55 protein-coding genes, 1 pseudogene and 1 riboswitch (1 of these 57 cut by a window edge) are annotated in these 57,671 nt (G+C 47.4%); of the genes and pseudogenes, 47 read left to right on the top strand and 9 right to left on the bottom strand.

Features of this window, described 5'->3' with window-relative positions; all coding sequences use genetic code 11:
- Positions 1-41 precede the first annotated feature (41 nt).
- From VV089_RS24540 to VV089_RS24555, 4 genes are all read left to right on the top strand, one after another.
- Positions 42-1,064: a substrate-binding domain-containing protein gene (locus VV089_RS24540; protein WP_334337766.1), complete on the top strand. Its 1,023-nt coding sequence runs from the start codon at positions 42-44 to the stop codon at positions 1,062-1,064.
- A gap of 128 nt (positions 1,065-1,192) precedes the next feature.
- Positions 1,193-2,314, top strand: a complete 1,122-nt coding sequence (locus VV089_RS24545; RefSeq protein ID WP_172543022.1) for a galactose ABC transporter substrate-binding protein — start codon at positions 1,193-1,195, stop codon at positions 2,312-2,314.
- 186 nt (positions 2,315-2,500) lie between these two features.
- On the top strand, positions 2,501-4,009 hold the full coding sequence (locus VV089_RS24550) for a sugar ABC transporter ATP-binding protein (RefSeq protein ID WP_334337767.1): 1,509 nt from the start codon (positions 2,501-2,503) through the stop codon (positions 4,007-4,009).
- 21 nt (positions 4,010-4,030) lie between these two features.
- The gene (locus tag VV089_RS24555; RefSeq protein ID WP_172543020.1) at positions 4,031-5,020 is read left to right on the top strand and encodes a galactose/methyl galactoside ABC transporter permease MglC; all 990 of its coding nucleotides are present in this window, start codon (positions 4,031-4,033) and stop codon (positions 5,018-5,020) included.
- A gap of 61 nt (positions 5,021-5,081) precedes the next feature.
- On the opposite strand, the gene VV089_RS24560 is transcribed toward VV089_RS24555, so the two are convergent.
- Complete coding sequence (locus VV089_RS24560; RefSeq protein ID WP_172543019.1) at positions 5,082-5,255, bottom strand: DUF4250 domain-containing protein; 174 nt, start codon at positions 5,253-5,255, stop codon at positions 5,082-5,084.
- 281 nt (positions 5,256-5,536) lie between these two features.
- Here VV089_RS24560 and VV089_RS24565 point away from each other — a divergent pair, with 281 nt between their 5' ends.
- From VV089_RS24565 to VV089_RS24575, 3 genes are all read left to right on the top strand, one after another.
- Positions 5,537-5,986, top strand: a complete 450-nt coding sequence (locus tag VV089_RS24565; protein ID WP_334337768.1) for a hypothetical protein — start codon at positions 5,537-5,539, stop codon at positions 5,984-5,986.
- 246 nt (positions 5,987-6,232) lie between these two features.
- A complete protein-coding gene (locus tag VV089_RS24570; protein WP_442891622.1) occupies positions 6,233-6,859 on the top strand; it encodes a polysaccharide deacetylase family protein in 627 nt (208 codons plus the stop codon).
- Positions 6,860-6,902: 43 nt separating this feature from the next.
- Entirely contained in the window at positions 6,903-8,261 is a 1,359-nt protein-coding gene (locus VV089_RS24575; protein WP_334337834.1) for a replication-associated recombination protein A, read from the top strand.
- Between the two features lie 11 nt (positions 8,262-8,272).
- Here VV089_RS24575 and VV089_RS24580 read toward each other — a convergent pair whose 3' ends face one another.
- Complete coding sequence (locus VV089_RS24580) at positions 8,273-8,794, bottom strand: peptidylprolyl isomerase (protein WP_334337769.1); 522 nt, start codon at positions 8,792-8,794, stop codon at positions 8,273-8,275.
- Between the two features lie 99 nt (positions 8,795-8,893).
- On the opposite strand from VV089_RS24580, the gene VV089_RS24585 reads away from it, so the two are divergent.
- From VV089_RS24585 to VV089_RS24600, 4 genes are all read left to right on the top strand, one after another.
- Positions 8,894-9,745, top strand: a complete 852-nt coding sequence (locus VV089_RS24585) for a GNAT family N-acetyltransferase (protein WP_172543016.1) — start codon at positions 8,894-8,896, stop codon at positions 9,743-9,745.
- A gap of 17 nt (positions 9,746-9,762) precedes the next feature.
- On the top strand, positions 9,763-11,250 hold the full coding sequence (locus tag VV089_RS24590; protein ID WP_334337770.1) for a TRM11 family SAM-dependent methyltransferase: 1,488 nt from the start codon (positions 9,763-9,765) through the stop codon (positions 11,248-11,250).
- Between the two features lie 117 nt (positions 11,251-11,367).
- Entirely contained in the window at positions 11,368-12,405 is a 1,038-nt protein-coding gene (locus VV089_RS24595) for an STAS-like domain-containing protein (RefSeq protein ID WP_334337771.1), read from the top strand.
- Between the two features lie 34 nt (positions 12,406-12,439).
- Positions 12,440-13,033 (top strand): hypothetical protein, encoded by a 594-nt coding sequence (locus tag VV089_RS24600; RefSeq protein ID WP_334337772.1) that lies wholly within the window; start codon positions 12,440-12,442, stop codon positions 13,031-13,033.
- A 69-nt stretch (positions 13,034-13,102) separates the two neighbouring features.
- Here VV089_RS24600 and VV089_RS24605 read toward each other — a convergent pair whose 3' ends face one another.
- Genes VV089_RS24605 through VV089_RS24615 form a run of 3 tightly spaced genes read right to left on the bottom strand, consistent with a single transcriptional unit; the run spans position 13,103 to position 15,029 of the window.
- Positions 13,103-13,969, bottom strand: coding sequence for a hypothetical protein (locus VV089_RS24605; RefSeq protein ID WP_334337773.1), 867 nt, complete (start codon positions 13,967-13,969; stop codon positions 13,103-13,105).
- A complete protein-coding gene (locus VV089_RS24610; RefSeq protein ID WP_172543028.1) occupies positions 13,963-14,661 on the bottom strand; it encodes an ABC transporter ATP-binding protein in 699 nt (232 codons plus the stop codon). The genes VV089_RS24605 and VV089_RS24610 overlap by 7 nt, the downstream gene beginning before the upstream one ends.
- Positions 14,661-15,029 carry a GntR family transcriptional regulator gene (locus tag VV089_RS24615; RefSeq protein WP_160565215.1) on the bottom strand — a complete coding sequence of 123 codons (369 nt, stop codon included), beginning with the start codon at positions 15,027-15,029 and terminating at the stop codon, positions 14,661-14,663. Before VV089_RS24615 ends, VV089_RS24610 begins: the two co-directional genes overlap by 1 nt.
- Positions 15,030-15,744: 715 nt before the next feature.
- Here VV089_RS24615 and VV089_RS24620 point away from each other — a divergent pair.
- Both VV089_RS24620 and VV089_RS24625 read left to right on the top strand, forming a co-directional pair.
- A complete protein-coding gene (locus tag VV089_RS24620; protein ID WP_334337774.1) occupies positions 15,745-17,055 on the top strand; it encodes an ATP-binding protein in 1,311 nt (436 codons plus the stop codon).
- A gap of 37 nt (positions 17,056-17,092) precedes the next feature.
- Positions 17,093-17,293, top strand: a complete 201-nt coding sequence (locus tag VV089_RS24625; protein ID WP_172543010.1) for a hypothetical protein — start codon at positions 17,093-17,095, stop codon at positions 17,291-17,293.
- Between the two features lie 126 nt (positions 17,294-17,419).
- Here the strand turns inward: VV089_RS24625 and VV089_RS24630 are convergent, their stop codons facing one another.
- Together VV089_RS24630 and VV089_RS24635 are read right to left on the bottom strand one after the other, a co-directional pair.
- Complete coding sequence (locus VV089_RS24630) at positions 17,420-18,808, bottom strand: DUF6709 family protein (RefSeq protein ID WP_334337775.1); 1,389 nt, start codon at positions 18,806-18,808, stop codon at positions 17,420-17,422.
- Positions 18,809-18,848: 40 nt separating this feature from the next.
- Positions 18,849-19,601, bottom strand: a complete 753-nt coding sequence (locus VV089_RS24635) for an exodeoxyribonuclease III (protein ID WP_334337776.1) — start codon at positions 19,599-19,601, stop codon at positions 18,849-18,851.
- Between the two features lie 369 nt (positions 19,602-19,970).
- Between VV089_RS24635 and VV089_RS24640 the strand changes: the two genes are divergently transcribed.
- Together VV089_RS24640 and argS are read left to right on the top strand one after the other, a co-directional pair.
- Positions 19,971-20,933: a carbohydrate kinase family protein gene (locus tag VV089_RS24640; protein ID WP_334337777.1), complete on the top strand. Its 963-nt coding sequence runs from the start codon at positions 19,971-19,973 to the stop codon at positions 20,931-20,933.
- A gap of 90 nt (positions 20,934-21,023) precedes the next feature.
- Positions 21,024-22,796, top strand: a complete 1,773-nt coding sequence (argS, locus tag VV089_RS24645; protein WP_334337778.1) for an arginine--tRNA ligase — start codon at positions 21,024-21,026, stop codon at positions 22,794-22,796.
- Positions 22,797-23,054: 258 nt separating this feature from the next.
- Here argS and thiT read toward each other — a convergent pair whose 3' ends face one another.
- Positions 23,055-23,723, bottom strand: coding sequence for an energy-coupled thiamine transporter ThiT (thiT, locus tag VV089_RS24650; protein WP_334337779.1), 669 nt, complete (start codon positions 23,721-23,723; stop codon positions 23,055-23,057).
- A 38-nt stretch (positions 23,724-23,761) separates the two neighbouring features.
- A riboswitch (TPP riboswitch) is annotated at positions 23,762-23,870 on the bottom strand.
- A 139-nt stretch (positions 23,871-24,009) separates the two neighbouring features.
- Between thiT and VV089_RS24655 the strand changes: the two genes are divergently transcribed.
- From VV089_RS24655 to VV089_RS24665, 3 genes and pseudogenes are all read left to right on the top strand, one after another.
- The gene (locus tag VV089_RS24655) at positions 24,010-24,840 is read left to right on the top strand and encodes an AraC family transcriptional regulator (protein WP_334337780.1); all 831 of its coding nucleotides are present in this window, start codon (positions 24,010-24,012) and stop codon (positions 24,838-24,840) included.
- Entirely contained in the window at positions 24,833-25,735 is a 903-nt protein-coding gene (locus VV089_RS24660; protein ID WP_334337781.1) for a DMT family transporter, read from the top strand. Before VV089_RS24655 ends, VV089_RS24660 begins: the two co-directional genes overlap by 8 nt.
- Before the next feature lie 85 nt (positions 25,736-25,820).
- A pseudogene (locus tag VV089_RS24665) lies at positions 25,821-25,931 on the top strand (AraC family transcriptional regulator); the annotation flags it as partial.
- Here VV089_RS24665 and VV089_RS24670 read toward each other — a convergent pair.
- A complete protein-coding gene (locus VV089_RS24670; RefSeq protein ID WP_172540382.1) occupies positions 25,926-26,816 on the bottom strand; it encodes a radical SAM mobile pair protein B in 891 nt (296 codons plus the stop codon). The pseudogene VV089_RS24665 and the gene VV089_RS24670 sit on opposite strands and share 6 nt — an antisense overlap.
- A 422-nt stretch (positions 26,817-27,238) precedes the next feature.
- On the opposite strand from VV089_RS24670, the gene VV089_RS24675 reads away from it, so the two are divergent.
- The 29 genes from VV089_RS24675 to VV089_RS24815 form a co-directional block, all read left to right on the top strand.
- A complete protein-coding gene (locus tag VV089_RS24675) occupies positions 27,239-29,335 on the top strand; it encodes an McrB family protein (protein WP_334337782.1) in 2,097 nt (698 codons plus the stop codon).
- A complete protein-coding gene (locus VV089_RS24680) occupies positions 29,310-30,632 on the top strand; it encodes a 5-methylcytosine restriction system specificity protein McrC (RefSeq protein ID WP_334337783.1) in 1,323 nt (440 codons plus the stop codon). Before VV089_RS24675 ends, VV089_RS24680 begins: the two co-directional genes overlap by 26 nt.
- Positions 30,633-30,792: 160 nt before the next feature.
- Positions 30,793-31,347 (top strand): biotin transporter BioY, encoded by a 555-nt coding sequence (locus VV089_RS24685; protein ID WP_172540385.1) that lies wholly within the window; start codon positions 30,793-30,795, stop codon positions 31,345-31,347.
- A gap of 54 nt (positions 31,348-31,401) precedes the next feature.
- Entirely contained in the window at positions 31,402-32,370 is a 969-nt protein-coding gene (gene bioB, locus VV089_RS24690) for a biotin synthase BioB (protein ID WP_334337784.1), read from the top strand.
- On the top strand, positions 32,363-33,058 hold the full coding sequence (bioD, locus tag VV089_RS24695) for a dethiobiotin synthase (RefSeq protein WP_442891623.1): 696 nt from the start codon (positions 32,363-32,365) through the stop codon (positions 33,056-33,058). The genes bioB and bioD overlap by 8 nt, the downstream gene beginning before the upstream one ends.
- Before the next feature lie 246 nt (positions 33,059-33,304).
- The gene (gene bioA / locus VV089_RS24700; RefSeq protein ID WP_334337786.1) at positions 33,305-34,504 is read left to right on the top strand and encodes an adenosylmethionine--8-amino-7-oxononanoate transaminase; all 1,200 of its coding nucleotides are present in this window, start codon (positions 33,305-33,307) and stop codon (positions 34,502-34,504) included.
- Positions 34,505-34,595: 91 nt separating this feature from the next.
- Positions 34,596-34,856 carry a type II toxin-antitoxin system HicA family toxin gene (locus VV089_RS24705; protein ID WP_172542986.1) on the top strand — a complete coding sequence of 87 codons (261 nt, stop codon included), beginning with the start codon at positions 34,596-34,598 and terminating at the stop codon, positions 34,854-34,856.
- Between the two features lie 19 nt (positions 34,857-34,875).
- Entirely contained in the window at positions 34,876-35,358 is a 483-nt protein-coding gene (locus VV089_RS24710) for a type II toxin-antitoxin system HicB family antitoxin (protein WP_172542987.1), read from the top strand.
- Complete coding sequence (locus VV089_RS24715) at positions 35,345-35,710, top strand: hypothetical protein (protein WP_172542988.1); 366 nt, start codon at positions 35,345-35,347, stop codon at positions 35,708-35,710. The genes VV089_RS24710 and VV089_RS24715 overlap by 14 nt, the downstream gene beginning before the upstream one ends.
- A 74-nt stretch (positions 35,711-35,784) precedes the next feature.
- On the top strand, positions 35,785-36,996 hold the full coding sequence (locus VV089_RS24720) for a DUF1848 family protein (RefSeq protein ID WP_334337787.1): 1,212 nt from the start codon (positions 35,785-35,787) through the stop codon (positions 36,994-36,996).
- Positions 36,997-37,324: 328 nt separating this feature from the next.
- A complete protein-coding gene (locus tag VV089_RS24725; protein WP_172542990.1) occupies positions 37,325-38,344 on the top strand; it encodes a substrate-binding domain-containing protein in 1,020 nt (339 codons plus the stop codon).
- A 99-nt stretch (positions 38,345-38,443) separates the two neighbouring features.
- Positions 38,444-39,940 carry a sugar ABC transporter ATP-binding protein gene (locus VV089_RS24730; protein ID WP_334337788.1) on the top strand — a complete coding sequence of 499 codons (1,497 nt, stop codon included), beginning with the start codon at positions 38,444-38,446 and terminating at the stop codon, positions 39,938-39,940.
- Positions 39,940-40,944 (top strand): ABC transporter permease, encoded by a 1,005-nt coding sequence (locus VV089_RS24735; protein ID WP_334337789.1) that lies wholly within the window; start codon positions 39,940-39,942, stop codon positions 40,942-40,944. Before VV089_RS24730 ends, VV089_RS24735 begins: the two co-directional genes overlap by 1 nt.
- Before the next feature lie 17 nt (positions 40,945-40,961).
- Positions 40,962-41,777 (top strand): transketolase, encoded by an 816-nt coding sequence (locus VV089_RS24740; protein ID WP_334337790.1) that lies wholly within the window; start codon positions 40,962-40,964, stop codon positions 41,775-41,777.
- Between the two features lie 30 nt (positions 41,778-41,807).
- Positions 41,808-42,782 (top strand): transketolase family protein, encoded by a 975-nt coding sequence (locus VV089_RS24745; protein WP_172542992.1) that lies wholly within the window; start codon positions 41,808-41,810, stop codon positions 42,780-42,782.
- A 2-nt stretch (positions 42,783-42,784) separates the two neighbouring features.
- Entirely contained in the window at positions 42,785-43,723 is a 939-nt protein-coding gene (locus tag VV089_RS24750; protein WP_334337791.1) for a carbohydrate kinase family protein, read from the top strand.
- Between the two features lie 16 nt (positions 43,724-43,739).
- Positions 43,740-45,266: an FGGY-family carbohydrate kinase gene (locus VV089_RS24755; protein ID WP_334337792.1), complete on the top strand. Its 1,527-nt coding sequence runs from the start codon at positions 43,740-43,742 to the stop codon at positions 45,264-45,266.
- 9 nt (positions 45,267-45,275) lie between these two features.
- The gene (locus VV089_RS24760) at positions 45,276-46,133 is read left to right on the top strand and encodes a MurR/RpiR family transcriptional regulator (RefSeq protein WP_334337793.1); all 858 of its coding nucleotides are present in this window, start codon (positions 45,276-45,278) and stop codon (positions 46,131-46,133) included.
- A 25-nt stretch (positions 46,134-46,158) separates the two neighbouring features.
- Entirely contained in the window at positions 46,159-46,608 is a 450-nt protein-coding gene (locus tag VV089_RS24765) for an RpiB/LacA/LacB family sugar-phosphate isomerase (RefSeq protein ID WP_172542996.1), read from the top strand.
- A gap of 69 nt (positions 46,609-46,677) precedes the next feature.
- On the top strand, positions 46,678-47,058 hold the full coding sequence (locus VV089_RS24770; protein WP_334337794.1) for a DUF5655 domain-containing protein: 381 nt from the start codon (positions 46,678-46,680) through the stop codon (positions 47,056-47,058).
- A 26-nt stretch (positions 47,059-47,084) separates the two neighbouring features.
- The gene (locus VV089_RS24775; protein WP_172542998.1) at positions 47,085-47,918 is read left to right on the top strand and encodes an AraC family transcriptional regulator; all 834 of its coding nucleotides are present in this window, start codon (positions 47,085-47,087) and stop codon (positions 47,916-47,918) included.
- Positions 47,919-48,154: 236 nt separating this feature from the next.
- Positions 48,155-49,486, top strand: coding sequence for an MATE family efflux transporter (locus tag VV089_RS24780; protein WP_334337795.1), 1,332 nt, complete (start codon positions 48,155-48,157; stop codon positions 49,484-49,486).
- 294 nt (positions 49,487-49,780) lie between these two features.
- Entirely contained in the window at positions 49,781-50,227 is a 447-nt protein-coding gene (locus tag VV089_RS24785; RefSeq protein WP_334337796.1) for a hypothetical protein, read from the top strand.
- A complete protein-coding gene (locus VV089_RS24790; protein ID WP_334337797.1) occupies positions 50,224-52,851 on the top strand; it encodes a KGGVGR-motif variant AAA ATPase in 2,628 nt (875 codons plus the stop codon). Before VV089_RS24785 ends, VV089_RS24790 begins: the two co-directional genes overlap by 4 nt.
- Positions 52,852-53,118: 267 nt before the next feature.
- Positions 53,119-53,355, top strand: coding sequence for a helix-turn-helix domain-containing protein (locus VV089_RS24795; protein WP_334337798.1), 237 nt, complete (start codon positions 53,119-53,121; stop codon positions 53,353-53,355).
- Positions 53,356-53,510: 155 nt separating this feature from the next.
- The gene (locus VV089_RS24800) at positions 53,511-54,215 is read left to right on the top strand and encodes a LytR/AlgR family response regulator transcription factor (RefSeq protein WP_172543000.1); all 705 of its coding nucleotides are present in this window, start codon (positions 53,511-53,513) and stop codon (positions 54,213-54,215) included.
- A complete protein-coding gene (locus VV089_RS24805; protein ID WP_334337799.1) occupies positions 54,208-55,671 on the top strand; it encodes a sensor histidine kinase in 1,464 nt (487 codons plus the stop codon). The genes VV089_RS24800 and VV089_RS24805 overlap by 8 nt, the downstream gene beginning before the upstream one ends.
- Positions 55,672-55,710: 39 nt before the next feature.
- A complete protein-coding gene (locus VV089_RS24810) occupies positions 55,711-56,646 on the top strand; it encodes a hypothetical protein (protein ID WP_334337800.1) in 936 nt (311 codons plus the stop codon).
- 230 nt (positions 56,647-56,876) lie between these two features.
- Positions 56,877-57,671, top strand: partial view of a DUF3879 family protein gene (locus VV089_RS24815; RefSeq protein WP_334337801.1) — the 5' portion only. 12 nt of this gene lie beyond the right edge of the window; only the first 795 of its 807 coding nucleotides appear in the window; the start codon lies at positions 56,877-56,879; the stop codon falls past the right edge of the window.

A 57,671-nucleotide genomic window follows, 5' to 3' on the forward strand; every position in this document is an offset into this window, starting at 1 on the left:
TAGCGCCGTCGCACAGCGACTTTAATAGGAGGTGAGGGATAATGAAGGAAAACAGAGTAATGGGCAGAGTTTCAGGCCGATGGCTGATTCTTTTGGGGGCGCTGCTCCTGGCAGGAAGCTATATCGTCGGAATCCGCTATATCATCGGCAATCTCAATGCATTTGAAAACGAGAGGGGAGAGGCCAACCGCCATTATGTGGCAGTCATTGCCAAGTCTACCACCTCCGCCTTCTGGAAATCCGTATTTGCCGGCGCCAATGCTGCCAGTACAGAATACAACTTAACTTTAACGGTGGAAGGCCCGGAAAATGAGGAGGACTACCAGACCCAGAACGAGATGATCCGGCGGGCCGCTGCAGACGGGGCGGAGGTGATTGTATTTTCCGCAGTAGATTATCAGGCCAATGCTGAGGCCATCAACGAGGCAGCCGGATCCGGGGTGAAAATCGTGATCATTGACAGTGACGTGGACAGCAGCCTGGTGAGCTGCCGTATCAGCACAGACAATTTCCAGGCAGGCAGAATGGCTGGAAAAGCCATTCTCTCGGAAGAAAAGGAAGAGCTGAATGTGGGAATTGTGAATTTTGATAAGAACTCTGCCAACGGCCAGCAGAGGGAGCAGGGCCTCAGGGAAGAGCTTTCAGGAGACAGCCGGGTGCGGATTGTAGACGCCGTCAATGTACTCTCCACAACCGAGGATTCCAAGGCGGGCACCATAGAAATGCTGAAAAACCATCCGGAGATCAATGTAATCGCCACCTTTAACGAGTGGACAAGCTTAGGCGTCAGCTATGCCATCCGGGAGCTGGGGCTGGCAGAGGAAACCTCCGTGGCGGCCTTTGACAGCAACGTGGTCTGTGTGGGAATGCTGGAAACAGGAGAGGTGGACGCGCTGATTGTGCAGAACCCCTACGCCATGGGGTATCTGGGCGTGGAATGCGCCTACAATCTCATCAACAATCTGCCTCTGGAGAGCATCCAGGTAGATACGTCCACAACCGTAATTACCAGGGAAAATATGTTCGAAGAGGAATGCCAAAAGGTATTATTTTCTTTTGACTGACAGGAAATAAGTAAGAATTTGTACAAAAAGAATAAAATTTTTAATGGAAATCCTCCTTAATTGTGGTATACTTATAAACGCAGGCACATGAAGAGCTTGTAAAAAATATATAGGGAGGATTTTTCATTATGAAAAAGAAAGTTTTAGCTGCATTGTTAAGCGTAGCAATGGTAGCAACCTTACTGGCAGGCTGCGGCAAGAAGGAAGCGCCCGCAGAAGCACCTGCTGAGACCGAAGCGCCGGCAGAGACCGAGGCACCTGCAGACACAGACGCAGAGGAGCCTGCAGAGACCGAGGCACCTGCAGAGGCAGCCGGAGATTTCGCTGACAAGAAGGTAGGCGTATGTATCTATCAGTTCTCCGATAACTTCATGACTCTGTTCCGTACAGAGCTTGAGAATTATCTCATCAGCTTAGGCTTTGCAAAAGAGAACATCACCATCCAGGATGGTCAGAATGACCAGGGAACACAGAGCAACCAGATTGATGCTTTCATCAATGACAAGGTTGACGTTCTGATTATCAACCCCGTTAACTCCTCTTCCGCAGAGACCATTACCGACAAGGTAGTAGGCGCTGGAATCCCGCTGGTATACATCAACCGCGAGCCGGACGAGTCCGAGGAGCAGAGATGGGCAGACAACAACTGGGATGTAACCTACGTTGGATGTGACGCACGTCAGTCCGGAACCATGCAGGGCGAGATGATCGTAGACCTGGGTCTGGAGAAGGTTGACATGAACGGCGACGGCAAGGTTCAGTACATTATGATCGAGGGCGACCCCGAGAACGTTGATGCAAAGTATCGTACCGAGTTCTCCGTTAAGGCTCTGACAGACGCAGGCTGGGAAGTAGAAGAGCTTGACGATCAGGTAGGTAACTGGGATCAGGTAAAGGCACAGGAGCTTGTATCCAATGCACTTGGCCAGCACGGCGAGAAGATCGAAGTTGTATTCTGTAACAACGACGCTATGGCTCTTGGAGCTCTTCAGGCAATTGATACCGCAGGCCGCAAGGTAGGCGAGGATATCTTCCTGGTAGGCGTTGACGCTCTGTCCGAGGCTCTTGAGAACGTAATCAACGGAACCATGACAGGTACTGTATTCAATGACCATATTTCTCAGTCTCACAGCGCGGCAGACGCAGCAGTGAACTATCTGACAGGTGCAGGCAACGAGCACTACATCGGATGTGACTATGTAAAGGTTACAACTGAGAATGCACAGGAAGTACTTGACAGCGTAAAATAAAAACATCTAAGAAACTGCAGGAATGAATCTGGTGCAGGTGTTGGAATTACGGCACCTGCACTTTTCATAATGAATGGAAATGATTGCTGTCCGCAGGATGGACAGCAGCTATGAATGAAACGATATGGTTATGAAAATCTGCAGATTGCGATCTGTATAATATAGAAAAAGAGAAGGAGGAGCAAAATGGCAGAGTATAAACTGGAGCTGAAAGGCGTCTGCAAGTCATTTCCCGGTGTCAAGGCACTGGATAATGTACAGTTGTCGCTCCGTCCCGGCACCGTACACGCACTGATGGGGGAAAACGGCGCCGGAAAGTCCACACTGATGAAGTGTCTGTTTGGTATCTACAAGATGGATGCAGGAGAGATCATTCTCGACGGAAAAAAGATTGAGATTGGGAACCCCGATGAGGCCATGAAGTACGGTATCGCCATGGTGCATCAGGAGCTGCAGCCCGTGCCGGCCAGAAGCGTAGGGGAGAATCTGTATCTGGGAAGATTTCCGGTGAAAAAATACGGCCCCCTGCAGGTGATTGATCACAAGGCCATGTATGCGGAAACAGAGAAATGGTTACAGGAAGTAAAGATGGATTTTGATCCCAAGGCTCTTCTTGGCACGCTGTCCGTGGGACAGATGCAGTCGGTGGAGATTGCCAAGGCTGTATCCCAGCAGGCTAAGGTGGTTATCTTTGACGAGCCTACCTCGTCCCTGTCAGACAATGAGGTGGAGGCTCTTTTCCGGATTATGAATGATCTTAGGGATAAGGGCGTAACCATGGTTTATATTTCCCACAAGATGGATGAGATTAAGCGGATTGCCGATGATATCACGATTATGCGTGACGGTACATACGTGGGAACCTGGCTGGCCGATGATATGAGCACCGACGATATCATCGCAAAGATGGTAGGCCGCGAACTGACCAATGTATATCCGCCCCGGGAAAATGAGCCCGGCGAGGTTATTATGGAGGTAAAGGATCTCTGTTCCATCCATGAAAAATCCTTCCAGCATATTAATTTTACCCTCCGCAAGGGCGAGATTCTGGGCTTCGGCGGCCTGGTTGGCGCACAGAGAACGGAGCTGATGGAGGGAATCTTCGGTATCCGCGGCGTGGAGACAGGGGAGATTCTCATAAATGGCAGTCCGGTAAAAATCAAGCATCCCAAGGACGCCATGAAAGCCGGTATCGGATTGATTACGGAAGATCGCCGGGGCAACGGTATCTTCGGCTGCCTGTCCATCAAGGATAATGTAGGCGTATCCATTTACAATAAGTATCTGAAGGCTGGGTTTGTTCTGGATCACAAGAAGATTGACGGCATTGTGGATGAGAACATCCAGAAGCTGCGGATCAAAACGCCCAGTATGAAGGAGCATATTGCAAATCTTTCCGGAGGTAATCAGCAGAAGGTGATTGTTTCTCGCTGGCTTGCAAATGATCCGGATGTACTCATCATGGATGAGCCTACGAGAGGTATCGACGTAGGCGCCAAGCACGAGATCTACGAGATTATGAACGAGCTGGCCAAGCAGGGGAAGGCGATTATTATGATCTCCTCTGAGATGGCGGAGCTTTTGGGAATGTCGGACAGAGTCTATGTGATGTGCAACGGAAAGATCACCGGTGAGATTACGGAAGAGCAGGAGATGAACCAGGAAAGCGTTATGGGCTATGCGACCCAGTTCTGATGGCGAAGGAGGATGGATAGAATGGAAAAAACGAAGAAAAAACAAATAACAGATTTTTTGATTAATAACGGCGTTATTATCGTTATGTTTATCCTGGTAATTTATACAGGATTTACCACCGATAATTTCTTTACAAGCAACAACATTCTGAACCTGCTGGTGAACATGAGCTCCCGTCTGGTGATTGCTCTTGGTATCGCGGGCTGTGTTATCACCGCAGGCTGCGACCTGTCAGCCGGACGTATGATTGGTTTCGGAGCTTGTATCTCGGGTGTGCTTCTGCAGCGTATGGATTATTCCCAGAAGTTCTTTCCTGATATGGAGCCCATGAATGTCTTTCTGGTGGCAGTGATTGTTATGCTGATATGTGCGGCCTTCGGTTCGATTACCGGATTCTTTATTGCATACTTAAGCGTGCCTCCCTTTATTGCCACTCTGGCTATGATGGAGATTGTGTACGGTATTAACATGATCTTCACCAACGCAACTCCCCTGGGCGGCTATGTGAGCGATTATACCAATGTGGCAAGCGGCAGATTCTTAGGGATCAGCTATCTGATCTGGATTGCGATTATTGTGGCGGCTATTACCTGGTTTATTTTCAATATGACCCGTCATGGAAAATACATGTATGCAGTGGGCGGCAATCCCCAGGCGGCAGAGGTGGCCGGTGTTCCGGTAAAGACCACGCTGATTCTTATCTATATGAAGGCGGCGGCTATGTACGGACTGGCGGGCTTTATGCTTGGCGCAAAGGCCGGCGGCGCTTCCGTAAACTTAGGTCTGGGTTATGAGATGGAGGCCATTGCGGCATGTACCATCGGCGGCGTATCCGTTACCGGCGGCCGTGGACGCGTGACCTCGGCTATCGTCGGAGTTACCGTATTCGAGCTGCTGAAGCTGGCTCTTCAGTACCTTGGAATGGATGCGAATGCACAGTGGATTGCAATTGGTATCGTTATCTTTATTGCTATCTCTCTGGATATCCGGAAGTATATTGCGAAGAAATAAAGTTGTGTGTGAAAAAAACGGCGGCTGGAAGAGATTCCTGCCGCTGTTTTTCTTAACTCGATTATACAAAGCTGTTGGTCTGGGGATCGTATTGATAATCAATTCCCCCCAGGGTAATTTCAAGAGCCTTGCGATCCAGGTTCAGGCTTGTACACAGCTCATCCAGACCGGGGTAGTAGTCGCGCAGCTGCATGTTGATCCAGCTTAGCAGCATAAATGGGTCTTTTGGGATCATGGCGCTTCTCCTTATTTTGATTTGGCAGATTTGTGATATTGACGTTACTGGCCGCGGAGAGGACAGTAACCTAATGCCATTTCTTATTTAACAACAAAAGGGGAAAACTTGCAAGTGCATCTTATTTCTGGTACACTTATACAAGTTGGATAAAAACTGGAAAACAGTAATATCCCTCAAAGTGCACAAATCGATTTACAGATGCATGTATTTGCGTCTGGAAATTGATTTCATACCCGTGTAATTTGAGGGATATTACGGAACTGGAATAGGAGAAAGAGATGGAGAAACGAGTGATAGATCCGGAAAAGAGAAAGCAGGTGCAGAGGACTACTACAAGAGCAGTTATCGGTATTACTTTGGTGATTGTGGCTTATGTGGCTTATGCAATGATTACGAAAAACCTTAATATCTTTATTTTTGAGGCAATGCTGATGACCTTTGTAGCTGCTTATGTGATATTGAATGATTTCGTGGAGCCTTACCGCCTGGGGATATTCGAAGGAATGACGGTGGGACAGAAAGAAGGCTTTATAAAGATTCTTGTACTGGATGCGGTGGGAATAGGTGCGGTGCTGTACTGGATTCTTGGCATGGGGAATGCGGAGAATGTAAACAACAGTATTTTTCCGCTGCTGATCTATATTATTTCCGCACAGTGGAAGCGTAAATTCCGTCCGGAGTTTGAAGGGACTGATGGGGAGGAACAGGAAGAGAAAGAAGAATCATAGCAGGTTCTGCACCAGAGGGTGTTGGGAAGAAGTCGGCCGGCTTTTCCGACACCCTCTTCTGTAATGGCGCTCTGCTGCATATATTAGGATAACGAGAAAATGTGTTTGGGAGCGTACAAGGTGAATAAGGAAAGGACAGCCGGCTTTCCGGCGTGGAAGCGGGGGCTTTTGGCGGGTGTGATTGGACTTGCAGCGGTGGGAGCTGCGGCCGGTATACGGGACAGGCAGAATGAGGGCGGCAGGGCCATGGTGATGGGAGACGCCTCTGAGGAGGGTGCGCCTTCCGGGAATATGGCCGGGGAGAACAAGGATACAGAGACAAAAAAGATTGCGCTGACTTTTGACGACGGCCCCCATCCCCGTTACACAGAGGAGCTTCTGGACGGGCTGGCAAAGCGGAAGGTAAAAGCTACCTTTTTCCTTTTGGGACAAAATATTGAAGGCCGGGAGGAGATCATTAAGCGGATGGCCCAGGAGGGCCACTTGATTGGAAATCACACCTATTACCACGTGGATATCACACAGCTTCCCCAGAAGGAGGCATGCCGGGAAATTCTGGATACCAGCGAAAAGATTACGGCGATTACGGGACAGCCGGTGGAGTATATCCGTCCCCCCTTTGGGAACTGGGACAAGGAGCTGGAATATGAGGTGATGATGCTTCCTATTTTCTGGTCTGTGGATACCCTGGACTGGACGACCAAAAATGAGGATCAAATTGTCCAAAAGGTAGTGACGAAAATCGAAGAAAATGATATTATTTTAATGCATGATTCTTACGACAGCACCGTGAAGGCGGCTCTTCGAATCATTGATCTTCTGCAGGCGGAGGGCTATGAATTTGTGACGGCGGATGAACTGATATTAGAGTGATGGGAAGCAAAAGGCGGAGGAAATACCATACATGGATAACAGCATGGATTTGTTTGATTATATGCGGAAAAATACATTGGAGCAGGAGGCGCCCCTGGCCTCCCGGCTGCGTCCAAGGTCTCTGGAGGAGATTGTGGGGCAGCGGCACATTCTGGGGAATGACAAGCTGCTTTACCGGGCTATCAAGGCGGATAAGCTGAGTTCTCTTATTTTTTACGGGCCTCCGGGCACAGGCAAGACCACCATTGCCCGGGTGATTGCCAACACCACCAAGGCAAGCTTTACCCAGTTAAATGCCACAGTGGCCGGAAAGAAGGATATGGAGGCGGTAGTTTCCCAGGCAAAGGACAACTTAGGGATGTATGGGAGAAAGACCATTCTCTTTGTAGACGAGATTCACCGCTTTAACAAGGGGCAGCAGGATTACCTTCTTCCCTTTGTGGAGGACGGTACGGTGATTCTCATAGGAGCCACCACGGAGAATCCTTATTTTGAGGTCAACGGGGCTTTGATTTCTAGATCTGTTGTGTTTGAACTGAAGGCGTTGGAGCCGGGGGATGTGAAGGAGCTGATCCGCCGGGCCGTTTACGATGTGGAACGGGGAATGGGCGCTTACGGCGCGGAGATTACAGAGGACGCGGCGGAATTTCTGGCGGATATTGCAGGGGGCGACGCGCGGGCGGCCCTCAATGCGGTGGAGCTTGGGGTTCTGACCACGGAGAAGGGAGAGGACGGGAAGATTCATCTCACCAGAGAGGTGATTTCCGAGTGCATCCAGAAGCGCGTGGTTCGGTACGACAAGACGGGGGACAACCATTACGATACGATTTCCGCCTTTATCAAAAGCATGAGGGGATCGGATCCGGATGCGGCGGTTTATTATCTGGCGAAGATGATTTATGCTGGGGAGGACGAACGGTTTATTGCCAGGAGAATTATGATCTGCGCTTCGGAGGATGTGGGGAATGCAGACCCTATGGCGCTGACGGTGGCGGTGTCTGCGGCCCAGGCCGTGGAGCGCATTGGTTTTCCGGAGGCCCAGATTATCCTGGCCCAGGCGGCGGCTTACGTGGCCTGTGCGCCCAAGAGCAATTCAGCGGTGAACGCCATCGGGAAGGCCATGGAATCTGTGAAAAGCCGCCGCACCAGTGTTCCGGTTCATCTCCAGGACACCCATTATCCCGGGGCAAAGAAGCTGGGACACGGAACCGGGTATAAGTATGCCCATGATTACCCCAATCATTATGTGGAACAGCAGTATCTGCCCTCGGAGATTGAGGGGGAGATATTTTACGAGCCTTCGGAAAATGGGTATGAGAGGGAAATCAGGGAATATTTTAAGAAGATAAAGGGATTTTCCGAAAAAGGTTCTGCAGAATCATATCCTGCAGAACCCCATTAATGCCTGATCTCTTATGCGGTTTCCGGTTCTGGGTATTCCAGGCCGAAGGTTTCGGCGGTTACGGACTTCATTACCTGGGGCGTCATGGGCTGGTCGCTGTAGTCTGTAGGAGTCTCGGCAATCTGATTCACAACCTCAAGGCCCTCAATGACCTTTCCAAAGGCCGCGTAGGCGCCGTCTAAGTGAGGGCTCGTCTTGTGCATCACGAAGAACTGGGAGCCCGCAGAATCGGGATCCATGGCTCTGGCCATGGAGAGTACGCCGGGGGTATGCTTCAGATCGTTGGGGAAGCCGTTCTGTGCGAATTCTCCCTCGATGCAGTAGCCGGGGCCGCCCATGCCGTTTCCGTCCGGACAGCCGCCCTGGATCATAAAGCCCATAATGACCCGGTGAAAGGTAAGGCCGTTGTAGAAGCCTTTATTTACCAGGCTTAAAAAGTTGCAGACAGTGTTGGGAGCGATATCAGGATAAAGCTCTGCCTTGAAGCTTTGTCCGTCCTCCATTTCAAAAGTGACAATTGGATTTTGTGCCATTTTTTATAATCTCCTTTTCGACTTGTTCGTGGTAACTGTGTGAACATTAACCCTTATTTTAGCGGAAAAGGGGAGATTCGTAAAGGAGTTTTTTGCAAAATGCTGAAAGGGATCCTTATTGCTGTTTCGGAAGCGCTGCTTCTTGAACAGACTCTTACAAGGGAAAACCTGCCCTGGGTGGAGATAAAGCGTCAGGAGACGGCTGATTTTTTGATGGCGCTGGAACGCCTGGGGGCGGAGAAGGGGGAGGTTTTGTGCCTGGTGGAGACAGATCGGGAGGAAAAGATTGCCCTGGATCTTGGATTTTTCTGTGTGGGATATCTGAACCCCGCTCTGCCGGAGGAGCGTCTGAACGGATGCCGGATCCTTCTGGAGGGCTTCCAGGAGATTGACAAGAGCTTTCTTCAGAATGTCCATACCCGTGCCCTGGGGCTTCCGGTGCTGATTGCGGAGACAAAGCGGCTGTTGATTCGGGAAATGACTCTTTCGGATCTGGATCAGATCAATGCCCTCTACCGGGAGGAGCCTTCCGTAACCCTGTCGCCGGAGCTGGCTCTTGACCGGCGGGAGGAGGAAGAGAAGATCAAGGCTTATATCGCCTACATGTATGGCCTCTACCAGTTCGGCATGTGGGTGGTGATTGAGAAAAAGAGCCGGAAAATGATTGGACGGGCCGGCTTTGGCATTGCCGATTATCTGGATCTTACAGAGATTGACATGGGGTATCTCATTGGGAAGAAGTACCGCAGACAGGGCTACGGGGAGGAGGCCTGCCGGGCAGCGTTGTCTTATGGACGGCAGGTATTGGACTTTCCAGGGGTCAGCGCTTATATTGATCAGGAAAACGCAGGCTCTCTAAGACTGATTGAAAAGCTGGGGTTTCGGCAGGAGCGAAGCTTTGATTACCGGGAACGGCATTTGTGCAGATATTATCTGGAGTTTGAAAGATAGATGAGAAAAGGAGTGGAATGACAAATTTGAGAGACGAATTTGAACATATTCGAAAAGATGAGAATGTGCGCCAGAGCCTTATTTCCATAAAGGCAAAGCTTCGAAACGGCCAGGGACTACAAGAGCTTAAAACCCTCTTTCAGGAGGAGCCCCAGGCGCTGCTTTCCAAGCTGAGACATGAGGATGCCAAGGTGCGGAAAAACGCAGCCCTGGTGTTGGGAAGCCTGGGAACGCTTGTCTGCCGGGATGCATTGTGGAAGGCTTACGGCCAGGAGACCCAGCGGTTTGTGAAAAGCGTTTACCCGGAGGCGCTGAAGGGCTGTGATTGCGGGGAATTGCTGGAAGGGCTTAAGGAGCGGAGGAAGGCCCTGCTGGCGGAGGAGGAGACTCCTGAGACAGGGAAGCACCGTCAGGAGGAGCTGCGTGCCCTGAATGCTTTGCTGGCACAGTATGAGAAGACGAAAGGACATCGGTTTACAGGTCTTTCAAGGCCTTCGGATGTGATTCTCGTTACGCATCGGGACTACCGGGAGGCGACGCTTGGGCAGATTTCAGAGGGACAGTGCGTGCTTTTGAAGGCGGGCGTCAAGGTACTGGGAGGAAATCCGGAGGCGCTTATGAAGCTTCGCACCTTTCGGGAGCTTTTGTTCTGTCTGGATACGGCAAAAGAGATTTCCAGGGAGCAGGCGGAGGAGGGGCTTGCCGCTTCGAATCTGCTGCCGCTTCTTAGGGAACTTCACCAGGGGGAAGGGCCCTTTTACTTTCGGATTGAGTGCAGGAGCCGGATGACCCTGGAGGAGCGCAGCGCATTTACAAAGAAGCTGGCTGCCCGTCTGGAAGTGCTGACTGGGGGACAGCTTGTGAATTCTACCTCGGATTATGAGCTTGAGCTGCGCCTGGTGGAGACGAGGGAAGGGGGATTTTATCCTCTGCTGAAGCTGTTTACCCTTCCGGATAGGCGGTTTGCTTATCGGAAGAACAGTGTGGCCGCTTCCATCCGCCCGGAACAGGCGGCGCTTTTTATGGAGCTTGCAGGAGAATACTTAAAGGAGAATGCCCGGGTTCTGGATCCTTTCTGCGGTGTGGGGACTATGCTGATTGAGCGGAATTACCGGGCGCATGCGGATACCCTCTATGGGGTGGATATCTATGGCCCGGCCATTGCAGGAGCCAGGGAGAATACGGAGATTGCCCGGATGCCGGCCCATTATGTGCACCGTGATTTCCGGGATTTTACCCATACGTATCCGTTTGATGAGATTGTGACGAATTTTCCGGCTAAGGGGAAGACCAGGAACGGCCATGAACTGGAATTCCTTTATGGGAGATTTTTTGATCGGGCGGAAGAGCTATTGTGCCCCGGGGGGCTGATACTGCTTTACAGCCACGACCCGGCATTTGTGCAAAGACAGATCCGGGAGCATAAGGATATGAGGCTTTTGAAGGAGTGGCCTATGGGAGATAAGGAGGGAAGCTGTCTGTTTGCCTTACGCTATGAGCCGTAACGGCCCATATCCTAGCTTGAAAAATTTCCTGTGCCGGTAAAATTTTAACTTTACAGGCCTTTACAAAAATGCTATAGTTAAAAAAAGAGAAAATAAAGTTAAAATGGAGACGGCACAGTGAGTTTTAAAGAAGAAAAGCGGGAAAAGATTAAAAGATACATATTAGATAAAGTTGATATGAATCAGAAGGATTTGGCCAGGAGGACGGCAAATACATTTGAGATCTCTTTAAATACCGTGTACCGCTATGTCAGGGAGCTGGAAGAGCAGAGGATTATAGAAAAAAAGGACGGCCGGTATGTGTTTGTGGAAAAGGTGGAAACGGTTCGTCTAAGACTTTCCAAAAGGGAGCGGCTGGAGGAAGACGATGTTTACATAAAATACATCGATAAATTTGTAAATGGGCTGCCGGATAATGTGCAGAGAATCTGGCAATACTCCTTTACGGAAATGATGAATAATGCAATTGAACATTCCGAGGCTGCCCTTGTAACAATCATGGTTGTTCAGAATTACTTGAATACGGCTATTTTTATAGTGGATAACGGAATTGGAATATTCCGGAAAATCAAGGAATACTATTCTTATGCCTCTCTGGATGATGCTGTAAATGAGCTTTTCAAGGGAAAACTGACAACGGACAAGAAGAATCATTCGGGAGAAGGTATTTTTTTTACATCAAGAATACTGGATCGGTTTGCGGCGGTATCCGACAGTAAAATCTTTTCCCATGACAAATATACAGAGCTGCTGCGTAATCTGGAGGATATAAAAGCCTTAAAGGATTGGAAGGAACGAAAAGGAACTGTAGTTTATATGGAGCTTTCGAATTACAGTAATAAGATCTTAAAAGAGGTGTTCGATATGTTTGCGGATGTTGACGGCGGATTTACGAGAACTCATATTCCTATCAAGAACATTTATGAAATGTACCCGGTATCCCGTTCACAGGCAAAGCGTCTGTGTCACAGATTTGAGAATTTTAAGGAGATAGAGCTTGATTTTCAAGGTATCAGTGAGATCGGGCAGGGCTTTGCCCATGAAATCTTTGTGGTGTTCCAAAATGAGCATAAGGATGTGAAGCTGGTTCCGACTCATATGACAAAGGAAGTGGAGCGGATGATTTACCATGTAACCAGTACATCGCTGCACTAGCAGGATGCAGGCTTGAAGCACAGGAAAGGGAAGAATGGATAAAATGCGGATGATGTGGAAACAACGGATGGGACAAAGGGCTGTCAGATGTTCTGCGCTTCTTTCGCTGCTTGCGGTTTTTCTGATACTGTCCGCATGCGGCAGGCAGGAGAATGAGGAGGAGACGCTTATTATGCGCGCGGAAAATGCGAAGGCTGTGAGCGGAGAAGCACCTGCCCTGGCTCTGGTGCTGGCCAGCCGGGACGGAGCGGAGAATGAAGAGCTGATCAAAAGCTTCCGGGAGACGGCAAAGGAACAGGGTGCAGAGCTTCTGGTCCGGCTTCCCGATGTGTCGGAGGAGGAAGCCAGGGAAGCCAGGGAGCTGGCAGGGAGCTTTGTTCTGTGTGAAGTGGATCCCATTGAATACCAGATGCTTTTACTCAATGAGCTGGTGGCGGAGGAGGCAGACGTGATCGTCATCCACCCCAATCACAGCGAAGCCTTAGAGCCGGTTCTTGCGGCTGCCAGAGCCGTGGGAATCCGTATCTGCGCCTTCGGACAGGAGGTGGGAGAGGAAAGCTGCGATATTTATACAACAGCCGGGGAAGCGCCCCAGGCGGCGGCAGGGCTCCTGCAGGCAGAAGAGTAAACGAAAATAAAAAGACCCTCACAGCTTTTTTCCGGCTGCTGTGAGGGTTAAATTTTTTGCAGGGCACTTTTATTCCAGATTCAACCGCTTTGTCATAAAGTGGTTGGTCAGCACAAAGGCGCCGATACCCAGTGCCAGAGAGAATACAAGAGAAAATGCGATATTGAACCAGAAATAGGATGTATCACTAAAACCGGAACCGTACATATTTATTCCGAAGAAAATACTGTTTACACTCATATTTTCCATGTAACCGATACCGCTTAAAGCGGTAACAATGGAGCTGAGCATGTTGGCAGCAAATTTGTAGCCCATATAAATTCCAATGGATGCAAGCACTTTATGGTCATTGAAGCTGTGGCCGATGGAAATGCACATATAGATAATCACCGTACCGGCAATGGTATCTATGAGTCCGGTCAGAAGGAACATAGGAACGCCGATACCTGCCGGCACCCCGAATATCTGGGGGAAGGAACGCCATATATCCTCCCAATAATAGCCGAAAAACCGGAAGAAGTCTTTGTTTGCCAGCATAGCAAAGACGGAAAGGCAGATGAGCAGCCCGTCTGCAATCTGCCATACGACAGATACGGTAAGCTTGGTAAAGATATGCTCCGCCGCAGAGGCCGGAAGGGTGTGCATGAGATACCCTTCATCCGTAAAAAGATTTTTGCGGAACCGGAGGATATCCAGGTACAGCCAGGTGATTACAAAAATGGCAATCAGCGCAATGACGTAAGCGGAAACCAGCATCACGTCCATAAGCCCTTCCCACATGCGCAGGGTGTAGTTATCGTAGTTTACATGTTCCCGATTCATAACAAATTGAACGTAAAAGCGTCCGATAATGGTAATGACCACCAGTCCCAGGTGCAAAGGGATCATCAGCCGGTTCACGGCTCTGAATTCATGCTTTAATAATTTTCCTAACATCTGAACACCTCCCGGAAAAGAGCGTCTACGGACTTGCCCTCCTGCTCCCGAATTTCATCTACAGAGGCTGTCAGGCGGATGTGTCCGTTCTGGATAAAAATTACATCATCCAATACATTTTCAATATCGGAAATCAAGTGGGTGGAGATCAGCACTGACGCCCGTTCATTGTAGTTGGTGATAATGGTCTGGAGAATGTAGTCTCTGGCCGCCGGGTCTACGCCGCCGATGGGCTCATCCAGGCAGTAGAGATCCGCATCCCGGCTCATCACCATAATGAGCTGGACCTTTTCCTTGGTGCCCTTGGACATGGAGCTTAGGCGGTCCTTCTCGTCGATATTCAGCCGGTGGAGCATTTCTATCGCCCGGTTCCGGTCAAAATCACTGTAAAAATCGCAGAAGAAATTCAGAATATCCGTAACCTTCATCCAGCTGTTAAAATAAGTCCGCTCCGGCAGATAGGAGACTACTTTTTTCGTCTCTGGCCCGGGGATCTCTCCGTTGATAAGAAGCACTCCTTCTGTAGGCGCAAGCAGGCCATTGATAAGCTTGATTAATGTGGTCTTTCCGCTGCCGTTGGGGCCGAGAAGACCGATGATGCGGCCTCGTTCAATGGTTAAGTTTATGCTGTCCAAAGCTGTCTTGTAGCCATAACGCTTTGTCAGGTTATGGCAGCTTAGCAATTGTTCCATCATTGTCCCCCCTTTAGCTCCTGTTCCAGAAGCCGTTTGATATCTTCCTTTTTAAATCCCAGTTGTTCCATGTTTTTGAGGAAAAGCTGAATCTGTTCTCTTGCAAGCTGTTCTTTGATTTCTGTCATTTTTGCTGTATCCTCCGTGATAAATCTGCCGCTGGTCCGCTGGGTGTAGACAAGACCGCTGCGTTCCAGTTCTGTCAGTGCCTTCTGCATGGTGTTGGGATTGACGGATGCCTCCATCGCCAGATCCCTTACAGAAGGAAGTTTGTCGCCTGGCTGGTATGCGCCGGCGATTATGTTGGTTTTGATGACGTCCACGATCTGCAGGTAGATGGGACGGGAATCATCAAGAATCCAGGCCATATAGTCACTCCTTTCCTTGATTCGCCCATGTTTTTTGGGCATAAAGGTATACCTGTAAGGTGTTTCCTTGATTCGCCCATGTTTTTTGGGCATAAAGGTATACCTGTAAGGTGTTTCCTTGATTCGCCCGTGGTTTTGGGTGATTTCCATTTTTTTCTAGGGGGGGGGGTAAAAAGGGTTTGTGGTTTTACCCTCCCCGGCCCCCTCCGGTCAGGAGGGTGTTTTGTAATACGGGTGTGTCATTGTATCATTGTATTACTTTAGTAATACAGTAATTCTTTTTGATTTAAATGTCAAGGGGGTAAGGGAATATTCAGAATTTCTTAAGAATGAGGGGGGACGTAACAGTACCTTCGGTCTGCTGCAAAGCCGCTTCCTGGGCTTTTCCGTATCCCCGGCAATAAGGAATCCTCCCGCCTTGCGGGCCCCTCCTTATCACAGCGGTTCGGACGGTTCGCGTACAGTCTGTCTGCTCTGTGTGGACATTGCTTTTTGGTCATTATGTTGATTGGTTTTGGGCAATGTCCGCCCATATCAGACAGTCTGTGCGCGAACAGCCGGACACTGGATATCGGAAAAGCCCAGGAAACGGCTTTGCAGCAGACCGAAGGTACTGTTACTGGTTGTGGAGGTGGAGAGGGAGAGGGGCGTTTGGGCTTGTTTTGAGGGTGGGGGGCGTGGTATGATGGGGGAAATGAAAAAAGGAGGGCGGCTTATGTATCGGGAAGTGGCGAAGCTGGTGTTGTATAGGGATCTGGGAGAGGATAGTATTTTGAGGGGGCTGTCGGGGATTTTTGAGGATTGGGAGAAGAAGAAGGGGGAGGGGGCGGATCTGACTGCCCGGATTTATGAGCAGATTAAGAAGCTTTTGGATGTGTCTACGATGTATGGGTTTGATAGGAATCTGTGGCATAATTATCTGACTTTTATTCTTTTGACGAATGAGAATTCCTTTAGTATGACGAGTGAGAAGGCGGGGGCTAATGAGGGGAGTGTGAATCATTTTGCCAAGGGTGATTTTCGTGTGTTTAAAAGGCTGTTTGATTTTGATTTCGGGCCTATCGAGAGGGCGCTTGGCATTGACTGCTTTTCAACTGTCTGCAATTATAAGGCGATTGGGAAGAAGGAGCGTATGTACAATAAGAATGTGAGTGAGAAGGTGCAGGCGGTGAGCCTTCGGATTGAGGAGGCGAAGGATGAGGAAGAGATTTTTACGATTGTGACGGATTTTTATAAGGCTTATGGGGTTGGAATGTTTGGGCTTAATAAGGCGTTCCGGATTAAGAGTCTGCCGGAGGGGGTGGAATTTCTGCCTATTAATAATACGGAGCAGGTGCTGCTTTGTGATTTGGTGGGCTATGAGCTGCAGAAGCAGAAGCTGATTGATAATACGGAGGCTTTTGTGAAGGGGCTGCCGGCGAATAATGTGCTGCTTTTTGGGGACAGCGGTACGGGTAAATCTACCAGTATTAAGGCTATTTTGAATGAGTATTACGATAAGGGCCTTCGGATGATTGAGATTTACAAGCATCAGTTCCAGGATTTGTCGGCGATTATTGCGCAGATTAAGAATCGGAATTATCGGTTTGTTATTTATATGGATGATTTGTCTTTTGAGGAATTTGAGATTGAATATAAGTTTTTGAAGGCTGTGATTGAGGGAGGGATGGAGACGAAGCCGGATAATGTGCTCATCTATGCTACCTCTAATCGGAGGCATATTATCCGGGAGACCTGGGGGGATCGGGATGATATGGAGACGGACAATGGGATGCACCGGTCTGATACTATGCAGGAGAAGCTGTCTCTGGTGGCGCGGTTTGGTGTGACTATCTGTTACTCGAAGCCTTCGCAGAAGGAGTATTTCAAGATTGTCACTGAATTGGCGAAGCGGTATCCGGAGATTACTTTGTCTGAGCAGGAGCTTTGCGCCAAGGCTAATCAGTGGGAACTGAGCCATGGCGGAATCTCCGGGCGGACGGCGCAGCAGTTTATTAATTATCTGGCTGGGCGGACAGTTGGGTAAAACTTCAAGCTGAATGCAGGATAAAGCATGTAAGCGGATGGCAGCAGAGGGACGAAAAGAAGGCAAAGCGGAAGGGCGGAAAGAAGGAATAGAACAGGGAATCAAGGCTTTTATAGAAATCTGCCAGGAAAATGCTATGCTAAGAGAGGCTGCTTTTTCCAAGCTGATGGAGAAGTTCTCCCTTACCTCTGATCTTACGAAGGAATATCTGGAAAGATTCTGGAAAACACAATCATAAATATTGTTGTTTTCCAGATCTTCCCGGTGATGCCGTGAGTAGCGGCTGGATATTTTGCTGCTGACAAGATTTTATGTTGTGGTGGAAACGTTGTTTACTGCGGCAGCCTTAGCGGTTTCGATAGATTTAACTATAAGATATTTTACTTTCTGGGAGTTCTTGTATAACAGTCTGTGCGCGATCCCCCAGGCGTTTCCGGGCCAGGTTCATAAACTGCCCGGCAGCCCCTTCCGATTTAAAAACAAAGGCGTTTCTGGCGGATGTCTGCTCTTCTTCTTCCTGGTAATAAACATAAACTGTGTAAGAGGTGTAAGTATGGCGTACTTTACCGGTACGAAAATGCATGATCTCGGTTTTAGAGTACATTCTTTCTGCACGGCTGCTGTCTGCGAGTACAATTTGGCCGGATTCGTGAAAAATGATCCAATAGCGTTCGCCTAAAGTGGCGCAGGCGCAGGTCTCCTTACCCTGTTCCCGGACTACCCAGGAATCGTCAGCTTCCAGTAGATTCTGTGCAATTGCTTCCCGTTCCGTCTGGACGGGATAGAGCTTTTCAAAAGCCTTGCTGTAACACTTTAGAAGCCGGTCAGGGTTAAAGGTCACGCCTATGCCAAGTAAAAAAGGCAGGCCAAAGATCTGCCCAATGAGCAGCCCGAGAGACAGATGGACGATTATAATATAGAAAACAGTGTATTTCAGGTAGAAACCAATGGCAGTCAGGCCGGCCGCCATAAGGAACATTATGAGAAAAGCTGTACGAAACTGATGCAGGCCTCCCTTTTTGCACCAGTCTGAGAGCCAGGGAAGCTGTTTCTTAAGAAACAGAGTAACCGGACTTCCCGGATTTTTCGACAGAAAATCTTTACCGGCTCTTTTAGGAAGCAGGCATATAAGGGCAATGAGCAAAAATAGCAGATTGATTCCGATTACAACCATGCAGAGACGGTATTCCCAGGTGGAAACCCCGCGGATAAAGCCACAGTCCAGTACATACCAGCTGGATTGCGCCAGAGCCTCCGCGCGCTGTGCTTCCGTTCCCTTAAAATTCGTGTTTGTCAAAGACTCGGAAAGCGCCGTTATTGCATCAGAGCTTTCGATCAGAGTAAAGGAACCAGATACCGTTACGGGCTTTAACTGGGATTCCAGGTCATCGCCCCAGGCTTCCTTTGTCTGCTCGGACATATTTGCAGCCCGCAGAAGCCGGTCAAGGTCATTGGAGGCTTCCTTAGACACAATAATCTTAAAAAATGCCTGGCGTCCTTCGTCATAGACAATATAGGCCTTCCGTTTAACACGACCGGGATCTCCGGTATAGTACTCATCCGGGTAAGAGGCTACAGGATAGGTAACTTGGCAGGACAGATAGCTGCCCTCCGCCTGTTCAAAAGACATGTTGTCCGAAAGCGGAGACGGCCCGGCCAGAATCTTCAGAATACCCTCTCCGGCAGCAATGCCCATCAGGAGAATAACGGATAGCGTGATAACGACTACGCTGATTTGTGCTGTTCGCTTCATTTGTATAAACCTCCTCAAAAAGTCAAGAAAAACGAGAGCATTACTTCAGTAGAAGCTCTACCGGACAGTGATCGGAACCGAAAATGTCCGTGTGGATTTTTGCATCCTCCAGGCGGTGGGTGATCCGTTCTGACACAATAAAGTAATCAATCCGCCATCCGGCATTTTTTTCCCGGGCGCGGAACCGGTAGGACCACCAGGAGTAGATGCCCTCCGTATCCGGATAAAAGTGCCGGAAGGTGTCCACAAAGCCGGATTCCAGCACATGGGTCATTTTTGCCCGTTCTTCATCGGTGAAGCCTGCATTTTTCCGGTTGGTTTTCGGGTTTTTCAGATCGATCTCCTTGTGGGCTACATTCAGATCGCCGCAGTAGATTACTGGCTTTTTTCCGTCCAGATTCTTGATGTAGCGGAGAAAATCATCCTCCCATTTCATTCGATAGTCAAGCCTTGCGAGACCGTCCTGGGAATTGGGGGTGTAGACGGTTACCAGGTAGAAGTCGGAAAATTCCAGGGTGATGACCCGGCCTTCGTGGTCGTGTTCTTCCACGCCGATTCCATAAGACACAGACAGGGGCTCTGTTTTGGTAAATACGGCCGTACCGCTGTAGCCCTTTTTCTCTGCGTAATTCCAGTATTGCTGATAGCCGGGGAGATCAAGCGCAATCTGCCCCTCCTGCAGCTTGGTCTCCTGGAGGCAGAAAATGTCTGCATCCAGCTTCTTAAAATCCTCCATAAAATTTTTCCCTACGCAGGCCCGCAGGCCGTTCACATTCCAAGAAATTAGTTTCATAGTGTTTCTCCTATTCCAGTTCCGTAATCTCTCTCTCAGTACACGAGTAAGAAATCAATTTCCAGCCACAAAAACATGTGTCTGTAAATTGATTTGTGCACTGAGAGAGATTACTGATTTCCAGTTCCGTAAGCGCCTTCCAGTACACGAGATATAAAATCAATTTCCAGCCGCCAAAAACATGCGTCTGTAAATCGATTTGTGCACTGGAAGGCACTTACTGTTTCCGGTTCTGCTTACTGGGCACTTGCCGTTTTTGGCAGAAAAAGAATTGCTTTTTCCTTATATATTACATATAATGATAATAGTTGCAATTGATCTGATTATAGAGACTTTTAGACGGAAAGTAAAGGGGAAAGGATGAGGGAAATGGAAAAGGTATATGACGTTACAGCGATTGGAGAACTGCTGATTGATTTTACGGAAAATGGAGTGAGCTCCCAGGGAAATCCCCTGCTTGAGGCTAATCCCGGCGGCGCACCCTGCAATGTGCTTGCCATGCTGAATAATCTTGGCAGAAAGACAAGCTTTATTGGAAAAGTGGGGGATGATCAGTTTGGAAGAACCTTAAGAGACACTTTAGTGGAGCTTGGTATCGGAACAGATAACCTTCTTTTGGATAAAGTGGTGCACACTACGCTGGCTTTTGTACACACGGCTGCAGACGGCGACCGTGATTTCTCCTTTTACCGGAAGCCGGGGGCTGATATGATGCTTAAGGAGGAAGAGGTTCAGGAGGATATGATTGCCCAGAGCAGGATTTTGCATTTCGGTACGCTGTCCCTTACGGATGAGCCGGTGCGCAGCGCCACAAGAAAGGCCCTGGAGTATGCCGAAAAGCATGGGGTAATGGTGACCTTTGACCCGAATCTCAGGCCGCCGCTGTGGAACAATCTGCAGGATGCCAAGGAGCAGATCTGGTTTGGCCTGTCCAAATGCTCTGCCGTGAAGATGTCCGAGGAGGAGCTGGAGTTTATCACCGGAGAGAGAAGCCTGGATCGGGGCGTGGAGGCAGTGCGGAACCGCTTTGATATTCCCCTTATCTGCATTACCATGGGAAAGAAGGGCAGCTGGGCTTATTATGGGGATCATGTATGTGTGGAGAAGGCGGGCTTTGTCCAGGAGAATACCATCGAGACAACGGGGGCAGGCGATACATTCTGTGCAAGTATGCTGAATTTTATTCTGGATCATGGCCTGGAAAATCTGACCGAGGAGAATCTTGCGGAAATGCTGACCTTTGCCAATGGGGCAGCTTCTATCATCACCACACGTAAGGGCGCCCTCCGGGTGATGCCTACCGTGGAGGAGATAAAGGCTTTGATCGGGTGAAAAGATTGAAAATACGATTTTTAATCTAAAGTTTGTGTCTCAAAGGAAGGTGCAGGCACATTTGCTTGAGACATCAGGAGGTAAAATGTTATGAAAAAATTGTTGGATCAGATCACAGAGGAGGTTCAGAAGGCCTTTGCGGCCTCTGGATATGAGGAGGAGTACGGAAAAGTGACCCTCTCCAACCGGCCGGATCTCTGTGAATATCAGTGTAACGGAAGTATGGCTGCGGCTAAGAAGTATCGCTGTGCGCCCATTCAGATTGCCGGGAAGGTGGCAGAGGAGCTTCAGAAAAGCGCTGTTTTTGAGGAAGTCCTGGCAGTGAATCCGGGTTTTATCAATCTGAAGGTAAGCTCTTCCTTTGTACAGACATATCTTCGAAAGATGCAGAAGGATGAGCGTCTGGGGTGTGATAAGGCAGATAAGCCCAGGACGATTATTGTTGACTACGGCGGCCCGAATGTGGCCAAGCCCCTCCATGTGGGGCATCTGCGCTCTGCCATTATCGGGGAGAGCGTGAAGCGTCTGGGACGTTTTGCGGGGCATGAGATGATCGGGGATATCCATCTGGGGGACTGGGGCCTGCAGATGGGATTGATTATCACGGAATTAAAGCGCAGAAAGCCGGAGCTTCCCTATTTTGACGAGAGCTTTACCGGGGATTATCCAGAAGAAGCGCCCTTTACCATCTCGGAACTGGAGGAGATTTATCCTACGGCCAGCGCCCGCTCCAAGGAGGATGAGGATTACAAGAATGAGGCTATGGAGGCTACTTATCTGGTTCAGCACGGGCATCGGGGATACCAGGCTGTTCTGCAGCATATTTTAGATGTTTCCGTGGCGGATTTGAAGAAGAATTATGCCAATCTGAATGTGGAGTTTGACCTTTGGAAAGGGGAATCGGATGCGCAGCCCTATATTCCCGGGCTGGTCAAGATGCTGAAGGACAAAGGCTTTGCCTATGAGAGTGAGGGGGCTCTTGTGGTGGATGTGAAGGAGGATACGGATACCAAGGAGGTTCCGCCCTGTATGATTTTGAAGTCGGACGGGGCTTCTCTCTATACAACCACGGATTTGGCGACGATTGTGGAGCGGATGAAGCTTTACCGGCCGGATGAGATGATTTATGTAGTGGACAAGCGGCAGGAAATGCATTTTGTCCAGGTGTTCCGCTGCGCCCGGAAGACGGGGCTTGTGGCGGCGGATACGGGGCTTAAGTTCCTGGGCTTTGGCACTATGAACGGGAAGGACGGGAAGCCGTTTAAGACCCGGGAAGGCGGCGTGATGCGTCTGGAGCATCTTCTTTCTGATATCAATGAGGAGATGTATCGGAAGATTGTGGAGAATTCGGAGGCGGAGATTCCGGAGAATGAGGCCAGAAAGACGGCTGAGATCGTGGGGCTTTCTGCTGTGAAGTATGGGGATTTGTCGAACCAGGCTTCTAAGGACTATGTATTTGATGTGGAGCGGTTTACTTCCTTTGAAGGGAATACGGGGCCTTATATTTTGTATACGATTGTGAGGATTAAGTCGATTCTCAATAAGTATCGGGAGATGGGATTTGATCCGGAGGCCGGAATGATCGGGATGCCTGGGAATGAGACCCAGAAGAATCTGATGCTTCGGCTGGCCCGGTTTAACGGGGCGGTCTTGAATGCTTTTGAGGAGCTGGCGCCTCATAAGATTTGTGCTTATATTTATGAGCTGGCGAATGCTTTTAATAAGTTTTACCATGAGACGAAGATTCTTGGTGAGGAAAATGCTGAGGTGCGAAGTGAGCTGGTGGCTGTTTTGGTGCTGACGAAACGGGTGCTGGAGACTTGTATTGGGATCTTGGGGTTTGAGGCGCCGGAGCGTATGTAGTGTGTGGGGGGACGGCTGAGCCGCAAAAGGCCGGGAGGCTTTTCCATATCTGTGTTCGGACGATTCGCGTACAGTCTGTCTGCTCTTGGCGGACGAACGCTTGGTGGTTTTGACAGGCTTTGCCTGTTGAACTTTCTTGGGCGTTTGTCCGCCAATATCAGACAGTCTGTGCGCGAATAGCCGGACACTGATATTGGAAAAGCCTCCCGGCCTTTTGCGGCTCAGCCTGGCTTTGGGGGTATGGTGTTTGGGTGGGTTTTAGGCTATGGCCATTTGTTTTACGCGGACGAAGGCTTTGTTGACGGCTGGGATGGCTAGGATGACTAATGTCAGGGCGGCTTCGCAGCCTAAGTAGCTGCCGTTGTAGGCGAGGGAGTATAGGGGGGCGCTCATTCCGGTGCCTTCGGCGTAGGAGGCGAAGAAGATGAGGCCGGACAGGAAGGCGAAGAGGTAGCGGCCCAGGACACCGGCTATGTAGCCTTTGATGAGGCCGTTTTTCTTGTTGTGGAAAAGGCCGGAGAGGCCGAGGGCGCCGAAGGCCAGCAGGTAGTCGGTGATCATCTGGGGGAGGCTGATGATGTAAGGGTCGGAGATGAGCTGCAAAAGGCCGTAGGCGAAGCCGGTGATGAGGCCGGTGCGCAGGCCGTACCAGTAGCCGATGCAGCAGATGAACAGCATGGAGAACAGGGTTACGGAGCCGCCCATGGGGGCTTCAAAGAGCTTTAGGAAGGATGTGATCATTCCCAGGGCCATGGCGACAGCGGCAAATACTAGGGGTTTTGTTTCGATGCGTTTGTTTTCTCCGGTGAGATAGCAGGCAAGAATTAATAAAATCAGAATGGCGGCTATTAAAGCGCCGTAGCCTAAGCCGGTTAGGGAGTAGGAGGTTCCCCACTCATCTACTACCTTGTTTACAAAAAGTGACATAAAAAAATCCTCCTTGATTGTGTGATTTTCACAGGAGGGGATACGAAAAGCAGCTTCCTTACGCCGGTATTAACCGGTTCAAGTAATGAGGGTCAGCGTGTACAATGTGCCACGCTTTCTCAGCCTTAGGCTCCCCTAGCATAATATTTGCTATGTGATTATCTTGAATATACTCTTGGGGGATAAAGTTGTCAAGTGTTTTATGGATGTTTTTTCAAAATGAAGATATCATACAAGAAATCAGCAGACATTCCGCGTATAATATGAAGCACGAGGAGGTGCTGCCATGCAGAAAGAAGTACGGACAGTCTGTTATGATGACGATCTGCAGCTTGAAGCATATCGCTTTGAGGGAATCGCACAGCCGTTTCCGAATCATTTCCATGATTACTATGTGATTGGCTTTATAGAAGCAGGGACACGCTGTTTGTCCTGCAAGAATAAAGAATATACAGTAGCTCAGGGAAATATTCTTTTGTTTAATCCCAGCGATAATCACAGTTGTGTGCAATGTGACGGCGGAACGCTTGATTACAGAGGTTTGAACATTCCAAAAGAAACGATGCTGTTATTAGCAGAGGAAATAACAGGACAAAGAGTCCCCATTGGTTTTTCGGAAAATGTCATTAAAAATGAGGAGCTGAGTCATTATCTCCATTCATTACATCAGAGCATTATGGATGGTTCAAAAGAGTTTGAAAAAGAGGAGATGCTTCTGCTCCTTATTTCATTGCTTATCGAGCAATACGGGCAGCCTTCCGGGAACTGTATTCCAGAGTACAGTGAAGAAATAGAGAATGCCTGCGCATTTATGTCAGAACATTTTGCGGAGCATATCACATTGGAAACTCTCTGCAAATGCAGCGGTCTTAGCAAATCTACATTGCTCCGAGCGTTTACTAAGTCAAAGGGAGTTACGCCGTATAGGTATCTTCAAATAATACGGATAAGCAAAGCAAAGGAACTGTTGGAGAAAGGCGCAGCCCCGGCTGACGCCGCTGTACAGACAGGCTTTTCAGACCAGAGCCATTTTTCAAATTTTTTTCATATGTTTATCGGATTGTCGCCTGCCGCATACAGACGCATTTTTAAGGAAGGCGGTAAGAATCATGGATAAAAAAACTACCATTGGGCATATCACAGCTCAGATTACGATTGTGATTTGGGGAACGACTTTCATATCCACCAAAATACTGCTTAAAGATTTTACACCGATAGAAATACTGTTTTTTAGATTTTTTCTTGGACTGCTTGTTCTGACGGCCGTTTATCCAAAACGGTTAAGAATAAAGGATAAAAAACAGGAGCGTACATTCGCTGCGGCAGGACTATGCGGAATATGCTTATATTACCTGCTTGAGAACATCGCATTAACCTATACGATGGCTTCTAATGTCGGCGTTATTATTTCTGTTGCTCCGTTTTTCACTGCTGTTTTATCTCATGTAATTTTAAAGGCAGAAGAAAAACTAAAAGCCGGTTTTTTTGTTGGTTTTATAGCGGCCATGACAGGAATATGTCTTATCAGTTTCAGCGGCGGGACCTTGCAGTTAAATCCTATTGGCGATGTTTTAGCGATTGCTGCAGCATTCGTATGGGCCGTTTATTCCTTGCTTACACGAAAAATCAGCGGCTATGGATATAATATCATTCAAACTACAAGGAGGATATTTACATACGGAATACTTTTTATGCTCCCGTTCCTTTTTGTTTTTGATTTCAGCTTGGATGTGCAGAGGTTTGCAGAGCCAGAGTATGCTCTGAACCTTATATATTTAGGCTTGGGCGCATCAGCCCTTTGTTTTGTTACTTGGAATTATGCGGTCAAGATGCTTGGAGCTGTTAAGACAAGTGTGTATATCTATATCGTCCCTGTCATCACCGTTGTCACATCCGTTATTGTGTTAAAGGAAGAAATCACATGGATGGCTGTGATTGGAATAGGACTTACCTTGATTGGTTTGTTTCTTTCAGAAGGTAAATTGATATTTAAGAAAAGAGTAAGCAGGTAAACAGGAGACACCACAGGGGTGTACCTTTGTGCCCATAAAGCAGAAGCAGGAATGAGGAAAGAAGGGAGCAAAAATGCAGGGGCACACGGTGGGTTTGACTATCTGCGGCTGCGCAAAAGGACGGCAGCTTACAGAAGCGGCAAAGCTTCTTGCGTTTTCCCAAAAGCCGATTATTGAAATTGCCCTTAGTTCAGGCATTATGTTTACCGTCTTTTCGTGCTGATTTTTTGATTTCGCTATGATAAAAATAATTGACAATCACAGGCGGAGCGTTAAAGGGATGGTTCATACTATCATCATTTCTTACATAGCCGAGACCAATTTCGGCGGCGTACTCTTTTAGCGCTGCGTCGAGAGCTTCCCAATAGCTGCGGCTGCCTTGATTGTAGATTTCCTGATACAGCGGCAGGAGAGCTGGGTATTTCTCTTTGATATAAGCCATAATGACGGCTTTGCAGCTTCCGCGGAGATTTAGATTTTCAAGCCATATCAGATTGCATTGATTCTTTGCCCGTTCAATAATTGCCTTGACATCAGTAATGCCGGGAAAAATCGGAGAAATAAAACAGGTGGTGCGAACGCCTGCTTTATGAAATTCTTTCATTGCCGCCAGTCGGCGCTCAATGGATACCGCCTTGTCCATATCGTCCTTAAATGCTTCGTCGAGCGTGTTGATTGACCATGAGACACGGACATCGGGAAATGTTTTTATCAAATCTAAATCCCGCAAAATCAAATCGGACTTTGTGGCGATGGAGAGCTTTACCCTGCTGTCTTGCAGTTCTTTAAGCAGTGCACGGGTGCGGCCGTATTTTTCCTCGATAGGCTGATAAGGGTCTGTTACTGAGCTGATAAACAGCTCCTTGCCATTATATTTGTCCGGGGACTTGATTGGCTGCCAAATCTTCACATCTACAAATTCGCCCCATTTTTCAGAGTGGTTTGTAAAGCGCTTCATAAAGCAGGCGTAGCAATACTTACAGGCATGTGCGCAGCCCGTATAAGGGTTTACTGAAAAATCACATGCAGGCAGATTGGATTTTGTTATCACATTTTTTGCTTGTAATTCTTTTATTATCATTTCCGTCTCCCAAAGCGTATTTGCTTGTCTATATCGGGTTTATATTGTTCGGACTGTACTTTTTCCGTCTTCCGAAATTCTTTTAATGACATCAAAATCAACTTCGGTATCTAAGAATTCCCTTGTCGAATTGCAATATGGTCAATTTATTGCCTGCTGTAAGCGTAACAAATTTTATGGTGTTTGTCAAAACTACAAAATAGTAGAAAGGATTTTTTCGGCAGTTGCTGTCTTTTGAAGAATGATATAATTTCCAAGGATTATATTGATTCCATATAGCATGAAAGCTATAATGGGGATAAATGAAAAAGGTATTTTATGATAATGAAAGAACGAGGGAGATTACAAATTATTATTTTGAAAACGCACAGGTCTTTGTAATATTGCCGATAAGAACAAAACGCCGGAGCAGGAGGTGCAGCATGGCTATTTTCAAAATAAAAAAACAGGATATTATCGATGCCTTAAAGTATATCGATGAGAACGGAGTGCCTTCTCACAACCAGAGCACGAAGTACGAGCTTGCAGCTGAGAATGGAAAAAAGTATCCGCCGAAGTATGTGGCGGCTGTGGCTGCCCATATTGCAAACGGTACAGATATTTCAACGGAGGGATTTAACGCCATAGAAGCAAAGAATTTTTTGGAAAGCCAGGGCTTTCATATAGAAACAAAGCAGCAGGAAAAGTTCCGGCTGGTTGTTACTGCTGACAGTGCAGAATCCACGGACGAGCGCTTCACAATGGACAACTTAAGTCTCGGTGATAACTATAAGCCTCTTGATGCATATTTTATGAACGCAGACGGTGGGATGATCCGGCGTTCTTACAGCAAAGGAGAAAGAAGAAATTCAAATCAGACGATGCCGCGCATTGCCTGTCAGATATTTGAGAAGCAGATTGCAGATCTGTCTGTTGAAGAAAAGGCGGATTTCCCTGTCTGCAGGTACAGTCCGGAAAGCAATGTCATACGAGGCATCTATCCAAGTGTGGATGAGTTCAAGAAGCATCGGAATACGATAGAATATCTGACTTACGGCTATGATAACGGCAGTCAGTTTGTTATCTATTGCTGGAACATTTTTTCCACAATTATTTTTGTTCAAGAATGTCTGAAGCGTTTCGGCGGGCCGGGAGATAAATTTATTCTGGACTACCGTGAAAAAGATGAAAAAGAGACAGAGGCTGCCAGGAGCGAGGCTTCTGCCCGGGAGGAGCTGGTTCAGCAGTTTAAAGGGTACAGGAACCGCTTTTCCTCCATGCTGATAGAATCAAAGAACTTGATTTTCCGAGGGGCGCCGGGTACAGGCAAGTCATATCTTGCAAAAGAGATTGCGGCAGACATTATAAGCAATGGTTATTTTGATGAGTACATACTTCTTACGGATGAGCAGAAAAAGCAGGTTGAGTTTGTACAGTTCCACCCAAGCTACGACTATTCGGACTTTGTTGAAGGACTGAGGCCAAAGGTAAATGATGACGGCACTATGGGCTTTGAGCTGCAGGACGGCATCTTTAAAAAGTTTGCTGAACGTGCCAGAAAAAACTACGAAAATTCCCAGAAATCCAAGGAAACCATAGAAAAAGAGCTGTCTGTCCAGGAATCAATGACGGAATTCTTTTCAAACGTCGAGCTTGGCGTGGATACTTTTAAAACCATTAACGGAAATGAGTTCACCATTACAAGCGTAGATGACAAGCACATAAATATTTCCATTCCGGGAAATGCCACTGTTAACAAGCTTGCCCTGAATCTCGATGACATCAAGAAGATGCTTGAATCCGGACAGAAGTTTGAGAAAATAAAAGATATTACAACATTCTTTGGAAAGACATTTGCAACACAGGCATATTCCTATTACTTTTCCATTTACAAAGCAATCAAGGCAAAAAAGGGCACGGTTTCAAAAGCAGAGGCAAAGCAGGAGGAATTGAAAAAATATATCTTCATCATCGACGAAATCAACCGCGGTGAGATTTCAAAGATTTTCGGAGAGCTGTTCTTTGCTGTTGATCCGGGATACCGCGGCAGATCCGGTGAGATATCCACTCAATATGCGAACCTGCATTCCGATCCGGATGATAAATTTTATATTCCGGAGAATGTCTATATCATTGGCACCATGAATGATATTGACCGTTCTGTAGACAGCTTTGATTTTGCTATGCGCAGACGGTTCCGGTTCGTGGAGCTCAAGGCGGATGAGCGTCTGGAGATGCTGGCGTCCCTGGAAGATGAAGAACTGGAAGCAGAAGCCATCAGGCGGATGGCTGCCCTTAATAAGGAAATCGCAAATTGTGAGGAGCTGAATGAAAATTACCAAATTGGCGCTTCCTATTTCTTGAAGCTTAAGACCCTTGATTTTGACCAGCTTTGGACGGATTATCTGCAGCCGCTTCTGCAGGAGTACATTCAGGGAATGTACGATGAGGAAGGGCTTATGAACAGATTTGCAAAAGCATACGGTTACAAGAAGCCAATGGAAGGTGATGCGGATGAAGGTGCTCAGGATCAAGGATAATTCACAGCTGAAAAAAGCTGTTTTTTCCGATGTTGGAACTCTTACAGGCAGGATTGCGGACAAGACGCTTGAGCGGCTGGAACGAGAAGGCATATTTGTGTTCCCAGAGATGGTCAAGGCTGCTGAGGATATCACACAGGAACAGATGATTCTTCAGGGAATTAATGACACTTATCGTTCCGGAAATGTGATGGGATTCCTTGGCTGCGGCGATGAGCGGCTTATCATCGAATCCCGCTTTGGAGGAGTGGGCGAGGATTACTTTTTCTGGTATCTCCTTGACCGGGTGCTGGATTTCCCTAATATTGTGAATTTGGAGACAGATGCCAGCCAGGACAGCCGGCTGTTTCAGTTCCTGCTGTTCCTGTTCCCGCATTATCTTAAGACAGCTATGCGGAAGGGGGTTTACAAAAGATACATCCGCCGCAGTTACAATGACGGAAATGTAAAAGGAGCAGTTGACATTGCAAGGCATATTGAAAAAAATACTCCTTTTATCGGGAATGCGGCCTACAGTCAGAGAGAATTCTCCTATGACAATCCCCTGATGGAGCTGGTGCGCCACACCATAGAGTTTATAAAGAGGAAGCCCTATGGGAAAAACCTTCTTATCAAGGTAAAGGATGAGGTAAAACTTGTTATAGAGGCCACTCCGGGGTACGAGCCATATGATCGGCAGAAAATGGTTGATTGGAATAAAAGGAATACGGTCCGGCATGCGTATTTCCGGGAATATCTTGCCCTTCAGAGGTTATGCCTCTTGATCCTTCAGCGCCGGAAACATCAGATTGGTTTGGGGTCACGGCAGATATACGGAATTCTGTTTGACGGGGCATGGTTATGGGAGGAATATGTAAGCCTGCTTATTGCGGAGACTTTTTATCATCCAATGAATAAGGGCGGCAAAGGTGCGCAGCGTCTCTTTGACGGCAGCTATGGACTGATTTATCCTGATTTTATCAGTAAGGATGATAAAACAAGGATAATTGCCGATGCCAAGTACAAGCCTGTAGAGAATATTGGCAGCAGAGATTATCTGCAGATGCTGGCTTATATGTTCAGATTCGATGCCAAATCGGGCTACTATCTTTATCCAGAAGCAAAAGAAGCCGGAGATCTGAGGCTCTGGATGAACAAGGGATCTACTTATGAAAAAAATGTAATGCCCAGGCAGGATGTCAGTGTCACGAAGCATGGATTGAAAATTCCTGTTAATGCGGAAAACTATGAGGAGTTTACATTTAGAATGCAGGCAGGCGAGCAGGAATTTGTGAAAGAGTTTGCTGTAGGGAGATGAATAGTCAATTAAGTAATAGTCAACCAATATCAATAAGTGGTTGACTATCACCCCCGAACATGCTATAGTTGTCTCCGTAAACCAAAAACATTGACCACAAAGGAAAAAGAGGCCTCTTTGCACAGGACCAGCCTTTATTTTCTGTCAGAGGAGACACAGTATGCGAAATGAAAAGACAAAAAACATGATCCTATGCGCTATGTTCGTAGCGCTGATTTCCGTAGGCGCATTTATCAAGATTCCGGTTCCGGTAGTTCCCTTTACCCTGCAAGTCCTGTTCACCATGCTTGCCGGCCTGCTGCTGGGCGGAAAAAGAGGTGCGCTTGCCGTATGCATCTATATTGTTCTCGGCCTTGTGGGTCTTCCGGTGTTTACCCAGGGCGGAGGAATCGGCTATATTTTTCAGCCGACTTTTGGCTATATCATCGGATTTGCAGTGGGGGCTTTTGTTACGGGAGTCATTGCCAACCGCTCAAACAGGCCCGGATACAAGCTGCTTCTGGGCGCTAATTTTGCCGGCCTTGCAATTGTATACCTATTCGGAATGGTGTATTATTATCTAATCAGCAATTTCTATCTGAACACTCCCATTGGAATCTGGCCCTTGTTTTTATACTGTTTCCTTCTTGCGGTGCCTGGCGATATTCTTTTGTGCATTGTGGGAGCAATCCTGGGAAAGCGGATGATTCCGCTGGTGAGGGAAGGAAAAATATAATTTTTTTAAGATGCAAATTAAAGGGATACATCGGAACTGGAATAGGAGAAACAGATGGATATCACAACTTTAGGAAATGAAGTGCTGCAAGGAAAACAAATCACCAGAGAAGAGGCTCTCTGGCTCTATTCACAGCCCATAAAGGAACTATGCGAAAAAGCCGATGAAATCCGGGCTCATTTTTGCTCCAATGGATTTGATCTCTGCACAATCATCAACGGAAAAAGCGGACGCTGCTCAGAGAACTGCCGCTTCTGTGCTCAGTCTGCGCACAATCATACAGGGGCCGAGGAATATCCCCTGCTTTCCGCGGAAGAAATTCTGGCGCAGGCCAAAAAGAACGATGAGCAGGGCGTGCTCCGCTATTCCATCGTCACCTCCGGAAAGCGGCTCTCTGACCGGGAAGTGGAGCAGATGTGCGATACGATACGGCAGATTCGAAGAGAAACCGGCATCAGCGTATGCGTCTCCTTCGGCCTTCTGAATGAAGAACAATATCGAAAATTAAAGGAAGCCGGGGTATCAAGAGTTCACAACAATCTGGAAACCTCACGCCGGAATTTCCCAAATGTGTGTACCACTCACACCTTTGAGGAGAAGATCTGTGCTATCCAGGCGGCCCAGGCAGCGGGCCTTTCCGTGTGCAGCGGCGGCATTATGGGACTTGGAGAGACTGTAGAGGATCGCATTGATATGGCGCTGACCTTAAGGGAGCTTGGCGTCAAAAGCGTGCCGGTCAATATGCTGAATCCCATTCCGGGCACACCTTTTGAACATAACAGGCGGCTTAGCGAATGGGACATGTGCCGGATTGCGGCAGTTTACCGGTTCATACTTCCGGATGCTTCCATCCGCCTTGCAGGAGGCCGGGGCCTTCTTAGAGACAAGGGGAAAAGCTGCTTTAGATCCGGGGCAAACGCAGCCATTTCCGGCGATATGCTCACCACGGCCGGCATTACGGTGGAGACAGACAGGGAACTTCTTAAAGAACTGGGCTATGAAGTGAGGTATGGAAATGAGTAAAGTGCTCTTTATCATCGGAACCGGGACTGACATTGGAAAGACTTATGTTTCCGGCCTGATTGTAAAAAAATTGAGAGAAAGCGGAAGCAGGGCCGGCTATTATAAGGCAGCCGTGAGCGGAAACGAGCGCAGAGCAGACAAAAGCCTCATTCCCGGCGACGCCCTCTTTGTAAAAGAGGTATCCGGAATTGACCAGCCACTGGAAGAAATGTGCCCTTACGTCTATGAGGCAGCCGTTTCGCCGCACCTGGCTTCCAGGATAGAAGGCAATCCAGTCCGGCTTGAGGTGGTGCTGGAGGGCTTTCGGAAGGCTTGCAGCCGCTATGAATACGTGACACTGGAAGGCTCCGGAGGAATTCTGTGCCCCATTTGCTTTGACGAAAAGGAAATCTGGCTGCCGGATGTGATAAAGGCCTGCGGCGCAGGCTGCCTGCTTGTCGCAGATGCCGGGCTGGGTACTATCAACAGCGTAGGTCTGACTGCATTTTATATGAAAGAGAAGGGCATTCCCTTGAAAGGGATTATTTTTAATCATTTTAAGCCGGGGGATGTGATGCAGGAGGATAATCGGAACATGTGCGAGCATCTGACCGGAGCCCGGGTAATCGCCTGTGTACAGGAGGGAGATACAGAGCTTGACATTTCTGCGGAGGATTTGAAAAAGTTATACGATACGGAACTTAGATAAGACGGTAAAGTCGCAAAGGCGCACGAGAGGAACTTTTATGAGGGCCTTTTCGAATAAAAGTTTCTCTCATAACCAGTGTGTCGAAGCGGCTTTACCCCTTTAGTGCTGTCGCACAGCGACTTTAAAACAGTAATATCCATCACAGTGCACAAATCAATTTACAGACGCATGTTTTTGGCGGCTGGAAATTGATTTCAAACCCGTGTGCTTTGAGGGATATTACGGAACTGGAATAGGAGAAATAATATGATTTGGTATCCATACGAACAGATGAAAACCATGAAAGCCCCCTATAAAATCGTAGACGCCGAAGGCGTTTACCTATACACCGAAGACCAGAAGCTGATAGATTCCGTATCCTCCTGGTGGAGCGTCATCCATGGCTACAAGCACCCGGAGCTGAACCGGGCAATCATTTCCCAGGCGGAAAAATTTTCCCACGTAATGCTGGGCGGACTGACCCATGAGCCGGTACAAAGGCTGGCGGAAAAGCTGAAGGATTTCCTGCCAGGGGATTTGGACTATTCCTTCTTTTCCGATTCCGGCAGCGTAGCAGTAGAGGTTGCTCTGAAAATGGCCCTTCAGTTCTATATGAACCGGGGTGACGAGCAGCGCACCATGATTCTTGCCTTGAATCATGCTTATCACGGCGATACCTTCAAAACCATGGAGGCCGGCGACGACGAGGATTATCATTTTGTGCTCAATGCCTACGGCCCCAGCAAATACGTTGTGCACATTCCAACGGAAATTCAAGCTCTGGAGCAGGCATTTGAGAAATACCGCAGACGGCTGAACTGCTTTATCGTGGAACCGCTCCTCCAGGGAGCTGGCGGAATGCGGATGTATGACGTTTCCTTCCTGAAACGCGCCAGAGAATTGTGCGATAAGTACGATGTCCTGCTGGTTTTTGATGAGGTTGCAACCGGCTTCGGCCGTACCGGAAACCGCTTCGCAGCCGATCTGGTTCTGCCGGACATTCTGGTTCTTGGCAAAGCCCTGACCGGTGGATATATCGGCCATGCAGTTACCGTTGCCAATGAAAAGGTCTTTCGCGGCTTCTATGACGACAGTCCGGAGCATGCTTTGATGCACGGCCCGACCTTTATGGGGAATGCCCTGGCCTGCAGCGTGGCGCTCAAATCCATTGAGCTTTTTGAAACCCAGGATTATATGGCGAAGATCCGGCGGATTGAAGAGATTACCAGACGGGAAATGATGGGATTTTCCCACAGGCAGATTAAGGAAGTCCGAATCATGGGCGGCTGTGTATGCATAGAGGTAAAGGATGCCGCTGTGCTTGCCGGATATCAGCAGTTTGCCTATGAGCGCGGCGTGTTCAGCCGGCCCTTCTTGAAATATCTCTATGCCATGGTTCCCTATATCATTTCCGAGGAAGAGCTGGTGAAGGTGCTGGGGACGATGAAGGAATGGTTTGCCAGATAAAAATAGGATTGAAATTGCAGAAAGATAGTGGTAAAATGAAGCAACTGAAAAATAGTTGCGTAAAGGGTGATGATGGTGGTGATAATGATAGATGCCTAAGAAGAAGGATCTGCTTGAAAAGCTATGCAGAAAACCAAGTCCTAAAAATTTTACAACCAGAGAATTAGATTTACTTATGGGAAAATGTGATTGTGAAAAATTTTCAGGTGGAAGAGGCTCTGGGATAGGGTTTGTCCACAAAGGAACAAAAAGGATTCTGCAGTTTGATCAACCACATCCGGGAAATGAGCTATATAGATACCAGATTGAAAAAACTATACGGTTTTTAAAGGACATAGGAGAATTAGGATAATCTGATAAGAGGTGATACAATGAATTCAATGCTGGAATATAAAGGATATCATGCTTCCATAGAATATGATGCGGAAGATAATATATTTGTTGGAGAAGTGTTTGGCATCACAGACTCTTTGAATTTTCATGGAACATCAGTTACGGAATTAAAAGAGATGTTTGAACAAAGCATTGAAAATTATTTGGAGCTGTGTGAGAAAATAGGCAAAAATCCGGATAAAGAATTCAAAGGAACTTTTAATGTCAGGATACCTCCTGAACTGCATAAAAAAGCTGCATTAGCGGCGGCAAAGCAAAAAATAACGTTAAACCAATATGTAATAAAGGCGCTTCATCAATCCTTTGAAGAAAAAGATAAGACGAAAGAAACTGTAATATATATACCATATGAATTCAAACAAATAGATTGGGAAAGGCAAGAGGATATCGGACTTACCACAATCTATAGTGATACGCCAGTCTGGTCGAAAAAGGAGAGCTTTGTATATGCAGGAAATTAGTGCAAAAATTATAAAACAAAAAATAATTTGTTCCAATATTTCCGTTTCTCGAGATTTAACAAAAAAGTTTGAGCTTAATATGGAATGCAAAGCTAAGATGAAGACGCCAAAGAATGAAAAAGATAAAACTATTTTATTAAATATGGAATTAAATGTTGGTACAAAAGATGAAAAACTGGCAATAAAATTGCTTGCAGATATTATTTTTGAATTAGATTTACTGCCTGATGATTATGATAGAATAGGACAACAAAAACTAGTTCCGATGGCAAGAGAAGCATTATTAAATTCTTTAGATGAGCTGCTTCTTATTATGGGATATAACAAAATGGAACTGGCGGAAAAAATATAAAGAGATTTGGGGCTGTCCGATTACTATTGCATTAGACAGCCTGCTTTAGGAAAACAGGCGGAAAGGCGGCTGAAATGATACTAAGCGTCAGCAGAAGAACAGACATCCCCAACTATTATGCAGACTGGTTTTACAATCGAATTAAGGAAGGCTTCCTGTACGTAAGAAATCCTTTTAATCCCCATCAAATCAGCAGGATTTCTCTGTCGCCTGATGTAGTGGACTGTATCGTATTCTGGACGAAGAATCCGGAAAATATGCTTGAACGGTTAGAGGAATTAAAGGAGTATACCTATTATTTCCAATTCACGCTCACAGGCTATGGAAAAGACCTGGAGCCGGGAATCCCCCATAAGCGTGAGCATATGCTCGGTGTATTTCAAAGACTTTCGGATCAAATCGGGGCGGACCGGGTCGTGTGGCGGTACGATCCCATTCTGTTCAACAGCGTGTATACACCGGAATATCATCTGAAAGCATTTGAGGAAATCGCCGGAAGCTTGAAGGGATATACACAGAAAACAGTTATCAGCTTTGTGGATCTCTATGCAAAAGCAAAAGGAAGAATGAAGGAATTGGCCCTTCAAATGCCATCCGGGGGAGAAATGATATCATTTGCCCAGGAACTGGCGGCAATTTCCAGGAAAAACCATATGTCCATAGAAGCCTGCGCAGAGCATACGGATCTGAAAAAGGCAGGCGTGATGCCCGGAAGCTGTATTGACCAGGCATTGATAGAAAAACTCATCGGCTGCAAAATAGCAGGAAGCAAGGACAAGAATCAGAGAGAGGCCTGCAATTGCCTGGAGAGCATCGAGGTGGGAACCTACGACACCTGCAAAAACGGATGCCGCTACTGTTATGCCAACGGAAGCATTGAACAGGTAGGCAGGAATGCGGCCCTGTATGATGTGAATGCGCCGCTGCTGTGCGGAAGAATCCAGCCGGAGGACATGGTGACAGAGCGGAAGGTGAAGTCCTTGAAGGCCGGGCAGATGGAGCTTTTTGAAAGGGAGAAGGTCGAAGATCTTCAAAGAATCCCAGGCATAGGCGCAAATATGGAACAGCACCTCAACAATATTGGAATCCGGTGTGTGGCGGATTTAAAGGGAAGAGATCCGGAGGAGCTGTACCACCTGGATTGTCTGAAAAAAGGCTTCCAGGATGACAAATGCGTCCTCTACGTATTCCGCTGCGCCGTCTATTACGCAGAGCACGAACAGCCTGATCCGAAAAAATTAAAATGGTGGTATTGGAAGGACAGGGACTATCCGGAAACGGAGTAAAACAGCATCTATACATTTGGAAAAATCAGCTAATTATGGCTGATTTTTCTTTTTTAAAAATAAAAAACGAAAACAATATATTTAAATTAATATCTTAAAAATGAAATTATAATTTCTCGGATATATAAATTTTTCAATAAAAAATAGGTAAAAATTGCAAATTATAGTAGAAAATAATAAATATATTGTATATAGTGACATATTATGAACAAATTAAATTTCATTTTTAAAAATAAATATTGACAAGTTTTGAAGAGGGAACTATAATAAAAGCATCAAAAAAGAAATCTCAGCTAAAAAGTGAAAATGGGAAGGAGAAGTAAAGACTATGAAAAAAGTGATAGCAATGATGATGGCGGCAGTGATGGTATTTTCGATTGCGGCATGCGGCTCTAAGACCGAACAGCCGGCCGAGGCAGAAGCTCCGGCGGCTTCGGAAGTTCCGTCAGATTCCGAAGCGCCTGGCGGGACGGAGCAGGAAGAGGCCCCGGAAGCTGCGTCAGGAGAGCTTACAAAGGTGGGCGTGGCCTTTATGAAGTCAGATCCTTTTATGGTTCCTCTCTATGACGGCATGAAGGAAGCCTGTGATGCCAATGGTATTGAACTGATAGCTTATTATGCAGATAACGATATTGAAAAACAGATTTCCCAGGTAGACGATTTGCTGCAGCAGGAGATTGACGGATTGATTGTGATGCCTGTGGACTTTGAGGGGATTACACCGGCCCTGGAGGCGGCGGACAAGGCAGGCGTTCCGGTGGTTTCCGTAGATGCGGAATGCGCTAAGAGTGAACTGACCATTGCATATATTGCCTCCGATAATTATGCGGCAGGCTATGCCTGCGGCGAAAATGTAGTCAATACCCTGGAAAGCGCAAAAATAATAGCGCTGACTCATCCGGAGATTAAGTGCACCATAGACCGCTATGAAGGTTTTAAGGCGGCAGTAGCCGGCCGCGAAGGCTTTGAGATTATTGCGGAGCAGCCCTGTTCAGGCCTTATGGATAAGGGCATGACGGTTATGGACAATATGATCCAGGCTTATCCGGATTTCGATGTGGTATTCTGCATCAACGACGGTTCCTCTCAAGGAGCTATTTCCTCTCTGGAAGCTGCCAACAGACTAGAAGGCGTTCAAGTATACGCAGTTGACGGCCAGCAGACAAATGCAGATTTGATTAAGGACAAAAAACTCACGGGCGAAGCGGCGCAGCAGCCCTTTGAGATGGGGAAGGGCGCTGTTGAGCTTCTTATGAAAAATGCAAAGGGCGAGCCCTATGAATATGAGAATCTTCTGGAGATAAATTTCCTTACAATTGAAAATGTAGAAGGATACGAAGGTTTCTAAACGAAAGGAAATGTTTTTAGCTGAGATCTGAGGGCGCTTAAACAAAGTGAGGAAGGAAGCTTGTTTGGGCGTCCTGTTTCTTTGAGGAAGGAGTGTTTTATGTCAGACATATTGCTGGAAGCGAGAGGGGTTACGAAGATATTCCCCGGTGTAAAGGCCCTGGACCGGGTGAATCTGACCATAAAGCAGGGAGAGGTCCATGGACTGATTGGGGAGAACGGGGCAGGAAAGAGTACGATTATAAAGGTACTGGCAGGCGTACATATGCCGGAGGAGGGACAGATTTCTTTTTTGGGGCAGGCCTGTGGAAAGGAAAGCATCAGCCAGGCCCTTAGAAGGGGGATCAGTGTCATTTACCAGGAATTGTGTCTGGTACCCCATATGAAGGTGTACGAAAATATTATGCTGGGATTTGAGGACGGAAAAGGAGATCTGTATTCCGCAGCCAAAACAAGGGAAAAGGCGGAAGAGATCATTTCCATGCTGGATCTGGATCTGCCTCTGGACGAGGAGGTATATAAGCTGGACATAGCGGTACAGCAGATGGTGGAGATAGCAAAGGCATTTTCCAGAAATTCCAGGCTGATTATTATGGATGAGCCAACCTCTTCCTTGAGTGACAAGGAAGTAAAGCTTCTGTACCAGATCATCCGCAATCTGAAGGAAAGAGGCATTTCCACCCTCTTTGTATCCCATAAATTGGAAGAAGTTGTGGAAATCTGCGACCGGGTAACGGTTTTTCGCGACGGACAGTCTATTGTCACCAAGGAGATACAGGAGGTTACCCGGGAGCAGATGGTATATGACATGGTGGGAAGGGAAATTAAAAATTATTACACGCTCACCCATACACCCAGGAACGAAGTGATTCTTACCGTAAAAAACCTTTATAAAAAAGGCTATATTGAGGATGTAAGCTTTGAACTTCGAAAGGGCGAGGTGCTGGGGGTTACGGGCCTTATCGGAGCCGGACGGACAGAGGTGGCCCTGGCCCTTTTCGGACTGCTTCAGCCAGAAGGAGGAGAGATTGTATTTGAAGGACAGAAAAGAACCATAAAAAATCCGGCCCAGGCGATTGACATGGGAATTGTGATGGTTCCCGAGAACCGCAAGGAACAGGGGATTATTCCCCAGATGGGGGTGGGATACAATATATCTATGGCAGTGCTGCAGGCATTTATCCGTCTGATGAGGGTGAACGGGAAAAAGGAGAGGGACATTGTAGAGCAGTATATGAAGAAGCTTAGAGTCAAGGCATCCTCCAGCCGGCAGCATATTGTAAACTTGAGCGGAGGAAACCAGCAGAAAGCGATTATCGCCAGATGGCTGGCGACCAATCCAAAGGTTCTGATTCTGGATGAACCTACAAAGGGCATTGACATCGGCGCAAAGACAGAGATTTACTCCATGATTGACGAGCTGGCAAAGGAAGGGGTGGCCATCATTCTCATATCATCGGAGCTGCCGGAGGTGATCAACACCAGCGACCGGCTGATTGTTATGAAGAACCACAGGATAACAGGAATTTTGAATGATAAGGCGGAATTTGTACAGGAGAATATTATGAATTACTGCCTGGGAGGAGGAGATTTGTAATGGCTGGGAACAGAAGCGGTAAAATGGGAAGCGTCATATGGGCTCCCATCAGAGACTATATGAAACGAAACATTGGAATCATTGTGGGACTGCTGGTAATTATGGCGGTTACCTCTACCTTGTCAGACAACTTTCTGACAGGCTCCAATCTGCTGAATGTTTTAAGACAGATATCGACCAACGCTTTTCTTGCTTTCGGAATGACCTTTGTGATTTTGATAGGTGGGATTGATCTGAGCGTGGGACCGGTGGTTGCATTTTCGGGAGTGTTTGCCGCTTATGCCATGGCGAATTGGGAGTGGTCTGCGGCAGCGGCTGTCCTGGTGTCTGTCCTTCTCTGCATTCTGATTGGAGCATTTAACGGGGCGATTATAACGGCCACCAGCATAGCGCCATTCGTAGTAACCCTGTCCACCCAGACGATTATACGGGGAGCGGCCATGCTTTTGGGGAACGGAAGTCCTATCCGGGTGTCGGATGAGCAGTTCTGCGTGATTGGAACCTCCTATCTGGGGCCCATAGCGTATCCGGTTTTTTATATGTTTGCCGTAATGCTTATCTGTTATCTGCTTCTCAATAAAACAAAATTCGGAAGACATATTTACGCTCTGGGCGGCAACCGTATGGCAGCCCGGTTCGCCGGAATCCGCACGGCAAAAATAGAGCTTCTGGTCTATATCCTTTCGGCAGTTCTGGCCGGACTGGCAGGGATTGTCCTAAGTGCCCGGCTCTCGGCCGGCGTTCCGGCCACAGGAGAGGGCTATGAGTGCGATGCCATAGCGGCAGTGGTTCTTGGGGGAGCCAGCTTTGCAGGGGGAGTGGGAACCGTAGGCGGAACGCTGATTGGGGCAATTATTATCGGGGTATTGAACAATGGCCTCAATATGCTGAATGTTGCCTCCTTCTGGCAGTATGTGGCAAAGGGAGTAGTGATACTTGCGGCAGTTCTGCTGGATTATATCAGAAAAAACAACACATTGAAAAAGAAGCTGCATAGCAGATAGAAAGGGCAGGGATTGCTTTGAGAATAGAACAATTGGAAGAAAAGGCCAGACAGATGCGCAGGCTTTGTATGAAAATGTCCTATCTGGCAGGCGGGGAGGGGGCTCATGTGGGCCCGGCTCTTAGTATCATGGACATTATGACGGTGCTGTATTTTGAAGTGATGAATTACCGGGTGGAGGAACCGGACTGGGAGGACAGGGATCGGTTTCTTCTGAGCAAGGGCCATGGAGTTCTTGGGCTCTATGCCCCCCTGATACTTACCGGGCTGATAACCCAGGAGGAGGGAAATACCTTTAACCAGACAAAGACAAGGCTGGCGGGCCATCCCAGCGGAAAAGGGATGAACGGCATCGAACATCCTTCGGGGTCTCTCGGCCATGGTCTGTCCGTGGCCGGCGGAATGGCTTTGGCCGCCAGGATGAAAGCGCGTCCGTATCATGTGTACACACTTATGGGGGATGGGGAGCTTGATGAGGGAAGCATCTGGGAAGCGGCGATGTTCGCAGCAAAATATAAGCTTTGGAATCTAACGGCGATTATCGACGTAAACGGGTTTCAATATGGAGGCGCCACGGATAAACTGATGAAGGCAGGGCCAATCATGGATAAATGGAGGGCTTTCGGGTGGAATGTGTTAGAGGCAGACGGAAACGATGTGGCGCAGATGAAGGAAGCCTTTGACAAGAAACATCTTGTAAAAGATCAGCCCACCTGCATTGTAGCCCGAACCGTCAAAGGGGCAGGCTTCAGCAAAGCCTGCAGCAACAATGATTGGCATCATGTAAAGATCAGCCAGGAGGATCTGGAGCTGGCTTTAAGGGAACTGGAGTAAGGTGTTACGGAACTAAAATAGGAGAATGGCATGAATAGGGTAGATGTATCCAAAATTGGAAACTGGGATATTAAATTCCGCCCAATGTTCGGAAGGATTATTCAAGAGCTGGCGGAAAAAAATGAGGACATTGTTTTTGTTGTGTCGGATTCGGGCCGCGCCTGCCGGTGCAGCGGATTTGAGCGGTGTCCGGATCAGTTTGTTGACTGCGGAATTGCGGAGCAGAATATGACAGGGGTTGCGGCAGGCCTGGCAAGAGGCGGAAAGAAGCCGGTCACCTTTGCCTTTTCCCCCTTTGCGTCAGAGCGCTGTTTTGAGCAGATCCGTGTGGATGTGGCCTACAGTGAGCTGGACGTGGTGGTGGTAGGCAGTGAGGGCGGCATCGGAATGGGAACCCAGGGGGTGACGCATTTTGGCTGGGAGGATATAGCTGTCATGTCCTCCCTTCCGGGAATGACCATATTCTGTCCTGCGGATCATATGGCGATGATCAGTCTTCTGGAGAGGGCGCTTGAGATGAAAGGGCCTGTTTATCTGCGGCTGAACGGCGGCATTCCGGAAAGAATCTATCAGAGCCGGGAACCTTTGGAGCAGGGCGGAGCTGTAGTCTACGGAATAGGGACGGATGTAAATTTTCTTGTATCCGGTCCTCTTCTGTGGGAGGCGCTGAAGGCCAGGAAGCAGCTTGAGGAAGAGGGGATATCAGCAGGTGTGGCGGATATGTTTCAGATTAAGCCCATGGACGAGGCCGTTGTGCTGGAGCTTGCCGCCGCATCGAAGGCTCTTATCACCATCGAGGAGCACACAGTGGTAAACGGCATGGGCAGTATGGCAGCCAATATTCTGGCTGCCCACGGATGCGGCTGCAGACTGGAGAAGATCGGTCTGCCCGATGCTTATCCCCATACGGTTTCGCCTTACAAGGACATGCTGAAGGAATATCATTTTACCGCAGAGGATTTTGCGGCTGCGGCCAGGAAGCTTGCTGCAGGAAAGGAGGGGTAAGGTTGGGATATGATATGGTGACATTTGGAGTTCCCATTATGGAGATTATGCGGAAGCAGCTGGACGCGCCTCTGGAGGAGCCCGGAGACTTTGAGGGGCCGTATCCGGCGGGAGATCCGGGAATCTGTCTGAATGCATGCGTCCGGCTGGGCCATAAGGGCTGTTATGTGGGAGTGGTGGGAAAGGATGCGCTGGGAGATTCCTTTCTGCGCCAGATGGAGCGCAGTGGAATTGATTATACCCGTATCAGAAGGGCGGAAGGCTATACTACCGCATTGTCACTGCTGGCAAAATACAGTGACGGAAGCAGAAGTTTTGTTTTTACACTTCCAACTTCGGCTGCGGCTCAGCTTGGCCCCGAGGACTTTGACAGGAGCCTTTTAAAACAGACGAGATGGCTTCACATATCCGGTTTTGCTCTTTCCGTAAGCAAATCCATCGCCCGGCTTCACGAGATGGCGCTGGATGAAATCAGCGACGAGGTCATGGTCAGTTTTGATCCCAATTACCGGAAGGAGGTCATGGAAAAGGAAGAATTCCGGCGTCTCTGCCAGAGAGCTTATGACCGCTGCAATCTGTTTCTTCCAAGCCAAGGCGAGGCAGTGCTGTTTGAAGAGGCAAAGGATGATGTGGAGGCATGTACCATTGCAGCAGGAAAAGGAAAACGGGCTGCCCTTAAACTGGGAAGAGACGGCGCATACGGCTTTGAGGCCGGGGCGTGTATCCGGGAGCCGGGATTTCCGGCGGAAGAGATTGATCCCACAGGGGCGGGAGATACCTTCAGCGGTGCATTGATTGCAGGACTGATGGAAGGGATGGAGTGGAGGCAGGCGCTGCGGTTCGGGTGTGCGGCAGGCTCTGTCTGTGTACAGCGGAAAGGACTGATGGACATTGCGCCCACACGCAGGGAGATTGAGGCGGTGCTTGCGGCGTCGGGATAAAGGGAGGTGATTTTACATGTTTTTTATAGGAACGGATATCGGCACTTCCAGTACGAAAACCGTGATAACAGATGAGAACGGAACTATAATCTCCTCGGATGTACGCCAGTATGGCGTTTTAGAACCTCATCCCTCCTGGGCGGAGCAGCATCCGGACGTATGGCTGGATGCAGTAAAAAGCACCATTCGAAATGCTGTGGATAAGGGCGGCATAAATCCCGGACATGCTGCTGCACTATGCATCAGCGGCCTGTATGGAGGGAGCGGAGTTCCCCTCGATAAGAATATGGAGGTTGTACGCCCCTGTATGATCTGGATGGATCGCCGAAGCGGCAGACTCTCACAGAGTTTGCGGGCCCATATTGATGAAAAAGAATTGTTCTCGGTTACGGAAAACGGAATTGACTCGTATTTTGGATATACGAAGCTTCTGTGGATGAAGGAGAACGAACCGGAGCTTTGGAAAAGAACAGAGGTGTTTCTGCCTCCCAACCAGTATGTGATATACAGGCTGACAGGGCAGACGGTGATGGATAAAACAGCCGCAGGAAATCTGGGAGGGCTTTTTGATATGAAGCGCGGCATCTGGTCCCGGAAAATGAGCGAAATGCTGGAAATTCCCCTTACCAAGCTGCCGGAAAGGCTTCTTAAGCCTTATGAAATCGCAGGAGAGCTTTCAAGGGAAGCCGCCGGGGAGCTGGGGCTTTTGGAAGGACTGCCGGTCTGTGCAGGCTGTGTGGACTGTCTGTCTTCCACCCTGGCAGCCGGAGTGACAGGGGAAGGAGAGTGTGCTGCGGTTCTGGCCACCAGCCTTAATTTTGGGGTGATTCATTCGGACATGTCTCCCGGCCCTATGTACATTACAATGCCCTACGTGACGGAGGAGCCGGGGATCCGATACACATATGGAGGAATGTCTACAGCCGGAGCATTGACAAAATGGTTTTCAGAGCAGTTTTCGCCGGAGCAGTGGAAGATAGGAGAGGCTGGAGGGATTCCCTTTGAGCAGCTGGAAAAAGCTGCCTTAAAAGTACCGCCGGGCTGTGAGGGACTGCTGATACTGCCCTACTTTATGGGCGAGAGGTGTCCTATCTGGGATTCCGAGGCAAGAGGCCTTGTGATGGGGCTGAGTCTGAAACACAGCGGAGCCCATATATACCGGGCAATCCTGGAAGCAGTGGGATATGGAATGCGCCATATGGTAGAGACGCTGGAAGAGGATATCAATATGAATGCCTGTTGTAAGCTGACAGGAGGCGGCAGCGGCTCCAGGCTTTGGAACCAGATTCTTTCAGACATTACCGGAAAGACCCTGGTGCGGATGCCCAAAGGGGCGGAGGCGCCTTACGGGGATGCATTTCTGGCCGCCTATTCGGTGGGAAGCGTTCAGAATTTTTCTGATATAAAGGGCTGGGTGAAGGAGGGAGAGACAATCTCTCCGGCAAAAGAGAAAAGTGAATTCTATGATAATTATTTTGAAATTTATAAGCATTTGTATTATGCTATAAAGGAAGACATGCACAGGCTGGCCGGCCTGGGATAAAAACTTAAGGTGGATGGTGTAATACAGATGAATGAGATTAAGATAAAGCTGCAGTTTCTGATTCCGTCGCTGCCCAGGGCAGAAAAAATCGTGGCAGAGTATATGCTGTCACATGCGGAGCAGATTTCCGATATGACAATCGCCATGCTTTCCGAGGAATCCAAGGCAAGCGAGGCGACCATAAGCAGATTCTGTAAAAGGCTGGGGTATAGCTCCTTTGTCCAATTGAAGCAGGACTTTGCAAAGTCCGAGATAGAGGCGGAGGATGAGCATAATCCGAAGCCGGTGTCGGCTAATGATTCCCTTGTGGATATTTTTGATAAGGTTGTCCAGGGGATTCTGCGCTCGCTGAACAATACGCGGACTTTTTTTACAAAGGATTACGATCGGGCTCTGGAAGCCATTATTGGCGCACGGGCAGTCTACTTTTTTGCCACGGGAGATTCCCAGGCAAACTGTCTGCTGGCAAGCTTTAAATTTAATCGCGTGGGAATTCCCACTTATGTGTATACGGATGTGATTTTTCAGTACGAGACAGCGATGCGTCTGACAAAAGAAGATGTAGTGATAGCGATATCCAGCAGCGGCCGTTCCATTAATGTGGTAAAGGCTGCCCGGCTGGCCCATGAGAAAGGGGCCGTGACCATTTCCATTACCCAGACGGGAAATGTGCCTTTGACAAAATGCTCTGATATCAACATTTTTATTTCCGTTGTGGATACAACCATCGGAAGAGACAGTGTGGCAAAGAGAGCGGCGGAGCTGGCCATAATAGAAATGTTTTATCTGGGAATTATAGCCAGAGGACCGCTGGATTATGAGACTATGCTTCAGAATACCATGATGTCATCGGATATGAATAAATAGCACATCTCAGAAAGGAGAGGTGATCATGTACCGAGTTGCAGTGGGGTGTGATCCCAATGCGGAGGCATGTAAGGAAAAGATTATGACTGCATTAGAGCAGTGGGGTTATGAAGTGCTGGACATGGGCAGCGAAGATCCCCTGTATGCAAATACGGCATACAGAGTGGGAAGGGCCGTGACGGAAGGAACCTGCGACAGGGGCGTTCTGATCTGCGGAACAGGTCTTGGAATGTCCATAGCCGCAAATAAAGTAAAGGGTGTGATTGCAACGTTGATCACAGACTGCTATTCGGCGGAACGGGCCCGAAAAAGCAATGATGCCAATGTCGCCTGCTTCGGAGCTTTCACCCAGGGAACGAAGGTGATTGAAATGCTGTTAAAGATTTTTTTGGACTCGGAGTTCGTGCCGGGCTGTGCGTCCCAGGTTAAGGTGGATCAGATCCGCAGGCTGGAAGCTATGTGTGCAGAAGGGTAGAGAGTACGTTCGGAAGTGTTTTACCCTTGGCATAAGGAAGATTTTAAGGAAAAACGGAGGAAACCAGGGATGAACCAGGATATTTTATTCTTTTTTGACAAGAACCCGGAAGCGCTGCCCTTGTACGAGGCTCTGGAGGAGCGGATCCTGTCGGAGATCCCAGACGTGAAGATCAAGGTGCAGAAAACACAGATTTCTTTTGCCAATAAGCACAATTTCGCCTTCGTCTCCTTCCTGCCGGCGCGTAAGGCCAAAGAGCGTCCGGATATTTATATTACTGTAACCTTTGGATTGGGATATCGGAAGGAATCACCGCGGATTGACGCGGCCACGGAGCCTTATCCAAACCGCTGGACGCATCATATGCTGATTTCCCAGGTAGATGAAGTGGACGATGAGCTGCTGGGGTGGATAAAAGAAGCCGGCGTTTTTTCCGCAGGAAAGCGGTGAGAGGAATTCGGCACACCGGAGGAAAAATGATTACCAACGAAAGCATCAATCAAGCCATTGACTATATTTTGCAGCATATTGAGGATGTAACCCTGGAGGAGGCTGCAGCCCACTGCCATTTTTCAAAATATTATTTCTGCCGGCTGTTTAAGGCACAGACCGGGGAGAGCGTTCATGGCTTTATCAAACGGGTGAGACTGGAACAGAGCGCTTTTCGGCTGAAGGTGGAGCAGGAGCGGCCCATTACAGAGATTGGGGCAGATTACGGTTACAGCTCCTCCAATTACAGTACGGCTTTTAGGCAGCATTATCAGGTGGCGCCCATCGCATTTCGCAGAAGTATTTCCTATGATTCCGTCAAGCACCCCTTTTTTCACCAGGAAGAATGGAAGGCGGAGAGCTTTGAGGAGTGTGACAGCAAAATCACCAGGGAAGCGCTGCCTGATTATCATGTGATATACGAAAGGCGGTTCGGGAGCTATGAGGGAATTCGTATGGCCTGGGAGGAGTTCCTGGAAAAATACAGGGCATATATTACAGAGGAAACACAGCTGCTGGAGCGGACCTATGACGATCCGGCGGTGACAGCGCCCGGGAACTGCCTTTATGATATCTGCATCAGCGTGGAGAAGGACTGTCCTCTGGAAAATACGGCGCTGCTGAAGGGCGGCTTTTGTGTGGTTTACCATTTTAAGGGCCATGCAAAATGCATTTACGCCGCCTATCAGACCATTTTCCTGGTGTGGCTGCCCCGGACATCCTATAAACTGGATGCAGAGAGAAGTATGTTTGACGTCTACCATAGAGTGGACAGCGATACCATGTATATGGAACTGGATATCTGCATTCCCATAAAGTAAGGAGAAGAGCTCCCTTCCCTGCCGGCTCCGTCTGCTGAAAAGATACCTTGCCTGTTAAATGCTGCCGGGAAGAAGAGGGCAAGAATTCAGAAGTTTATAATTTAGTTTCTTTTTATAATAGATACCGTCATTTGATAGAAGTGCAGCTGCTTCTGTGAGGTGGCGGTATGATTGTCTGCGGCGTACCTGTATGTCCCCAAAGCACAGGCAGACAAAGGAAAGGAGCTTAGAAGATTATGAACTTAGAAGAAATTCGGAAAAACCAGGCAGGCATGATTCTGAAATTTTCCGTCCCTGCCATTATCTCCATGCTGCTCACCGCATTTATCACCGTAGCGGACGGATTTTTCATGGGAAATTATGTGGGAAAGGAGGGAATTGCAGCAGTCAACCTGGGCCTTCCCATTGTCTATCTGTATCTGGGCGTAGGGCTGATGATTTCCATAGGCGGCGTGGCTATGGCCGGAATGGCTCTTGGAGCAGGCCAAAAGGAAGCCTCCAATCATATGTTTCGTCAGACGATTGCTGCTGCCATAGCAGCCTCCCTCCTCTTAAGCTGCGTGATGCTGTCAGTCTTTACGCCCATGCTGTCTTTTTTGAGGGCGGAAGGAGAGGTGGGCCGGTATTTTCGGGAATATTATTGGATTATGCTGCTGGAGCTTCCGGTTATGGTGGTGAATTCCTCCTTCGGCATGTTTATCCGGGGCGAGGGGAATCCCGGTTACTTTCTCAAGGTAACGGTTCTAAACGCCCTGCTGAATGTTGTTTTTGACTATCTTTTTGCCGGCTGCCTAACCTGGGGAGCTGGCGGAATCGCGGCGGCGTCCCTTCTGGCTGCGCTGGCTTCTCTCTTGTGCATTCTCTGGTATTTTTGGAAAAGGGCCAGTATTTACCGTTTGGGATCCTTCCGCTTTTCGTGGCCGCTGTTTGTGAAGAGCATGTTAAACGGAAGCTCAGAATTTATTGGGGAAATGTCCACAGGGCTTGCCATGTTTGCCTACAATTTTGTGATTATGAGGAAAATAGGCGTGGACGGAGTGACGGCATTTACCATTGCCGGATATGGGGCCTATGGCTTCAGTATGCTGGTGGTGGGCTTTGGACAGGGGGCCAGTCCGCTTATCAGCTTTGCCTATGGCGCAAAAGAATACGAACTGGCCGGGGCGCTTCGGAAGAGAACTAACTGCTATGTGTTCTGGGCTGGGGCGGCGGTATTTCTGGCAATGTCGGCGGCTTCCGGGTGGTATGGCAGCCTCTTTGTGCAAAATGAAAAGATTGAGGAAATGGTATGCTCGGGAATGATGATTTTTACAAGTGCCTTTTTCTTCGCCGGGATCAACGGGATTACTTCTTTTTATTTTACGGCAACAGGGAGGGCTCTGGAATCGGCGGTTATCTCTCTTTCCCGGGGGCTTGTGGTTCTTCTCATCTGTATAGTTACCTTGCCAGCGCTGTTTGGAATGACCGGCGTGTGGATGGCGGCTCCGGTGACAGAGGCAGTGACACTGGTAATTACGCTGGTGTTTCTGGGGAAGGAAAAGCGCCCTGCATCGGGCCGGAATGCCTGACGGATGTGGGACGCTGGAAGAGTTGGCGAAATTTTCTTTCTTGCAGCTGATGCCTGTTAATATGATTGCATATAGAAGTCAGTATGGGAGTGTGAATCCAGTGGGGATTATCGCCCAGGCGATGGTGGTCATATTTAGTACGTTGATGGCAGTAGTGTATTGTAAAATAAAAAATAGAAAACAGAAATGATATTAACATTATTTAGATAATGTATTCGCTCTCTTTATTGACGTATTTTGTGAGAGAAGATATAATTATTTGAACATAGATGATAAATGAAAGGTATACAAGAAATGCTGATTGCAGATAAAAGAGATTATAGAAGAGGGTACGAGAAGCATTACCAATCATATAAACGACTTAAAAGTGAAAATGCAGATATAAACAGCAGAAGATTACTATTGATTTATAGTGTGGAATGCGGTTTGAAATATAAGCTATTAGATAGATGGAACGAGAAAAATCCTCAAAAAATTTTGGAAGGCACTGATGATAAGAAGATAAAAATGTTGAAATCTCATAATTTGGAGAGAATATTAAAAGAGTTAGGACAGCAGGGAAATTTTAAATTTCCACGATTAAAAACGGCACATAGAAATATTGTAGACGCTGAAACTTATCATCAGCTTTACCGATACTGTATTAACACACAGGAAAGACAATTAGACAAGGAAGAAAAGATAGAGGACTCATTAAATGATATCGCTTGTTGGATAAAGGAAGGGATGAGAAGACAATGATGCTATATACATGGAAAGACATAGAAAGAGAACTGTTGTTAAATAAAGATAAGTGGCATGGAGTAATTTATGATACTGAAATATATACCGATGAAATAATTATTCATTTAAAAAAGGGGCAATCTGAGGAGGGCGCTAAAAAGATATTAAGAGAGATCTTTAGGGAAAAATACGATGGCGAGAAAATATTGCTGGATTTATCAGCTGAATATTTAGGTGTGCTTTTTGAAAGTGATGAGAATGAGGAAAATGATAATGTAGTCACACCGCTTTTTAGGAATGTTTTGTACCAGAAGACAGCGTATTTTAACGAGTTGATAGAAAAGGAATTACCGGGAGTACCTGTTCTTGCTTTTCATTCGTACAAGGGAGGGGTAGGACGTACATTATCTTTATTGGCTTTTGTTAAAGCATGGTCTGAGCTAAACAATTTAGAGAGTGCCCAAAAACTTCTTGTCATTGATGCAGATATTGAGGCACCGGGAATTACATGGCTTACTATGAAGCAGGAGGAAACAGCATTTAGCTTTTTGGATCTTTTGGAAGTTACACAGGAAAAGGATAATGCGGATGAGATTATTAAGTTAATTGCAGATAAAGTATCGGAACTGACTGTTAAAATAGAAACAGAACGGGGAAGGGCAGAGCATATTGTTTTACCAACATATAGATATGTGGAACAGTTGCTTGATATGTATGCAAGTCCCGAAAGTCTTGCTATTAGTTATAATAAAAAATATATTTTAGCGGAAGTTTTATCAAAATTGGGAAAGAAAGTAAATGCAGGGTTGGTGCTGATTGACTTGAGGGCGGGATTAAGCGAGTTTTCTGCGCCGTTACTTTTTGATCCTAGAGTAAAAAAATATATTGTGACATCAACATCTTATCAGTCTGTTAAGGGAACAGAAATACTTTTACAACAATTGAACAAAGGTTTGCCTTTAAATGAGAATTCCAAAATACCCGAGGTTTTACTGACTATGGTGCAAAATGGAATGAATACAGATGAAATCGTTAGCGAATTAGTTGCTGTTTATCATTCCAATATAGCTGAGAGCGATGATTCTATAACGGACAATATAGTGACGGAGCTTCCATTTGCAAGTGAATTAGTACACTTAGAAACGTTGCCTAAAATAATGGCAAATTTAAGCGGCAGAGATTTCTACAAAAATATTTGTGAAATAGTTAAAAATAGTTATATGGTTTCAAAAGAAACAAAGAGTGATGGTTTAAAGATATCAAGAAACAAAGTGATAAGTAATATTCATGAGTTTGCAGCAAACCAAATTACAGCAGAAGGAGATGGAGCATTTGAAGTATTGATGACAGAGTCAATTCAGAATTTAATTAGAAAATATAAAAATAGTATTCCAAATACAGTAATCATGGGCGCAAAGGGAGCAGGTAAAACATTTCTATATAGAGAAATATTAAGGGAGCAGTATTGGGAAAAGTTCGTTGAACGAATGAGCAAAAATGAACCAGTATCGAAAGATCCGGGTGATGATACATGTATACTGGCAATACCTCTTTTGGCTTCAGGTAATGCGGGAGGATTTACTGGGGTTATTAAGAACGCCATAATTGGTTACAATAAATGTGGAATGAAAGGGGAAATTAATAATTCGGTATATGTGGACAGTAAAGATATGCTGTTAATGCATGTGAGAAAAACCCATGATATTTTGGAGTGGAAAGAGATATGGAAAAAAGTTATTTTAAGTGCATTTGATAAAGCATATCATTCATTAGCAGAACTTGAAGAGGAATTGCAATATAAGCATATCAAGATTGTATTTTTACTAGATGGGCTGGAAGAGATTTTTGAACATACAATATCGTCGGAAAACGAGAAAAATGCGATTAGGGCATTATGCAGAGATCTGGTTGACGAAATGAAAGTAGCTTATCATCATGTGGGGCTTATGATATTTTTGAGAAAAGATATGGCACGAGATTCATTAACAATTAATTATGAACAATTTTATTCTTTATATCGTGCCGTTGAATTGCAATGGTCTAATACTGAGGCATTAAGATTGGCAGCATGGCTGACGAGTCAGGCAGTACCAGATTTTTATTTGGGAAATATACCAATTGAAATTGCTTCGGGAGAAGTAATAGAAGAAACGCTTAATAGATTATGGGGAGTTAAACTGGGAAAGCCAACATCTAATGAAGCAAATTCTTCAAGATGGATTTTGGCGGCATTATCAGATTTTAATGGACAGTTACAGGCGCGTGATATTATCAGATTTTTGGAGAAAGCAACTGACCATGTGGGCAAAGCAGTGTATGATGACAGATATTTAATGCCTACAGAAATAAGAAAGGCGGTTTCAGAATGTTCTAATGATAAGATTGGCGAAATAAGGGATGAAATTAAAGCATTAGGACCGATTTTTGACAAATTGGAACAGGCATCGGAAGAAAAAAAAGTTTTACCATTTGCGGCGGATACATTTAACTTTACGCAGGCGGAAGAAAAGATTATGAAACAGGAAGGTTATCTAAAAATAGATAATGATCGATATTATTTACCTGAAATTATTAGACATGCCTTAAAGTTTAAGTATGAAAAAGGTGCACGTCCCAAGGTGCTGTCTTTGTTATTGAAATAGGTATTGATTTAGAGTTCATGGAATTGTTAAGGGTTATCCATTTATGCAAGTGGTTTGTAACCATATGGATGGATTTTTTTTAAAAAGTTGAAAAAGTTTTTGTCATTAACTTGACACAAGCCGGACTTAAGGCGCTGGAAGAGTATATTCTTTTATATAGAAGAAATGGGATTGACGCAATGCGTTTATGCTGGTATAATAGCCAATATAGACGCATTGCGTTTTTGGCTGAGAGGAAATAGAAGCTTAAGATGGAGGGAAAAAGCTGTGAATGCGGACGGAAGGAAAAGGGAAAATGCAGGAATGGAAGACAGAGAGCGGCTGATTCAATTAAAGGAATCCTCCGGCATGAACTGGAAGGAGTTTGCGGAATATTTTGAGATCCCCTACCGTACCATGCAGGACTGGGAGCACGGAAAGCGGTCTATGCCTCATTATCTTCTGCGGCTGATGGAGTATAAGATGCGGATGGAGAAGCTGGGGGGAGGGCATAAGAGTAAGTAGAAGCTTGATTCTGTTTATTCCATAAGAACCCCCTTTTCATTCCAAAATCCCAATCAATCCCCTGCTTTTGCCGATATACAATTATATTGTCCCCATAAACCGGCCTGCCTTATCCGCCAAGGCATCCTGCCGGCAATCCGAATGAGGTGAAGCGTGTGTACATAGCAGTTGTAGATGACGAGACGGTCATTTGTGAACAAATAAAAAACTTAATCCAAAAGGCCCGGCCGGACAGCAGGATTACGGTCTACACCTCCGGCCAATCTTTCCTGGCAGCAGGAAAGCCTTTCGATCTGGTATATCTGGATATTCAGATGGAGGGAATGACCGGCATGGAGGCGGCCAGGGAGTTTCGGAAAGTACAGCCCGACGCCGTACTGATTTTTGTCACAGGAGCAAAAGAATATGCGCTGGAAGCCTTTGACGTGTCGGCCTTTCATTACCTGCTAAAGCCTTTGGAAGAGACAAAGTTCATCCAGGTATTGGAGCAGGCAGGAGCGGAAGCCGAAAGACGCAGATCCGGAAGAAAAGAACGGATTTTCCTCCGGGCCCGGAATAAGACTGTGGCTCAAAGCGATATTCTCTACATCGAGAGCCGGGGAAAGAAGGTAGACATTCACACCTTAAAGGAGACATTTACGATCTACGGCTCTATGAACGAGCTGGAAGCACGGCTGGGCGGCAGCTTTTACCGCTGTCACAGAGGATATCTGGTAAATATGGCTTATATCACCGAATACGGCCCGGACAGAATTACGCTCACAGGGGGAGATGAGGTTTATCTGACCAGGAAGAAGCATGGAGAATTTGTAAAAGCCTACATGTGGTATCTGCAGAACGGAGGCGTGTCCAGTGTCTAGAACCATTGAGATTCTGTTTCAGCTTTTGGAGCTGCTGCTTGTGCTGGCACAGGGGTATTTTCTCCAGTATTTTTTCGGAAGCTTTCTGGAGCCCAGAGGAAGGCTGCGCCATACGGGCTTGTATGCAGCAGTTTCCTACACCGTAATGCGGAAAGTCCTGGACTTCCTGTGGCCTTCGGAATATACAGCGGCTTTGATGCTTGGAAAGCAGCTCCTGTCCCTGTTGCTGCTGGCTGCCCTTGTTCTGTGTTTTTATAAAGCCTTCAAAGGCATTACTTTGTTTCTGACAGCAGCATTTCAGGCTGTCCGGGATATCAGTGTCTTTCTGGCAGTGACTCTGCTGGAAAAGCCGTCGGATGCTGCATTTGCCCTTTTGGAATGGTGCGGAGGCAGAGGAATGCTCTTTTCCGTTTCGGCCTGGGAAAAGGCGCTGAATCTGACTGTGGGAATCCTGCAGGTACTTCGCACTCTCTTTGTCCTGGCGATTATGGGCCTGGCTTTAAAACGGATTGTAAAAGATTACAGGGAAAAGGATGCTTCGGCAGGGAGGGAAGAACTGCTGTTCATTCTGATACCGGCCCTCACCGGCTTTACGCTGTGCATGCTGCTTCGGGCGATTATGATTACCGTGGAAGAGGACATTCCCGTTCTTCTGTATCAGAAGTATCCGCTGCTTGTCTTTCTGCTTCCGCTGGTTCTTCTCTTATCGCTGCTGTCCATTCTCCTGGGAGTGCGCACCTTTCAGAAAATGGTAAGCTTAAGCAGGGAGAAAAACAGCCGGATGATACTGGAAAAGCAGGTGGAGGATATGCAGGAACATATGCGCGGGCAGGAACGCATCCATTCGGGCTTGAAAAGCATCCGGCATGATATGAAGAACACCCTTGCGGTGATAACAAGCCTCACCGGACAGGAGGAACCAGGGAAAAATGAAGAACTGCAGGCATATCTGACGGCTCTTGGACAGAACGTGGAGCGTCTGGAGATTCCGTTTCTCACGGGAAACCAGGTAGTGGATGCCCTTCTTCATCAAAAATCCCAGGAGGCGCAGGAGCGTCTGCCGGATCTGGAGCTGGATACAGAGCGGCTTATCTTCCCTGAGCATTTGTCAATCCAAAGTTATGATCTGGGCATCCTCTTAGGAAATGCGCTGGACAATGCATTTGCAGCCTGTGTGAAGCTGAAAAGCAGGGAACCGGAGGCCGGGATCTTTATCCGTCTGATTTCCTTTCAGAAGGGAAGCCTGTTCTTTCTGCGTGTGGAAAACAGCTTTGACGGAAGCCTTATCAGAAAGCCTGGGATGGAATTTCCGATGACGGATAAGGAGGAGAGAGAGCTTCACGGGATTGGAATGCTCAATATGAAGCATGTAGCCGAAAGCTATCAGGGAACCGTAGACTGGAATGCAGAGGGCAGGGTCTTCACCCTGGCCGTAATGCTCAAGCTGAAGAACTGAAAATAGTAATGTTTCTCATATAGATACAAAGGGGGGCCAATGCCAAAGACAAGTTCAAGAAGGCTGCGGAATTATGAGCGTCAGGATTTTAACGCGCTGCTGGGGGAATTAAAAAAGGAGAAGCCTGCAGAAGCGGATTTCCAGGTAAAAACAGAGGAAAAGAAGCAGCCGTCAGAGACGGCCGGCCAAAAGCCGGAGAAGCAGGTATTTTCTTTGTACAGACAGCGGATTTTCAGCAATGAAAATGTAAAATTTATCTACTCGAAAAATGATAGGATCCTTCACGAAAAGCATTGCCAATATGTAAAGGAAATTTCGGACGAAGAATTACAATATTCGGAGTCCTACTTGTCCAATATGCGGCAGTGTCCTGCATGTGCAGCAGAGGCATATCTCCGGATAGGGGCGAAGGATCCGGAATATACAGAACGTTACAAAGAGATTTTTGAACAATGCGGTATCACTTTAAAGCAGTTAAGAAATATGTTCCTTGTGAGAGGTATGAAAACCCGGATATCCGGAAACGGTTTTCTTATCAGCTACAAGGAAGATACCTGGAAAATACAGATTGTTTCAAGGAACGGACATGTGCAGCTGTTACATAACAATTACCGGGTGATTCAGGACGGGCGGCGTCAATTCGTCCGGGGATTTCACGTGCAGAATCCAAACTGTACAGATGTAACCTTTGGATATGCGCTCGGTTTGATACGAAATTATGATTACAGTCCGGAGAATGCCGAAAAGCATACCTTAAGAGGTGAAGACAGCGCATCCGGCAGGAACAAGAATCCGGCAGCAGTTCCAAGTGAAGAAAGAACAGAGGAAGTTCGTAAGCTGCAGGAACAGAGAGATATCAAGGAGCCGATCTGCCAGAAAGAACCTGCGGCAAAGAGACGATGGGAGAGCGTAAAAGCATGGTTTAAAAAATATCTTCGGAAGATGCGCTTCAAAAGTATTTTTTTTATACCATAAAACATACCCGTTCATTCCAAAGACCCAAAATAATCCCTATTTCTGCCGATATATAATTATATGATTTCATACCCGTGTGCTGTGAGGGATATTACGGAACTGGAATAAAAAACAGTAATATCCCTCAAAGTGCACAAATCAATTTACAGACGCATGTTTTTGTGGCTGGAAATTGATTTCACACCTGTGTACTGTGAGGGATATTACGGAACTGGAATAGGAGGGGAACTATGGGATATTACCGCAATACCATTGAGGATTTGTACTCCGGACATTTTAAAAATTCCTACGGAGTAGAGGGAATGTGCGTTACCGGAAGGAACGATTACAAAAAAATCATTGATGTGTCAGACGACATGAAAGAACATGTATTGAAAGAAGTAAAAAAATCGTATTATAAGTACAACGGCATGTCCGGAGGAAACGAGAGGGAGGACGAGGCATATGCCCGGGGGTTGAATGAGTATTACAAAACCCTGGACAGAGAAGACCGGCTTTCCGCAGCCTGGACCCTGGGGCAGCTTAATCTTGAGCTGTCAGGAGCGGTGACTGCCGCAATTCGGGAAAAAGTTCCCGGCTGGCAGGCAGGAGAGCAGATCCCGGAAGGCATGCTGGACGAAATATTTTCAAGCAAGGCCATAGAAACCATTCTCACAAGAAAGCCGGAAGAAGCAAAGGAAGCAAAGGAAGCAAAAGAACCAAAGGAAGATCGCCTCACTCTGGAACAGCCGGGCGGCAGCGAAGTACCGGAGGAAGAAAAGCCCTCCGGAAAAGTAGCCTTTAACCAGGAAAAGCGCTCCAGACAGCTTGCTTCCGCAAAGACAGCTGCCCAGGTGCAAGTGGTGTTAAGCCTTTTGAAGCAGGATCTTGCCGACTGTGAGAACGGACTTGCAAACGACATGTGCGATGAAAATGAAGTGAGAAAAGTAAGGGCTATGCTGCAGAAAGCCAAGGAGCGTATGAGCGAGGTTTCAGGAAAGGGGCAGGAACAGGAAGAAGAGAGCCAGGGAAGCTTTTTGATTAAT

The organism is Candidatus Merdisoma sp. JLR.KK011 (assembly GCF_036941125.1).
Classification (GTDB): Bacteria; Bacillota; Clostridia; order Lachnospirales; family Lachnospiraceae; genus Laedolimicola.

What these genes read in the sequence shown, in the direction of transcription:
- VV089_RS24625 (WP_172543010.1), top strand. Translation starts at nt 17,093, where the DNA reads ATGGCAGCAGAGGGACGAAAAGAAGGCAAAGCGGAAGGGCGGAAAGAA.
- VV089_RS24570 (WP_442891622.1), top strand. Translation starts at nt 6,233, where the DNA reads ATGGTGATGGGAGACGCCTCTGAGGAGGGTGCGCCTTCCGGGAATATG.
- VV089_RS24755 (WP_334337792.1), top strand. Translation starts at nt 43,740, where the DNA reads ATGTTTTTTATAGGAACGGATATCGGCACTTCCAGTACGAAAACCGTG.
- VV089_RS24780 (WP_334337795.1), top strand. Translation starts at nt 48,155, where the DNA reads ATGAACTTAGAAGAAATTCGGAAAAACCAGGCAGGCATGATTCTGAAA.
- VV089_RS24775 (WP_172542998.1), top strand. Translation starts at nt 47,085, where the DNA reads ATGATTACCAACGAAAGCATCAATCAAGCCATTGACTATATTTTGCAG.
- VV089_RS24630 (WP_334337775.1), bottom strand. Translation starts at nt 18,808, where the DNA reads ATGAAGCGAACAGCACAAATCAGCGTAGTCGTTATCACGCTATCCGTT.
- VV089_RS24720 (WP_334337787.1), top strand. Translation starts at nt 35,785, where the DNA reads ATGATACTAAGCGTCAGCAGAAGAACAGACATCCCCAACTATTATGCA.
- VV089_RS24575 (WP_334337834.1), top strand. Translation starts at nt 6,903, where the DNA reads ATGGATTTGTTTGATTATATGCGGAAAAATACATTGGAGCAGGAGGCG.
- thiT (WP_334337779.1), bottom strand. Translation starts at nt 23,723, where the DNA reads ATGTCACTTTTTGTAAACAAGGTAGTAGATGAGTGGGGAACCTCCTAC.
- VV089_RS24675 (WP_334337782.1), top strand. Translation starts at nt 27,239, where the DNA reads ATGGCTATTTTCAAAATAAAAAAACAGGATATTATCGATGCCTTAAAG.
- VV089_RS24635 (WP_334337776.1), bottom strand. Translation starts at nt 19,601, where the DNA reads ATGAAACTAATTTCTTGGAATGTGAACGGCCTGCGGGCCTGCGTAGGG.
- VV089_RS24660 (WP_334337781.1), top strand. Translation starts at nt 24,833, where the DNA reads ATGGATAAAAAAACTACCATTGGGCATATCACAGCTCAGATTACGATT.
- bioD (WP_442891623.1), top strand. Translation starts at nt 32,363, where the DNA reads ATGAGTAAAGTGCTCTTTATCATCGGAACCGGGACTGACATTGGAAAG.
- VV089_RS24715 (WP_172542988.1), top strand. Translation starts at nt 35,345, where the DNA reads ATGCAGGAAATTAGTGCAAAAATTATAAAACAAAAAATAATTTGTTCC.
- VV089_RS24585 (WP_172543016.1), top strand. Translation starts at nt 8,894, where the DNA reads ATGCTGAAAGGGATCCTTATTGCTGTTTCGGAAGCGCTGCTTCTTGAA.
- VV089_RS24655 (WP_334337780.1), top strand. Translation starts at nt 24,010, where the DNA reads ATGCAGAAAGAAGTACGGACAGTCTGTTATGATGACGATCTGCAGCTT.
- VV089_RS24555 (WP_172543020.1), top strand. Translation starts at nt 4,031, where the DNA reads ATGGAAAAAACGAAGAAAAAACAAATAACAGATTTTTTGATTAATAAC.
- VV089_RS24765 (WP_172542996.1), top strand. Translation starts at nt 46,159, where the DNA reads ATGTACCGAGTTGCAGTGGGGTGTGATCCCAATGCGGAGGCATGTAAG.
- VV089_RS24620 (WP_334337774.1), top strand. Translation starts at nt 15,745, where the DNA reads ATGTATCGGGAAGTGGCGAAGCTGGTGTTGTATAGGGATCTGGGAGAG.
- VV089_RS24640 (WP_334337777.1), top strand. Translation starts at nt 19,971, where the DNA reads ATGGAAAAGGTATATGACGTTACAGCGATTGGAGAACTGCTGATTGAT.
- VV089_RS24545 (WP_172543022.1), top strand. Translation starts at nt 1,193, where the DNA reads ATGAAAAAGAAAGTTTTAGCTGCATTGTTAAGCGTAGCAATGGTAGCA.
- VV089_RS24725 (WP_172542990.1), top strand. Translation starts at nt 37,325, where the DNA reads ATGAAAAAAGTGATAGCAATGATGATGGCGGCAGTGATGGTATTTTCG.
- VV089_RS24580 (WP_334337769.1), bottom strand. Translation starts at nt 8,794, where the DNA reads ATGGCACAAAATCCAATTGTCACTTTTGAAATGGAGGACGGACAAAGC.
- VV089_RS24610 (WP_172543028.1), bottom strand. Translation starts at nt 14,661, where the DNA reads ATGGAACAATTGCTAAGCTGCCATAACCTGACAAAGCGTTATGGCTAC.
- VV089_RS24790 (WP_334337797.1), top strand. Translation starts at nt 50,224, where the DNA reads ATGATGCTATATACATGGAAAGACATAGAAAGAGAACTGTTGTTAAAT.
- VV089_RS24770 (WP_334337794.1), top strand. Translation starts at nt 46,678, where the DNA reads ATGAACCAGGATATTTTATTCTTTTTTGACAAGAACCCGGAAGCGCTG.
- VV089_RS24705 (WP_172542986.1), top strand. Translation starts at nt 34,596, where the DNA reads ATGCCTAAGAAGAAGGATCTGCTTGAAAAGCTATGCAGAAAACCAAGT.
- VV089_RS24565 (WP_334337768.1), top strand. Translation starts at nt 5,537, where the DNA reads ATGGAGAAACGAGTGATAGATCCGGAAAAGAGAAAGCAGGTGCAGAGG.
- VV089_RS24710 (WP_172542987.1), top strand. Translation starts at nt 34,876, where the DNA reads ATGAATTCAATGCTGGAATATAAAGGATATCATGCTTCCATAGAATAT.
- VV089_RS24590 (WP_334337770.1), top strand. Translation starts at nt 9,763, where the DNA reads ATGACAAATTTGAGAGACGAATTTGAACATATTCGAAAAGATGAGAAT.
- VV089_RS24745 (WP_172542992.1), top strand. Translation starts at nt 41,808, where the DNA reads ATGAATAGGGTAGATGTATCCAAAATTGGAAACTGGGATATTAAATTC.
- VV089_RS24600 (WP_334337772.1), top strand. Translation starts at nt 12,440, where the DNA reads ATGGATAAAATGCGGATGATGTGGAAACAACGGATGGGACAAAGGGCT.
- VV089_RS24785 (WP_334337796.1), top strand. Translation starts at nt 49,781, where the DNA reads ATGCTGATTGCAGATAAAAGAGATTATAGAAGAGGGTACGAGAAGCAT.
- VV089_RS24540 (WP_334337766.1), top strand. Translation starts at nt 42, where the DNA reads ATGAAGGAAAACAGAGTAATGGGCAGAGTTTCAGGCCGATGGCTGATT.
- VV089_RS24685 (WP_172540385.1), top strand. Translation starts at nt 30,793, where the DNA reads ATGCGAAATGAAAAGACAAAAAACATGATCCTATGCGCTATGTTCGTA.
- VV089_RS24730 (WP_334337788.1), top strand. Translation starts at nt 38,444, where the DNA reads ATGTCAGACATATTGCTGGAAGCGAGAGGGGTTACGAAGATATTCCCC.
- VV089_RS24550 (WP_334337767.1), top strand. Translation starts at nt 2,501, where the DNA reads ATGGCAGAGTATAAACTGGAGCTGAAAGGCGTCTGCAAGTCATTTCCC.
- VV089_RS24670 (WP_172540382.1), bottom strand. Translation starts at nt 26,816, where the DNA reads ATGATAATAAAAGAATTACAAGCAAAAAATGTGATAACAAAATCCAAT.
- VV089_RS24735 (WP_334337789.1), top strand. Translation starts at nt 39,940, where the DNA reads ATGGCTGGGAACAGAAGCGGTAAAATGGGAAGCGTCATATGGGCTCCC.
- VV089_RS24605 (WP_334337773.1), bottom strand. Translation starts at nt 13,969, where the DNA reads ATGTTAGGAAAATTATTAAAGCATGAATTCAGAGCCGTGAACCGGCTG.
- bioB (WP_334337784.1), top strand. Translation starts at nt 31,402, where the DNA reads ATGGATATCACAACTTTAGGAAATGAAGTGCTGCAAGGAAAACAAATC.
- VV089_RS24560 (WP_172543019.1), bottom strand. Translation starts at nt 5,255, where the DNA reads ATGATCCCAAAAGACCCATTTATGCTGCTAAGCTGGATCAACATGCAG.
- VV089_RS24680 (WP_334337783.1), top strand. Translation starts at nt 29,310, where the DNA reads ATGAAGGTGCTCAGGATCAAGGATAATTCACAGCTGAAAAAAGCTGTT.
- VV089_RS24810 (WP_334337800.1), top strand. Translation starts at nt 55,711, where the DNA reads ATGCCAAAGACAAGTTCAAGAAGGCTGCGGAATTATGAGCGTCAGGAT.
- VV089_RS24615 (WP_160565215.1), bottom strand. Translation starts at nt 15,029, where the DNA reads ATGGCCTGGATTCTTGATGATTCCCGTCCCATCTACCTGCAGATCGTG.
- argS (WP_334337778.1), top strand. Translation starts at nt 21,024, where the DNA reads ATGAAAAAATTGTTGGATCAGATCACAGAGGAGGTTCAGAAGGCCTTT.
- bioA (WP_334337786.1), top strand. Translation starts at nt 33,305, where the DNA reads ATGATTTGGTATCCATACGAACAGATGAAAACCATGAAAGCCCCCTAT.